We start from the raw sequence: 50805 nt of genomic DNA on the forward strand, positions 1-50805 counted from the left end.
ACAGACCGGGCCACGATCCTCGGCCTCGCCGGGTTCGTGCCCGACACCTATGACCATGACAAGGCGGAAGCGACGCTGGCAGACCTTGCTAGCAGCCACACGCTACGCCCAGACGACCTGCCGCCGCTGGCCTTCGATCCCAAGGCCGACCTGATCTTTGATTACGACACGCCCCTGCCCGGCCATGCCAACGGCATGATCCTGATGGCCACAGACGCGCAGGGGGACGTGACACTGCGCCAGGTGTTCTATTCCATCGGCGGCGGATTCGTGATGACCGAAGAGGAGTTGGCCGCAGGCAAGGCCACCGACGAGGGCGCGCCGGTTCCCTACCCGTTCAAATCCGCTGCCGAGATGCTGGAGATGGCGGAAAGCTCGGGCAAGTCCATCGCCCAGATGAAACGCGCCAACGAGGTATCGCGCAATGGTGACGCGCATCTGCGGTCCGGCACCAAGCGGCTCTGGCAAGTCATGCGCGATTGCATCGATCGGGGCTTGAGCACCGAAGGCACCCTGCCGGGCGGCTTGCAGGTCAAGCGTCGGGCCAAGGGCATCCACGACAAGCTGCTGGATGAACGGGGCATGAACCTGACCGCGCCCCACACCATCAACGACTGGATGAGTGTCTACGCCATGGCCGTGAACGAGGAAAACGCCGCAGGTGGTCAGGTGGTGACGGCCCCGACCAACGGTGCGGCGGGGGTCTTGCCCGCGACGTTGCGCTACTACCTCGACCACGTGCCTGGCGCGTCTGAAGCACATGTGGAGGACTTCTTGCTGACGGCTGCGGCCATCGGCGGGCTGGTGAAATACAACGCCTCGATCTCAGGCGCGGAGGCCGGGTGCCAGGCGGAGGTCGGCAGCGCCGCCGCCATGGCGGCCGCCGGGCTGTGCGCCGTGATGGGCGGGACGGCGCAGCAGATCGAGAATGCTGCCGAAATCGCGCTCGAACACCACCTCGGCATGACGTGTGACCCCGTCAGAGGGCTCGTGCAGGTGCCGTGCATCGAACGCAACGGGCTGGGCGCGATCAAGGCGGTCAGTGCCGCGAGCCTTGCCCTACGCGGGGACGGCACGCATTTGGTTCCGCTGGATGCCTGCATCGAAACGATGCGGCAGACGGGGGCGGACATGAGCGAGAAATACAAGGAAACCTCGCTTGGCGGGCTGGCTGTGAACGTGCCCAACTGCTGAGCGCGTGTTGCGGGCTCTGCGCTTGCGTTGCTCGCTTTGCCACAGATGGAGTGCGCTTACACGGTCACGACCTGGAGCACCCAGCTACTCCACGGGGTGGCTGGCGGCTTTGCAAGCAAAGCCACCCTTGCCACTGATTGCGCCTGCCTTCGCAGTCGCAATCTCTTTGTCCTAGTGAGCCCGAAGCGAAGTCTTCCGGGTTGGTGGGTGGGCGAATTGGCTCTGCCAAGAGTGCACGCAACAAGCCGCCCCGTGTTTGTCTGACGCCAATGTGCGTCACCCACGCCTCAAACAAGCTGTTGCGCTCGGTCCTCCACCCGTTAGCGTAAACGCATGGCTCAGGACCGCCCTCTTCTCGGCATCCTTCTGATGCTGGGCTTTTGCATCGTGGCTCCGGTCGGAGACGCGGTTGCGAAAGTGTTGGGCCAATCTGTCCCCCTCAGTCAGCTCGTCCTGATCCGCTTTGCCGTTCAGGCCGTCATCCTTATCCCCATCGTCTGGGCAGGCGCACGGCTCTGGAGGATGCGCGGACGGGTCCTGTGGCTCACGCTGTTCCGGACAGTCCTGCACATCCTCGGCATCGGCGCCATGTTCACTGCCCTGCAATATCTACCACTCGCGGACGCCGTCGCCATCGCCTTCGTCATGCCCTTCATCATGCTGCTGCTCGGCAAATACGTGTTGGGCGAAGAGGTCGGCAGCCGCCGCCTCATGGCGTGCATCGTCGGCTTTGCAGGTACGCTGCTCGTGGTCCAGCCCAGCTTTGTCGAGGTGGGCTGGCCCGCGCTTCTGCCCCTGTTCGTGGCGGTCAACTTCTCGGTCTTCATGCTGGTCACGCGGCAGATTGCCAAGGAAACCGATCCGATCGGGTTGCAGGCGGTGAGCGGTGTGATGGCCGTCGTCATCATGGCGCCCCTCGTTTTCCTGCTGCAGGGGCGGGACATCCCCGGCATCGAACTGATACGGCCCGACAGCATGGAATGGACACTCCTGCTTGGCATCGGGGGCCTTGGCACATTGGCCCACCTGCTGATGACATGGTCGCTGCGCTACGCGCCCTCGGCCACGCTGGCGCCCATGCAGTATCTGGAAATCCCCTTTGCCACGATCATCGGGTTCATCGTCTTCAGCGACCTGCCCAACGGCCTCGCCGCGGTTGGCATCTGCATCACGATTGGGGCTGGGCTCTATATCGTTCTGCGCGAGCGGGCCATCGCGCGTCTGGCCCCGGCTGCAGCAGCGCCTGCGTAACAGCGCCCAGGCACCGACGCGGCGCAATCAGGATCATCGACGGTGCATTCATGGTTAACGTTACGGGCCCTACCGCCTCGTTCGACGTCCCGATCCGCTCGATCGGATCAAAATGCAGACCGTCGATCTGCCACCGCAATCCGGTCGAAGTGCCCTGAACCGGGGCGAGCGGCACGAGCGACACCACATCTCCAAGCTCGGTTCGCAAATCCAACCGAGGGGGGCACAGCATCACGATCTCGTATGGACCAAGCAGGATGCAGACGCGGTCCGGATGCCGCGCCAGCACGCTCAGGCAGCCAAGTTGATGGTCGACACGCCCCCCGAGAAACCCGACAGCCACCACGACGGGTGCCAAGATATGGCGCAACGCCTTGTCGAAATCTGTGCTGTCCTGTTCCGCTATGGGATGCTGCCGTGCGCTCGGAATTTGCGCCAAAATCTCGGCAGATATGGAATCGAAATCACCGATCACGGCATCCAGCGACAGCCCTGCCTGTACTGCCAGGGCTGCCCCGCCATCGGCGGCCACGAAACGGCTTGCAAGGGCTCGCACCTCGGCGACATCCGCGAAAGTGGCTTCTCCGCCGCCAAACAAGCCAACGGGGTCAGAACTGTGAACAATCGGGGATGTCATGGCGGATTAATGCAATTTTTGGAAACAGATCACAATGTCGCCCTGAAATGATACCCTTGGTGGCACAGATTCGGGCCGCTTTGGTCCGGTATCGCCCCTAGTCCAACCTTTGCATATCAGCAGAGGACGAGCATCCGATGATGAATAACAATAAGATTTTGACAGTATCCTACGGCACCTTCTCGTGCACGTTGGAAGGATTCGACGACAGCTTTGGCACGATGAAGGCGATTGCGGAGTATTTCCGCGATCTGGCCGCCGATGACAGATATTTTGGTGCCGAACCGCCGCAACCGGACGCAGAGATGCTGGCCCGCATCGCCGAGCGCGAAATCTCGCGCCGGGTCGAAGCGCGTGAACAGGAGGGCCGCATTGTCCTGAGCGCGGAAACACAGGCACCGAATGCAAGTGCCGCCTCGCCTGCCGCAATCGCAGCCGCAACGGCCGCCCCTGCCGTGGCCCGCGCGGCCGACAGCACGCCGGAGCCGCAAGCCGACGACGCGGAAGATGCGTCGGTGACGGAAGACAGCCCGGTCATGGTCGCGGATGAAGCGGCACAGGTTGAGGTCGTGGACGAGATGCCAGAGGTGGCTGAGGCCGCACCGGTCGAAGCCGAAGCCGAAGCCGAAGCCGAAGCCGAAGCCGAAGCCGAAGCCGAAGCCGAAGCCGAAGCCGAAGCCGAAGCCGAAGCCGAAGAATTCTTTGCCAGCGTTCAGGCAGACGCAAGCCCCATTGAGGACGAACCAGCCGACGCCGAGCTGGTGGCAGAACCTGTGACCGAAGACGCCCCGGCACCCGACAGCATCGCCGCGAAACTGCAGCGGATCCGTGCCGTCGTGTCGCAAAGCCAAGAGGAAGCCGAAGCAGAGGAGATGTTCGAGGACGAACATGCCGACGCCTTTGCCCCCGCGGCTGAAGTGGACACCGTTGCAGACGCGGCCGATATGGCAGCAGAACCGCAAGCGATCCTCGAAAACACCGCCCTTGAGTTTGAAGACGCGCTGGAAGAAGACGCCTCGCACAGTGTCGAGGATGAAGACGATGACCCCATCGCCGATATTCTCGCCCGGTTCGAAAGCGACACCTCCGATGCCGACCAGGCCGAAGACGCGGACGACGCCGAAACATCCGTTGCAGCGGAGATCGACGCTGACGCGCAGGACCAATCGGAGCTTCAAGCCGATCAAGCGGATGACGAGCTGGGACTGGATACTCTGGCCGCCCTGATGGCCGAGGATGATGGTGCGCAAACGACGGAAGAGGACAAGGATGACAACATCTTTGACGACGCCGCCGAAGAGCCCGCAGCCGAGGCCCCGGTCAAACCCCGCGCCCGCGTCATCAAGGTCAAGCGTGCGGACATCGACGCCGCCATCGCCAGCGGCGCTCTCGAGGAGGTCACGGACAGCGACAACCCCGCCGACAGCAGCCTGTCTGATGCAGAAGAGGCGGAATTGCTGGCCGACCTCGCCGAGGTTGAGGCGGAACTGCCACAGGTGGACGCAGCCGAATACAGCGACGTGGACAACGATGATGCCGTATCGGACGTGGCCGAACCGGTCGAGGACGCGGACGACACCCCTGCCGAAACCGAAGCACAACCCGTCAAGGACGACGACGTCCAGCGCCTGATGGCCGAAGCCGACAACCAGATGGAAGAACCCGAAGGCTCGCGCCGCCGGAATGCCTTCCAACATCTGAAGGCCGCCGTCATGGCGAAAAAGGCGGATGCCGGTATCGGGGAAAAGAACGACGAAGACGAAGGCGCGTTCCGCTCCGATCTGGCATCCGTCGTCAAACCCCGTCGGCCCGAACCGCGCAGCGACCGTGCCGCCCGTCCGGGCAGTGACCGCCCGGCCCCGCTCAAGCTCGTGGCCGAGCAGCGCGTGGATATCGACACGGCGCCCAAGGGCCCCGTCACGCCGCGCCGCGTGGCTGCCGTGGAAGAAGCGGCTGCGGAGGAGGCCGGCAGCTTTGCGGATTACGCATCCGAGATGGGCGCACATGACCTGCCCGCCCTGCTCGAAGCTGCGGCAAGCTATCTCAGCTTTGTCGAAGGCCGCGACCAGTTCTCGCGCCCGCAGTTGATGACCAAGGTCCGCCAGGTCGAGCAAGAGGACTTCAGCCGCGAAGACGGGCTGCGTTCCTTCGGCCAGTTGCTGCGCGCGGGCAAGATCGAAAAGATCAAAGGCGGCCGCTTTGCCGTCACCGGCGACATCGGCTACCGCCCGGACCAGCGCGAAGCGGGCTAAGTCCGAAAACGATACATCGCGAAAGGGCGCCCTTGCAGGGGCGCCTTTTTTCATGGCTGATGCAGGTATGGCATTTCCTGATCAACCCACACTGACCGGCCCCACACTTGTCATGCGCCCTCTCCAAGCGGACGATGAAACAGCGCTCACGCACGCGGCATCCGACCCACTGATCTGGGCAGTTCACCCGCAAACAGACCGCCATAAGGCGGAGGTGTTCCGCCCCTATTTCCAGATGCTCCTGACCGAAGGTGGAACCTTGGCGGCCACCTTGCGCGACACGGGCGAGATCATCGGATGCTCACGCTACTACCCGACCGACGAAGAACCGGGGGCCCATGGCATCGGCTATACCTTCCTGACGCGCGCTCATTGGGGTGGTACGGCGAACTGGGAAATGAAGAGCCTGATGCTCGACCACGCGGTCCAGCATCTCGACACGGTATGGTTCCATATCGGCGCAGACAACATCCGATCCAAACGGGCGACGGCCAAACTGGGGGTTCGCCACGTTGACACACAGATCAGCGACCTCGGCTCAGGCCCTTTCACCCATGATGTCTACAGGCTCGACAAATCTGTCTGGCAGGCGCGTCAGGAGTCCGGGTCAGCCTGACCGATCCCCTTGAACACGGCCTTGAGCGGAAATGCCCAGATCACGCCAAGCCCCACGTAGATCAGCAACTCCACCAGAAACGGTGGGCGCTCGAACAGACCCACCAGCGTCACCGCCGCCACGATATAGAGCGGCAGCGCCACGATCAGGATCAGCAGCGACAGTCGTTTTCGGGTCTTGTAGCTCAGCGCCATGGGGCCTCCCTAGTCGGCGAACGGGTCCCGGACAAGGATCGTGTCCTCGCGCTCGGGCGAGGTGGAAAGTAGGGCGACCGGGCAGTCGATCAACTCTTCGACCCTGCGGACGTACTTGATGGCGTTGGCCGGCAGGTCCGCCCAGCTGCGCGCGCCTTCGGTCGATTCCGACCAACCCGGCATCTCTTCGTAGACGGGCGTGCAGCGCGCCTGTTGGTCGGCTGCGGTGGGCAGGTAATCCAGCGTTTCGCCATCCAACTCGTAGCCCACGCAGATCTTCAGCGTCTCGAATCCGTCCAGAACGTCCAGCTTGGTCAGCGAAATCCCGTTCACGCCGCTCGTGGCACAGGTCTGACGCACAAGGCAGGCATCAAACCACCCGCAGCGCCGCTTGCGGCCTGTTGTGGTACCAAACTCATGCCCCCGCTCACCCAGGCGCTGTCCATCCTCATCTTCCAATTCCGTCGGAAACGGCCCCTCGCCCACGCGGGTGGTGTAGGCCTTCACGATGCCCAGCACAAAATCAATGCTGCCCGGCCCCATGCCAACACCCGTGGCCGCCTGCCCGGCAATCACGTTGGATGAGGTGACGAAGGGATAGGTCCCGAAATCAATGTCCAGAAGCGCGCCCTGCGCCCCTTCGAACAGGATGCGCTTGCCCGCCTTGCGCGCCTCGTTCATCACCTTCCAGACGGGTGCAGCGTATTCGAGGATGGCGGGCGCCACCTCTTTCAGCTTGGCAATCAGCGCGTCCCGATCCACCGGATCAAGCCCCAGCCCGCGGCGCAGCGCATCGTGGTGGATCAAGGCGCGATCCACGCGCAACTCCAGCGTCGTCTCATCGGCCAGATCCGCCACGCGCACCACGCGACGGCCCACCTTGTCTTCGTAGGCCGGACCAATGCCGCGCCCGGTGGTCCCGATCTTGGCCACAGAATTCTGCGACTCCCGCGCGCGGTCCAACTCGCCGTGGATAGGCAGGATCAGCGGCGTGTTCTCGGCAATCATCAGGGTCTCGGGCGTGATCTCTACACCCTGCCCGCGCAAGGTCTCGATCTCAGACACGAGGTGCCAAGGGTCCAGCACCACACCGTTGCCAATGACCGACAACTTGCCGCCCCGCACCACACCAGACGGCAGCGCATGGAGCTTGTAGACCTCTCCATCAATGACCAGCGTGTGACCCGCATTGTGTCCGCCCTGAAAGCGCGCAATCACATCCGCCCGCTCGCTCAGCCAGTCCACAATCTTGCCCTTGCCCTCGTCGCCCCACTGCGCGCCGACAACCACCACATTGGCCATTTGATGCCCTTTCAGAAAGCAAACCCGCGCCCGTATAACGATGCGCGGCCCGGAGGCAAACCGCTATCTCGTCTTCTTCTGACGAAAAATACCACCGCCGGAGGCTCCCACGGCTTGCAGCGCGCGCCACATCCGGTCCATCAAAGCGAGATTACGACCAAGGAACCGCACCATGGGCTTTCTCGCACGCTGGCTCTTCGCCTTCGGGCTCCTCGCCGCGACATACAATCCCACGGAATACAATTACGTGGTATGGGCCCTGCAATACGGGTCGGCCAACCTGTCCATCGCGGTGCTCTGCGGCCTCATCCTGCTGATCGGCTACATCATCTATCTGCGCGCTACGCTGCGCTCGATCGGCGGGTTTGGCATGGCGCTGGTGCTGGCGGTCGTGGGTGCAGGGCTGTGGGTGCTTTACGATCTGGGCCTGCTCACGCTCGACAACAACAGCGTCAACACGTGGCTCGGGCTTGTTGCCTTGTCGCTGGTGCTGGGCATCGGCCTGAACTGGAGCCATGTGCGGCGTAGGCTTTCCGGTCAGGCCGACATGGATGATGTCGACGAATAGGCCATTGGGGGCCAGCCCCCGTCGCTGGCGCGACTCCCCCGCGGTTTACCTTGCGAAATGAAGGATCAGTCGAGCGTGACCGGTGCGCCATGTGGCGTGCGAAGATAGGCTGCCTCCCACGCGGCGCGCATGTCTTTGAGCGCTTCCGCTTCCGCAGCCCCCGTTTCGGTGAGCAGCGTTTCCAGCGTGTCGAGCCAGGCCATGAAATAGTCGTCGCCGCCGTTCAACTCTCTCCCTAGCCCGTGCCGTTTCAGCGTTGCTCCAAACCGCTCCGCCCAGTCAGGCCAGGCAAAGTGACCCGCCTCATTCAGATGCACGGTCAGTGCAAAAAGCTGCGCGTGCCAGGGCGCCTCAAAAACCGGTTCGGGCCTCATGGTGCAGACAGGTAGCTTTGCCAGAGGTCGAGGATCACCTCGTCTTCGGGATGTTCCGGATGCGCCCAGATGTCCCGCGCCTTGACCGCGACCGCATAAAGCGGCTCGGGTGCCTCACCCAGCCGGTGCGCATTGCTGTCCGGCAGCACATGGGCGCCGTGCAACCGCACGATGGTCCCCGAGGCCCCGGCTGCATAGGACGGCAAGCGCGTGTGCCCGCCGGGCACCATCACGTTCTCGGGCATCGCGCGGATCGTAACAACATCACCGACGGCATAGAATGGGGCCAGATTGCTGTCGCGGGTCGCCGGGCCACCTTTCGCCAGAACGCCCGCGACCGCTGCTGCCACCAACCGCTTGTCGGCCAGATTACTCACGCTCTCGGACACACCCTGCTCCAGCTCTGCGCGGGTCACGGCCCCTGTTTCGACCAGCAAATCCGCCAGCGCAGCCATCCATTTTTCATAGTACGAAAACCGCCCGTAATCCTTGGGCGACAGGCTTTCACGGGCATGGCGCGAGACGTCGATATTCCACAACCCGAGCGTCCCACACGCCAGCGTGATGGCCAGCGCGCGTGGATGCCAGTCGGCGTGAAACTTGACATGCTCGGGCTCTGGGACGACAGGGCCATCTCCGAACCGTCCTCCCATATCGTGGATACGTGTCATGGGCGGGCCGCCAATCCACAGCCGATCATGCTGTCGCGGGTGACAAGCGCCATCAGCGCGGCCTCGTCCAAACCTTCCGTGCCCTCGGGCCGCTGCGGCAACACAAGGTATCGCACCTCTGCCGTCGAATCCCAGACGCGCACCGCCTGCCCTTCGGGCAAAGTCACCCCGAACTCCGCCAACACCTTGCGCGGTTCACGCACGGCGCGGGCGCGATAGGCATCGGACTTGTACCAGCCCGGCGGAATGCCCAGCAAAGGCCACGGGTAGCAGGAGCAAAGCGTGCACACGACCATGTTGTGAACGGCGTCCGTGTTTTCGACCACCACCATGTGTTCGCCTTGACGGCCATAATAGTCCATCTCGGCCAGCACCGGGTCTGCATCATCCAGCAAAGCGGCTTTGAAATCAGGATCGGACCAGGCCCGCGCCACGACATGGGCGCCGTTCTTTGGCCCGATCTTGTTTTCATAGGTGTCGATGATCTCGTCCAGCGCGGCAGGATCAATCAACCCCTTCTGCGTCAGGATGGTTTCCAGCGCCTTGACCCGCAACGCGGGGTCCGAGGGCAGCAGTGAATGCGGGTGATCGTGGTCGGAATGGTCATGTGGCATGGGCGGATCATGTGCCCTCACGTTCACAAATGTCCAGAGGCCCAAACCACACTTGCCCCGCATCCGAAACTTGCATAGATACCGCCCATCGCGCAGCAGAGAGCCAAACGCTTCCATGGAAAACGTCGTCCTGATCATCCACTTGATCCTCGCCCTCGGCCTTATTGCCGTGGTGCTGATGCAGCGCTCCGAAGGGGGTGGCCTGGGCATGGGCGGCGGTGGCGGCGGCGCAACCGCTGGGCGGCCCCCGGCGACGGCCCTTGGCAAAGTGACCTGGCTTCTGGGCATCGCCTTTACCATCACGTCGATCACGCTGACGATCATTGCGGCACAAAACGCCTCGGGCACCTCTGTCATCGACCAGCTGGGCATTACGCCGCCCGCACAGAACGTGCCGGGTGACGATCTGGTGCCGCCCGGCAGCGACCTGTTGCCGCCCAGCGCGGATGACAGCGCACCACTGGTGCCCAGCGCCGACTAAACAAAACCTTGCGGGCACAGGAAAAGCTGCAACATCATGTTGCGGCAACCTTGCCCCTTTGAACCGAATCCTGTTACACTGAGGTCCCGTGGGGAGTGCTTTGGGGCGCTCACTCACAGCGGCTTTGGGCCAGACTGAACCACGGGGGATGCACCGAACATGGCACGCTATATCTTTATCACGGGCGGCGTTGTGTCATCGCTGGGCAAGGGGCTCGCCTCTGCCGCGTTGGGTGCGCTTTTGCAGGCGCGCGGTTTCTCCGTACGGCTCCGTAAGTTGGACCCCTATTTGAACGTCGATCCCGGCACGATGTCGCCTTTTGAACATGGCGAGGTGTTCGTCACGGACGACGGTGCCGAAACCGACCTCGACCTCGGCCACTACGAACGGTTCACAGGCGTCGCCGCACGCAAGACCGATTCCGTGTCCTCGGGCCGCATCTATTCCAACGTCCTCGAAAAGGAACGGCGCGGCGATTATCTCGGCAAAACGATCCAGGTCATCCCCCACGTCACGAACGAGATCAAGGATTTCATCGAGATCGGCGATGACGAGGTCGATTTCATGCTGTGCGAGATCGGCGGCACCGTGGGCGACATCGAAGGTCTGCCCTTCTTCGAAGCCATCCGCCAGTTCAGCCAGGACAAACCGCGCGGCCAGTGTATCTTCATGCACCTGACGCTCCTGCCCTACATCGCGGCCTCGGGCGAGCTCAAAACCAAGCCCACGCAGCACAGCGTGAAAGAGCTTCGCTCTATCGGCATTGCCCCCGACATCCTCGTCTGCCGGTCCGAGGGGCCGATCCCGGAGAAAGAGCGCGAGAAACTGGCACTGTTCTGCAACGTGCGCCCCGACTCTGTGATCGCGGCACAAGACCTCAGCACCATCTACGACGCGCCCCTCGCCTACCACGCCGAAGGGCTGGACCAGGCCGTGCTCGACGCCTTCCAGATCAGTCCGGCGCCAAAACCGGACCTGACCAAGTGGGAGGACGTCTCCGACCGCATCCACAACGCCGAGGGTGAGGTAAAGGTCGCAATCGTCGGCAAATACACCCAGCTCGAAGACGCTTACAAATCCATTGCCGAGGCGCTGACCCACGGCGGCATGGCCAACCGGGTTAAGGTCAAGGTCGAGTGGGTCGATGCGGAACTCTTCGACAACGAAGACCCGGCACCGCACCTCGAAGGGTTCAACGCTATCCTCGTCCCCGGCGGCTTTGGCGAACGCGGGACCGAAGGCAAGATCAAGGCCGCCGAATTCGCCCGTACCCGCAAGGTGCCCTACCTCGGCATCTGTCTGGGCATGCAAATGGCCGTCATCGAAGCAGCACGGAACGTCGCGGGCCTCAAGGCCGCAGGCTCCGAAGAGTTTGACCACGAGGCGGGCAAGAAACGGTTCGAGCCAGTCGTCTACCACCTCAAGGAATGGGTGCAGGGCAACCACAAGGTCGAGCGCAAGGTCGGCGACGACAAGGGCGGCACGATGCGGCTCGGCGCCTATGACGCGACGCTCACGGACGGCTCACGGGTGGCACAGGTCTATGGCAAAACGGCCATCGACGAACGCCACCGCCACCGCTACGAGGTCGATATCAAGTATCGCGACAAGCTCGAAAAGGCGGGGCTCTGCTTTTCCGGCATGTCACCCGACGGGCGGCTGCCCGAGATCGTGGAATGGACGGACCACCCATGGTTCATCGGTGTCCAGTTCCACCCGGAACTCAAATCCAAGCCCTTCGATCCGCACCCGCTGTTCGAGGATTTCGTACGCGCAGCCAAGGATGTCAGCCGCTTGGTTTAAGCACGGCAAAGGTCCGCTATGAGCCCAATTTACCAGTTTTCTGCTTTGCAGCGAATGTCTGCTCCAGCCGCCAGAATTCGTTTGGTTTGGTGAATACTCATCCACAGCTGAGCTTTGTTTCGCGGCACCCTCAACTAAACAAATGGAGTAAGTTTCGGGGCTAATCCAATTTCAAGCGACGGAAAATTCGCGGCCATCCGTAAAACGATGCAACGAGCACTAGGAGAGAATTATGAAAGCCCTTTACACAACAACCGCTTTGACACTCATGGCCGCCAGTGCTGCGCAGGCCCACGAATTGAACATCACGATACAAGGCGATCAGCGATGTATCGTCTCGGACGGCATCCCTGACCATGAAGTTGGGACATGGCGTCCGGGTGCAGTCGTTGAACCACAAGACCACCTATTTTGCGTTGATGCGACGCCAATGGATACCGGCACCATTACGGACCGGGGGGTATTTATTTCCGGGATGACCCTGACCGGTATTCCTCTACGCCCAGGCACAGCCGAATGGTACAACCCGGATGCCGACCCCGACGCTGACCGCCCATGGACGCGCGACCGGTCATCGGGATGGAACGTCGAAGGCGTAGGCGGCCTGATCATGGACGCCCAAAACGCGCACGTTGATGGAGATGGAATGTATCACTACCACGGCATTCCCGAAGTGGTAGTAAGCAATCTTGAAGGAACGCTGTTTGCCTACGCGGCAGATGGATTTGAAATCCATTACGTCGGCGGAGACGTGCAATCATCCTACCAACTCAAAGAAGGTGAGCGTCAGGGTGACACTGCGCCAGAGGGAGTGCATGACGGCACCTTTGTGCAAGATTGGGAATACGTCGAAGGATCCGGCACGCTGGATGAATGTAACGGAACGGTGGTTGACGGTGTATACCGCTATTACGCCACAGATACTTTTCCGTTCTTCCCACGCTGCTTTCGCGGAAACGTGACTGAGGCTGCATTGGGCCGCGGTGGCGAGCGGCCGGAACCACCTGTTGAAAACGACGGATGAGCAAAGGTGGTCACGAACCTAATGCGTTTGGAGATGGCTGTATGAGCCAGTGATTCATAGTGCGTTTTCTCAAGCTGGGGCAGGTCCTAGACACCGCGTGAACATATTCCACTACTGCCCTGTCGGAATATGCGTATCTAGAAAGCAGACCTTGATGCGAATATCGCCAAAGGCAGCAAAGTCCGCTCCGCTGCCGTTCGAGGGGTAGCCTTTCGACCGCACCGAAACAGCAAAAGGGAGCCACGTTTCCGCGGCTCCCTGCTCAGCTGGTCTGATACTCATCTAACTGCTCAATAAGCTGTAACCTGATGTGGAGGATCAGGCGACCAGCGACAGCCCCGCGCCTTCACCCTGTTCGCGCTCGCCGTTGTCGACGAAGGGGATGATCGAGAAGGTCTGGCCACCGCGCTGCTCTTCATTCTGCACCGCGTTCACCCGTAGATCGCCGTCCGGAGTATTGATCAGCAGCGAAACATACTCGTTGCCGGTGCGCACGCTCTTCGCCATCCAGGCCGAACCAACGCGGATCGGCGTGCCCTTGGGCGAGCTGACCTCAATGCGGTAGTCAGGATGGGTCTCTTCCGTCTTGTAGCCATTCTCGATCAGCATGAACTCCAGATCGAACATCATATTGGCGATGTAGCCAGTGAAGGCGTTGTCAGCATCCATCGCTGTCAGCTCGCCGGAGATCGATCCGGACTTCATGGTGCCGTTGGAAACCAGAGGAATGATCTCGAACTGATCGGTCTGGGCCTCACGCGCTTCTTTCGACTGTACGGCGTTCACGCGGAATGGCCCGAGACCCACGTCGAGCTGCATCGAGAGGTAGGGATTGCCGGTCGTATTGCCTGTCTCGTTCCAGGCAGTGCCGATACGAACCTTGCGGCCGGACTTGTTGACGGCGGTCACGTCGAAATCCGGGCTGCGCTCGGACATCTTGGGCCGGGTCTCCAGCTGGATCGCGATGTCGAAGCGGCTGGAATGGATCATGCCGGTGTAGACGGCGTTTGCGGTGTCTGTGGTTTTAGTGAGGGTTCCTGCGAACATGGAATGTTCCTTTTCTGGGTTGCCCGGGCCCGTCTTCCGATCAGCGCCCGGTGGTTTGATTTTCGACCCCTCGTGGGATCACACCTTCCCAAAGCCCTCTTTCCTTTCCTGCCCGCCATCGCAGCTTGCGCCGCCGTGGGTTGCGATGTGCGACGCTGCCTCTCAAGCGAAGGTTTCTTCCGCTTGCCCACGGCACGCCATCCAGTCTTGCAGTCCCAGGATGGTACGACCGGACCTCACCTCCGCGATCCACGCCTCCCGTGGATCGCTACAAGGTTGACCTGAGCGCTGTTCGATATGTCCGTTCGCCATCCAGGGTTCAGGCGCGATGCGCTTGAACCAATCGGCGAGGCTCGGAATGCGGTCCTGGCAGTCTTCCTTGACGTGCTGTTCGCAAATCCAGCGGACCGGGATCACCCGGCCTGCGGAATTCGTGAGTGTCTGGCCGAAGACGCGCTCCGCCTCAAAGATGCCGTGGCTGTGATGCCGCAAGGCGCGATGCGTGAAGAGGGCGAGATGCTCTTTCGAAGCATCGAACCAGTCGTGGATGGTTTGGTAGTCGGCTGGTACACCGCCGAACTTGCGTGCTGAGCTTTCGGCGTGATGGAGGGGATGGGCCATGTCAAAGCCCCTCTTCGTAGCTGTGGGAACATTCGACGAAGCGATCGGCGTGATCGAGCGTGATTCTATCGGCGGCGATGTTCCAGGTCAGTGTGCCATAGCCGCCTTCGTTGTTCTCGAAGCCGGGATGCTTATTGTAAGCACCGGATCAGGCGAAGTCTTCGAGTTTGCGTAGGAGGTCTGCACCCAGAGGTCTGCACCCAGTGTCACGTCATTTGGCTGCAGCGTGATATCTTCGACATTGCCGGAATCGCCATAGCCCTCATATTCGGCAACCACTTCGGTGACGCTGAGCTTACGAAGCGCGGCGCGCAGGTCGGCCCGGGCCGTCTTGAACGCCGCCTCGCGCTCGATGCGCCACGTCTCGATCATTTCGGAGTAATCGGTTTGGGGCTTTGTCATTGGTCAGGTCCTTCTCCATGAAGTTTGACACGCGGGACAGCAGATCACCCTCCCACGCACCCCGACCCAGAGCCCGATTTCCCTTTCATGCGGCGCGATCCGCCACGTCGGAGGTCTCTCCGACGATCCGCTTCAGTATCGCGGCGCTGTCGACGCCATCCCCATGCGGCAGGAACACCCGTAGCTGGAAAGCGATGATTTCCGTGAAGAACCCGGCGGCCTTTAGACCGTCGATGGCGCCGCGATCCGCCCCTTCGATCTCGAACCGTACATCCCCGGCAACCCGGCGCCGGACCAGGGACAAGCCGCGACCGAGATCGACGGGCTTCGTCGATCTACGAACGGCGGTCAGCATGTCCTCGACCGATGTCGGCGCCTCGACCATGAACCGGGCGCGCAACGCCGCCGCGCCGTCTTCGCTCACCGTGCGCCCGATCATGCTGGCGCGGCTTGCCGGCGTGACGCGATAGATGCGCTCATTGCCCGACGGGATGTCTTTCCAGATCGGCAGAAGGAGGCCAGTAAGGAGGTAGAGGCGTTTCGTGGTGGTCTTGGGCAGACCATCAGCCTCACCGTCCCACAGGCGACGAAACTCGCCCTTGCCTATCTCTTCCCAGGCCGAGGCTTCGAACCTCGTCTCATCGAGATAAGAGGAGCCTGTCGGCCGCACAACTTTCCGCATGAGCGTGACGATGTCTTCGTCGTAGAATTGCATGGGCCGTGCCGAGAGGAGGGCCGCGCGGCCCGATGCCCGGTTCACCATCGGGACCTTCCCAGAGTGGCGATCCAGCGCCGCGTCGGCGCTCAGCACATGCACGGGATCGGTCACATCCAGCCCGATGATCCGCGTGACCGCTCCGGATTTCGGGCATGTCCAGAGATCCTCGGCCGAGACCTGTTCAATCCGCTCGCCCCGCAGGGTCTCGATACCAAGTTCGAGTGTGCCGGCGGCTCGTGCGCGTTCCGTCTGATCGCTGATGCGCGCCGTGAACTCCTCAAAGAGCGCGTTCTGCATATGGATCGGGAGGGCCAAGACTCGGTTCAGAAACCGCTGGATCGGCGGGAGGTCTTCGAGCAGCACACCGTCCTTGTCGATGAGACGCAGAGCGGTCCAGTCGGTGAAGGTCTCGTAATTCATTGCTACGGCTCGGCCGGTAGCAATATCGGCGTAGTAGCCGCGCAGCGCGGCCCGCGCGATCGGGCTTTCAAGATTGTCCTCCGAGCGGAACATGCCCTGCGCGCCGGTCTCGCGTTGCCCCTTGGTGAGCGCCCCGAGCTGGTCCAGACGCCTTGCGATAGTCGAGGTGAAGCGCTTCTCGCCATGCACATCCGACGTGCAGACCCGGAAGAAGGGCGCAGAGACCTGTGCCGAGCGATGTGTGCGCCCAAGCCCCTGGATCGCCGCATCGGCGCGCCAGCCGGGCTCAAGCAAATAGTGGCGACGGCGCTTCTGGTTCTTGGCAGTCTCAGCCGCATGGTAGGATCGGCCCGTGCCGCCCGCGTCGGAGAAAATCAGGATGTCTTTCTCGCCATCCATAAAGGCAGCCGTCTCGGACGAATTGCTGCTGGCCGCGCGTTTTTCGATGTAGAGCGCACCATCGGAGGATTTGAGCGGGCGGATCGAGCGCCCCGTGACCTCGGCTACAGTCTCGTCACCAAAGGCCCAAATGATCTGATCGAGCGCGGAGGGGATCGGTGCGAGGGACATGAGCTCGACCATCGCCTCTTCGCGCAGTTGCAGAGCTTCGCGCGAAACCACCAACTGGCCGTCCGCGTCGCGCAGCGGTTCGGCCACGATGTTGCCGTCGATCTCAACCAGCTTCTGGGCGTGGATCGGAAAGGCCTGCTCGAGATAGCTGAGCACATAGTCACGCGGTGTCAGCGCCCCTTCGACCAGCTCGTCTTCGGGATCCATTGCCTCGAGGCGGCGTTTGAGAAGGCTCTCACCGGTGGAGACCACCTGAACGACGCAGGCGTAGCCCGCCGCGCGGTCCGCGCCTATCGCCTCGATCACGCTCGGGGCCTTCATGCCCATCAGCAGGTGGTTGAAGAAGCGCTGCTTGGTGCTCTCGAACCGCGACTTGGCTGAGGCTTTGGCAGCAGAGGCATTCGTCTCACCCGACGCGTCGTTCACTCCGGTCGCGGTCAGGGCCGCTTCAAGGTTCTGATGGATCGTACGGAATGCGGCCGCATAGGCGTTGTAGATCTCAATCTGTGCCGGTGTCAGCGCGTGTTCGAGGACATCGTATTCAACGCCGTCGAAACTCAGCGCACGGGCGGTGTAGAGACCGAGCGTCTTCAGATCACGGGCAACCACTTCCATGGCAGCAACACCGCCGGCCTCCATCGCGGAGACGAAGCTCTCGCGGCTCGGAAAGGGATACTCTGCCCCCTGCCCCCAGAGACCGAGGCATAGGCGAGATTATGGACACTCGTGGCCCCCGTGGCGGAGATGTAGAACACCCGTGCCCGTGGCGCCGCGAGTTGGAGGCGGAGCCCGGCAAGGCCCTGCTGCGAAGGCTTGGCTCCCCGGCCCGCGTCAGACCCGGCGGCGTTCTGCATCGCGTGGGCTTCGTCGAACGCCAGCACGCCATCGAACGCGTCGCCCATCCAGTCGAGGATTTGGCTCAGGCGCGTCGTGCCGCATTTGCTGGCGGAACGCAGCGTCGCGTAGGTCGCGAAGAGTATGCCGTCTCCCATGCCAATCGGCTGATCAGGTTGCCATTTGGAGAGCGGCTGGATATCGGCGGGCGAGCCACCAAGATCGGTCCAGTCGCGGATCGCGTCCTCGATCAAAGTGGCGGATTTCGAGATCCAGATGGCTTTTCGCCGTCCCGCCAGCCAGTTCACGAGGATCAGACCAGCGCATTCGCGGCCCTTGCCGCAGCCGGTGCCATCTCCAAGGCAATAGCCAAGGCGATAGGCCTGCGCATCCGGGTCATCGTCTGCACGGGTCAGCTTCGTTTGATCGTCGTCGATCGTGAAACGGCCCGGTAAATCTCGCGCATGGGCGTCATTCGCCATTATGATCGTCTCAAGCTGCGCTTCAGACAGATGCCCTTCCTCGATGAGACGTGCCGGTAGGCGCAAGTCGCGGGCTTCGGTCGCCGTTGGCGCTGGCGGTGCGACCGAGGCCATCGCAATGCTTTCCACCAGTGGCGTGGGATGCTCCTGCGCGCCCGCGATCTCGATCCGTTGCGGGCGGTATCGGGCGTAGATGTCGGAGACCGGCACATTGTCCCGCGGTGCCGCAAGGGCAGCGAAGGAGAGTGGACAGACTACGTGCGTCGGCCGTTTGGCCGGCGCGAATGTCCCAATCGCACGTCGGGGCGCTGTCGGCTTTGCGATGCCCTGTGCCGGGAGATTCCGAGCCACTGGCGCGATCGCCAGTTGTGCCATCGGTGCCGGGCGGTTCAAGGCGATGTCGTCGACGTATCGCTGACAGTCCTGGAGGCTCTCGACGGAAGCGTGGATCAGCTCGACATCCTCAGCGAACTTGTCGAAAACCATAAACTGCGTGTCCACGCTTGTGCCAAGCTTGCGATAAACATGGCCCGGGATCGTGAGCGCAACGCGTGGGGTCAAGATCTGGCTTGCGCGGGCCCAATGCGCTGCATCGCGTTCTGGCGAGAAGCTGGTCGGCATAATGGCGACAAGCCGCCCGCCGGGTGCGAGTCGCTTGGCCGCTGCAATCAGATGTTTGGCCGCGATATGCTTATCACGCGAGCGATCTAATGAGGACGCGAAGGGCGGGTTCATCAAGATGACCGATGGTGAGATGGCAGGCGTCAGCAGATCATCGATATGTTCTGCGTCATGGCCGGTTGCCGTAGCTTCGAACACAGCATCCAGGAGCGTTCGACGGAAGGAGTCGACCTCGTTGAGCGCAAGCTGCGCGCCTGCCCGGACTGCAAAACCCGCGAAGGCGCCCGTGCCGGCGGACGGCTCAAGGACAAGCTCACCTTTGCGGATGCCCGCTGCCCGGACCGCCAAAGCGGCATAGGGCAGCGGTGTCGAGAACTGTTGGAGGCGGATTTGCTGCTCGGAGCGGCGTGTTTCTGTCAGGAGGCGCGACGCGAGAGTACCTGCCAAAATAGTGGCGTCGGCGCTCTGGTCCCAAAGGACCTCTGCGACCGCCGCGGCCTGCATCAGGTCGTAAGCCATGCGCCAGTCCCACGCCCCACTCGCATCGCTGCCGCCGAAGGTCTCGCGCATGATCCGGGCCAGTGCGGAGCTTTTCAGCGGGCCTCGTTGGATTTCCTCGCCGATGCGGGCAAGCACCGTCTTAAGAACTGGCTTCGTGGGAAATGGGTGTGTTGTGCGTGTGGCGGTACCAGCCATCGGCTTGTCCTCTCGTGTCAGATTGCAGGTCTGACAGGACAAAAAGCCCACTCTCCACTTTCCGGGAGCGTGGGCTGAGAGGCTCGAATTCCAATGCTGATAGGTAAGCCGTGGTCAGGGCCAGAGCTGTGCCGCATGAAGGACGCGCAGGATGGTCACGACCTCTGGGTTGTCGGCATACACGACGATGTAATTTGGACGGACCACCATCTCGCGCGTGCCATCGACACGACCGACGCGATAAAGCTGGGGGTTCATAGATAGTCCTGCGACCTTCTCTTCGATCTCGCCCTTGAGCGCCTGCGCTGCGTCCGGATTGTCGTCCGAGATGTAGTCGATGATTGCCAACAGGTCAGAAACAGCAGCGATCTTCCATTCAAGTCTTGGCACGTCGCTTTCCGTCAATCAGTGCTTGGGCTTCGGCCATGACTTGTGCATGTGGTCCGGCAGGGCGCGGATCGTCGAGCGCTTCCTGAACCTTGGCCCGGAACCAGGCGTCGTAGGCATCGGGATCGGCAGTCAGTCCAGCCGGTAAGCCACCTTCAGCAGCGACGCGGGTGAGCAAGATGCGAACCGCGTCGGAGACCGTCAGACCGACGCCTGCAAGGGCTTCGGACGCGTCGGTCTTCAACTGATCATCAACGCGCACATGGATCATGGAGGTCTGGGCGGGCATGGTATGTCTCCTTCCGTGCTGTCGTAGATGTATCTCAAATGAGATACGCAAGCAAGCCTCCGTTCACCTCATTCCTTCTCCTGCCCTGCAAAGAACTCCGCGAGGATTGGGCTCGCTTCCGCCTTGCTCGCACTGAGTAAGGTAGACCCGGCGAGCGACGCTTTGGACAGTCGGACCAAGCCGCCCGTTTCCTCGATCCGATAGCAACGTCGCTTCTGGCGCCCACGGCGATAATGTGTCGCCGACACGATCTGGCAGGTGCTGCCGTCGGTAAGCGTGACAGGCGTTGCGAGCCTGATCTTGTCGCCTTCATCGTACTCCGGAATGGCGGCCCAGTCGCGGCAGCGCTGTCGCCAGGCGTGGGCATAGCTGTCGGGATCCTTGATCTCGGAAAGCAGGTTCAGGATGCTCAGCGGAGCGCCGGATTCCACTGGCCCCGCGCTTTCCTCCATATCCTTGTAGCCCCAGCAACCATCGTCGTAGCGCGTTAAAAACACTGCCGCGAACGTGATCGAGCCATCCTTATCCGGCGTGTAGGTGCGATCTTCGACCGCAGTGCCGTCGAGGTTCGAGACCTTGACGGCCGCGTACCATGTTGATCCGACCTTGCAGGCTTTTAGGAGTTCCGTGCGACGGACGTCGCTGTCGAACGTACAAAGGCGGGTGATTTCCGCCTTCTCATCGGCGTAAGTCTTAACCCGCCGGTCAGTGTAGAAGAGCCAACCCACTATGCAGCCCTCCGCTCGTCGACTTCCATGAGTGCATCGAGCGGCACCCGATAGGGCAGCATCTCGTCGAAATCCTCGCAATTGCCGCAGTTCTGCACGGTCGCGACGGTGTCACAGGCATCCTTGAGGATAACCCGAAAGGTTCCGCCGAGCCCCGAGGGCACATCGTAGGTTCCGCCGATCAGAAAGTCCGATGCCCGGCGCACGAAGACGCGGATGCTGTGACCATCGGTGGCGAGCCGGATTGCCCCGTGCCCCCGGTCGATGAGCATTTCGACGTCTTCGAGGATGTCGGTGTAGAACTGGCCGGTCAGATCGCGGAACGCCATGCGGCGCTGCGCCATCCAATCGGTGTCGCGAAACGGGTTCATGCCATAGGCGAACGCGAAGGCGGGGTCAGACTGCTCGGTGGTGACGACGCGGGTGGTCGTGCCATCGATCCCGTTCGAGCGCAGGTGCACACCATTGCCGACGATCAGGATCAAAGCGGGCCTGTCCACCGGCCCGTTCCAGTTAGGCAGGAAGGTTTTGCAGGCGCGTGCATGGGTGATCTGCGCCGCGATGGCAGACGCAGAGAACTTGAGAATAGCCATGGGGATGTCTTTCTGTTGGGTGTTGGAGGGTCGACCCGCGCGGGCGAAATGCTGCACGCGGGTCGCGTGATGGCTCAGGCCGCTTGCGCGACCTCGTTTTCAGGCTCCGGGGTTTCCGCGATCGGTGCCGTTTCATCACGTGCCACCCCGGCGGTCTGCATCATCGGCGGGCACCAGGTGGCGACGGCAGCGCGCTGTGCGTCGGTCAGCGTCGCGAAGGGCTCGGAGAAGAGCTTGTCGCAGAAGGCGACGATCTCCTTCTTGCTTGACGAGGCCAAAGTGACGGCTTCTTGTGTGAGCCCCAGCTCCTCGCCGAGGATCTTCAGGAGACAAGCCTTCTTGAAGCGATTGAAGAGTGCAGCGTTCGGCGTCCAATGCACCCGAATGTCCGGCATCACCTCTATCTCAAAATCATGCATCAGGCTGTCGCGCTGCCGGTCGCGAGCGAAGCAGGATTGGGTGGTCGCCGCGGTCGCGTAGGCGACGAGCCTTGCCTTCTCGATGGGCTTCAACTCGCGGAACCGCGCGAAACGCTCCGCCGGGGAGATCGCCTCATCATTCCACGACAGGTTCAGCCCGTCATGGGCTACGGCCACCTGCTCGAGCGAGGTGCTGTCGATCTCGTCCATCTTCGCGTGATTGCGGTGCTCCTTGCGGGCATCGACCTTGATCGCGTGCGTGACGCTCATGCCGGTGCCGACGACATCGCTTACAAGCTTGAACAGCGTCAGGTCGAGCGTGGCCTTAGGATGCATAGCCATCGCCGCGCCAAGCGCCATCGCGCGCTCGGTCTTGAGGTCTTCTTGCAGCGAAGCCGGATAGGCGATCTCGTCACTGCCCGGGTTGTCATCCTTGGACGCAGAACCCGACGCTTTGCTGGTCGACTCTTGACGATCCTCAGGACGAACAAGCCCGACATGGAGCGTGACCTGGCCGTTCGACCAAGACGCGATCACGCCAGATCGCGCGAGATCGTCGGCGCCATAGGCTTCCTGTAGATCGCGTGCCTCTGCCTCGAGCGCATCGACTTTCTCGTAGAGCGCCTCATATGCGTCTTTGTCGAGGCTTTCGTCCTCCATCTCGCGTTCGAGTTGCTCAAGCTCCGCCGTGATCGTCTCGAGGCGCTTCTGGCCCTTGGCGTCGGGCTCAATCGGCCCGGGATAGACCCGACCATAGTCCGCCATCGCAGCGTAATCATAGCGGATCACGGCCTCCGCCCAGGCAAAGCCGATCTGATCGCGCGCCTCTTCCGCAGCGGCGGTGAGCTTTTCAAGAAGGATGGTTTCGACGAGCTCGGCGTCTTCCAGCACCGAGTGTTCTTCCAGAAGATCGGCGGCGATCGCTCCGCCGCGCGCCTCGTACTCTTCGCGCACGAAGGCTCCGATGTCGTCGCTGACCTGCACGCCGCGGGACTTAAGCGCTTGCCGCACGGTGTAGGCCTGCAGATAGCTGTCCTCCTTCGTGAGCGCCTCGAAGACCTCCTTCTGAACATCCTGGCTCGGATGGTCTGCGAAGGCTTTCATCGTGTCGAGCGTAATGGTTTTTGCGCGCGCGGCGTCGCGAATGTCGGGATGGATGAGCCCGTAGCGCAGACGGCCTTTGACGGCCGCGACGGTCGTGCCGAAGGTTTTGGCGATCGTCTCCGGCGTCTGGCCATCGACCTCCATCATTCGGGCGAAGGCCTCGAACTCGTCGATGGCGTTCATCGGGGCTTGGTTGATGTTCTCAGCAAGCGAGAGCGCGGTCGTCACATCGCAATCGTCGGGCACCAGTCGACAGTCGATCTTAGTGGTCTTGGTGAAGCCCTTGGCCGATTTGTCCGCGACAAGCTCCTGCAGCGCGGCGTGGCGGCGTCCACCGGCCAGGACGCCGAACTTCCCGTCGATCTTCTGGACGAGGAGCGGCTGCAGAAGACCAAGCACCGCGATACTGGCCTTGAGATTGGCGATGTTGTCCGATGCATAGGTCTCGGGTGATTTGACACGCACATTGGCCGGATGGGCAACGAGATCGCCGATGGCGACGGAAACGGGTTTGAAGGCTTGGGTCATGGTCTGTCCTTGTGGTTGAGGTGTGGGTCCCCGTCTGCTCGGACGGGCACCAATCCCCGGGGTCGAGGATCACAAAGACAAAGGGCCCACTTTCCCTTTGCGAGGGTCAGCGGGCCCGATGCGGACAGGTCTGGAGCGCCCTGCCCTACCAGTCTCGCGCCATCATGATCGTCAGGACTCGCGTGGTCGATTCGGGATTGTCGGGGGCTTCCGCACCGAACCGGAAATCGCTGTCGGCCTCATACAGATCGATCTTCCAAAACACTGTCTCGCCCCGGATCCTCACCGACCCGAAATCATGCCACCCGGCCGGATCGTTCTCCGGCTCGAAGGTGTCGAATGCACCAACGGCTTGAACGGCCTCGGTCACGAAGCCATCACCGGCCTCGCACATGGATTGCGTGACAACCATCCGACCTTGGATCGGCTCAGCAGGTCTCTCTCCAAGACAGGCGAACTTGCGGAAGGCGTCGTTCTGGGCGGCGATGACTGCCGGATCGGGCTGTTCTGGCGCAATGGAGATGGAAGAGCTCATGGGTCAGTCCTTTCAGGAGATGTTGAAACGACCCGACCCACAGCCCGCTTTCTCTTTCTCTCGAACAGAGGCGGTGTCAGAGGTCGAAGGGCGTCTTCGGCCGCCAGTTCGGATTTGGTATCCGTTCGATCCAACCCCCACGCTCTTCGACGGCCTCAATGGCGGCGGACAGTGGGTAGGACCCTTCCGACCGGCTCCACCAATAGGCACCGCGCCGGAAGGCGATGATTGTGCGCGTGCCGTCAGGCCAGCATGCAACGCGCAGTGTTTTCGGTTCTTTGCGGCTCATAGCTCACTCCTTTCCACTGCGATCACGCAGCTTCATTGGTTGCGGTCTTGCGGCCAGCTTTCGAAGCAGCAATGAGCCAATCGCAGGCCCGCTGCGCATCCGCGGCATGTTTGAAAATGGCCGTCTTGTCCGAGCGCAGAACGCGGAGCCAGTTGTCGAGATAGGCGGCGCTCATCTCGCGCGTGTGCGCCGAGAACCCAAGCTCCTGCCCCAGGAAACACGATGCGAGTTCAGCGACGATCTCTTCCCGGGCATAGGCCGTGTTGCCGAACCGCGCATCGCCGTAGGACCGGTTGAGCCGATGTCGCGCCTTCGTGGCGTGGGCCAGCTCGTGTGCCCAAACGCCATAGAAAGACCGCGGATCCTCGAAGAGCGAGATGTCGGGCATGTAAACCTTGTCGACGGCTGCCATGTAGTAGGCCTCCCGCCCGGTGAAGCTCGTCACGATCTCGATCGCGTCGAAGAAATCCTGCATGTGCGGGATCGGTTCATGGGGCGGATGATCCGGTTCCGGCGTAGGATCGGGATGAAAGCGGTCTGGCAAACCTTCAATCTGGTCCGCATTGAAAACGCGATACGCCTTCTGAAACCGGAAGCCGCCCGACGCGGTCTCTTCGGTCTGGTCGTCGGCCTCCTTGTCGTCCTCGCGCGAGGGCGCGTTGCCGTAGTAGACGACGACGGAAGATTTCTCGCCCTTGCGCACTTTCGCCTCGAGCGCGTTGGCCTGCCGGATCGTCATCCAGAACGGGGATCCGTAACCCGCGAGCTGTGTGCGCATGGTCAGCAGGAAGTTGTTGATGCCCTGATAGGGCTCGCCAGTATGGCGCAGCGGGCGTGTGCTGGTGCCGGCTGTCCACGGCTTGCGCCAGGGTAACACACCGCGCTCAATGACGCGAATGAGCTCGTTAGTAATCACCTCCGAAGCATCGAATTTGGACGCGCGGGATCGGGCCATAGCTGGCCTCCTTTCGTATGAGTTGGAGAGTGGGGTCAGAGATCGCGCTGCTGGCGCGGGTCGTTGGTGATCAGCGCGCCGAGCGGCTCGATCAGGTCGAAATACGTTGCGAGAGAAACGCGTGTCGGGCTGTGACCCGTGGCGTCCTCGTCGGACGGGCCGCGCACAATGCGCGGAAGCTTTGCCAAGGCGATGACATCAGTCACCGGTCGAATGCCGAGGACTGGCACCCCGAGGGCGACTGCCAGCGCCGCGAGTGGAAAACACTCAATTGGTGCGTAGGTCGACACTGTCGTCCAACCAAGGTGGATGAAGGTGCCACCTTCGCCGCAAACCACATGCGCGTTGGGCAAAGTCGTGGCGAGGCGAATATAGCCGAGGTCGCGGCGGATGGTTTCACGTTCGAGCCTCCGCGCGAGATCAACCTGACCTGTACGCCGCAGCTCCTTGTGCCGCCACCACGAGTTAGCGGTCGCGCGCAAGACGCGCAGAATTCGTGTTTGCATGGGAACGGTCTCAGTCTGAGATGTCAGACCGGAACCCGGCCCAGACCCGTCAGAAAGGCCCCCAAGGGCCCTCTTCCGTCAGTCCCAAAACCGTAAGAAAACTCTCACTTTTCCAGGTGCACGACCTGCATTCGACAGGTCTTGTCGGCACTTGGGCCCAAACGGGCCGGTAAGTACGTCATCTGAGCGGAACCAAGCCCAACGGATCACTTAAGCGGCCAACGTCCCTCTGGCGGACGGCTGGTGATGATAACCGAGAATTATCTTCCTTGTCTTCGCGTGAATTGATCAAAGAACTCCAGCTTTTAGACGAGATCGAACAGATTGAAGAAGACTATGAAGCGCAGTTCGGTCAGCTCCCTGTTAATGTCTCCACATGGGACCCTTCAGCAGACGTTGTGCAAGCCAGTTTGATGGCAACGATGCCTTCGGTGCAAGGAGCGGGCAAAGACTACATTTTTTCTTACATACTCAAAGACAACGCCGGTCTTCGGGAGGCACTAGGTTACAGAAACCCGCGTTGGCGAAGTTTGGTCGCACATGCAGGCTCTGCCAGCATCGTCATGACATGCAATTGGCTTCGAGCCTCCGGAGCGCAAAAGGTCCTGATTTTGGGCCCACGTTACTTCACTGTCCCACATTGCCTACAAGCATTTGGCATCGAGTTCGACACAGTGCATTTCGTGCGCAGTGAACTGGGTTTTAGTCTGCCGAAACTGGACGCCATCGCAGAATACGATGTGGTCTGGGTGACAAACCCGATCTATGGAACCGGCGTTTACATAGAACCGGCAGAACTGATCGACCTGCATCAACGCTGGTCGAGCAAAGGTAAGTTTTTCATTCTCGATGAATGCCTAGCTTCTCCAAAGCTGTATGCTGGACCATCCCTAAAGCCAAACGAGAGGACAGCTGTTGTCGCAGCCCCCCATAAGAGCGTCTGTGTGAATGCGTACAAGTTCGCTGTTTCGCTCATTGACACTTCACAGCTGGAGCATTTTGAACACTGGAGCGATGTATGGCTGGGTTGTCTTCCGCAATCCAGCAGTCAAGCCATCGAACACGTCAGAAGTGGAGGTTTTTCCAACTATCAAGCGCTCTTTGATGCGGCCATAGAAGAGCCGGTTGCAGCATTTCTGAAATTAACAGACCAAATCCAAAACGCGGAAACCGACGCCAGCGCAAAGGGTTACTTTCGAAGCGTTTACTTTCCAGATTTACCCGCTGCACTCGGTCTTGATCCAGTGTTCCTGAGGGATGCCACGTTCTCCACGGGAGCGTCTTTCATCCCTGGAATACGAAATGATCTGGACCCAAACGCCGGTCTTTCGTTTCGGGTAAACCTTGCAGCGTTCGGGCCAGAGGCTCGCGGAGCATACCTCCGTCTTTCCCGATGGTTATCATCTAGGCACTGAACTCTTTGACATCGATCACAAGTCCCTCGACTTCTTTGCGGCTCAATGCGGTGAGAGCTTCTTTTGCTTGAGCCTCTCCGGAAATTTGGGACATGAGGAGCTTCGCCAATATGTCTTGGTAGGGCTTTGGAAGTTCATGGGAGGGATCAGAAGCAGCCTGCAGAAACTTGTTTGGTAGACGTTTTGCCACAAGCTTCTTGGTGCGGGCACGTACCATGGTCAACTGGGCCAAGCAACCGTTCACCAAATAGAGACCTACATATAGCGCAAAGAGGCTTCCCAAGCTCATCTGTACTACTTCAATCCATGAGCCTGCCCTTGCCTCAAGTTGCTCAGGTCTGCCAGAGCGATCAGATAGAACCGCCTGAACGTCTGCCAGATACTCCACGGTTCTTACAGATGGTTTGTCTCTGAATGTCAGCGTGGCGACGATGGTAACTTCGGGCGACTGGTCAACTAGGGAGGAAGTAGCGTTCGAAAGTTGGTCATGCATACCGGAGGCCAGATACAAGGCCTGTTGCAAGCCGTAGTCGACCGCAGGCGCTTCAACGGTCAATCCCACTAGTTCCGATTGTAGCTCAGCAAATGCATCATGCGCGTAAATCGCAGCTGCAAAGGGCAATTGATCTTTCTGTTTCAGGTGGCTCATCACTCTGAACAAGAACTCGACATCATCCCTCTTAACTCCAGCTTGGCGACGCACTTGATCTGACAGTTCATCGATGAGCCCGATAAGTGCTTGAAGGCGTACCGCTGGCTTGAAGTTTAGAGCCAGCATATGAGCATGAAACAGCCATTTTCGGTCTCGGTATTGCTTGAAGAATTCATCAAGCCCAGGGCACACACCGGCCCCATAAGTCTGACCAAGAAATCCGAATTTCAGCTCATTGAGGTTCTTCTCGCTAAGTCCGAAAGTTATTCCGATCGCATCCGCATTGATCGTGACATCTTCGAAGGAACAGTCTTCGAAGATCGAATAACTTGATGTGCAATCCGAAAAAGAGAACCCGATCAGACTGGATGCGCCAAAGGTCGACTGAAGCCATGTGGAACGCCGGTTCTTTGAGCCCTTGATGGTACATCCTTGAAAAGTTGATCGCTGAACTGCAGCGTCTTCGAAGTCACAATCTTCGAGTAGACAGTCACTGAATAGGTTGTCGGAGCAGACTGCGGAGCGAACGGGACAAGTTTGAAGCTTGGTCTTTGCGAATTTGGTAGACCGGATGTCAGCGGTTTCAAAAGAAACATTCTTCAAATGACAGTTTTCGAACCGGGCTCCCTCGAAGTCACTTCTTGAAAAGTCAGCATCTGAAATCCTGCAATTTCGGAACAAGACGCCGTGGAAAAGGGATTGCCGGGCAACGACATTCTGTATCTCGACTCCGTCGAAAAACTGGTAGCTCAGGTCCGCACGCGACTGAAGTATCTTCTCAGCTGTTTCCTGCGATGAAATCGGTGATCCGGTCGACTGCAGTGGATTTGATGGCGAACCCTCATTTTCGGGAGCAGGCATAGATAATTCTCGGTTATCGTTACAGCGACCGAAAAGTCTGGCCACTTAGGTCAAGATCTTTCGACAGCCTACAGTTGCAACAGCCGTGAGTCACCATCCTTTATTGCTGATTTGACCGCTATCTGGCTGTTGCCAAAGCAATTTCCGTGGATTCCTCTACACCCTGGAAGGGGTTGAAAGCTGCTGGCAACTAGTAGTGGCCCCAAAACAATGACGAGGGCGCATGACCAAAATCAACATCAAGAAATTCGAAGAGTACTGCCGGGAACAACTGGGGCTGAGCAATCATAGTTTGAGGGCCTACCGGCAGGACCTAACCGCTTATGTAAAGTTTGAAGCAAAAGTAGGCCTCATCGATCAACCAACTGGACAAGATGTAATAGCGTTCCAAAAGGATCTCCGGGAGGGACAAGGCGCCAGTCCGTCAACCATCCGCAGACGACTCGTCACACTCCGGTCATACTTCAAATGGAGGGAAGACATTTGTCCAGATGAGCGGTCCCCATTTGATGGACTGCGGTTAGATTTGAAAATCCCAAAACGTCTCCCGCGCCCTGTGGATCGCCCAACCTTAAGCACTTTGTTCCAGTCGACGGAGCACATCATCGAACTTGATCCGAAGGTTTCCAAAGACCTTGGCGATGTTTCTCCAACCAAAGTAACTGGTCTCATAGCGCGACTGCTCGTCGTGACAGGGCTTAGAATTAGCGAGCTTACCTCTTTAAGAGTTCAGGACGTAACAGGCGCCGCGACTCGTATAAGAGTTCGAGGAAAAGGTGATCGAGAACGAACAGTCTATGTTGCCAATGACCGGCTTCAAAAGGACTTTCGCCATTACTGGCAGCGCAAGTTTGATACCTTAGGGTCGCAGGCTTGGCTTTTCGCCAACACCAATGGCGATCGTCTCACCCCACAAGCATATCGCAAGCGGCTCCGAACGTTGTCGCGGTCCCTCCGCATCGAGCCACATCTGACCCCACACCAGTTTAGGCATTCGGCTGCCACCCTCTTGATCGAAGAAGGCGTCGATATCCGTTTGGTGCAAAGGCTGCTGGGTCACGCTAGTATCGCAACCACAGAGATCTACACCAAAGTAACAGACAACTCGTTGAGTTCAGCGATTGTTGCAGCCGATACGTTGGCAACGGTTGATGCCTAGTTTCTCGATAAGCGGAAATGGATTGCGTTTGGCGCAGGTGGTACGGGACCTTAACAAAAAAGTGCGCCAGATGCATTGGATGTACACTTTTCGAACAAAGGGCCGAGCTTTGCACGCCGCCTTAGGTCGGCATCTCAGTGTTAGCAGCGCCAGCGATTGTCATGTAACCCAGTTCTTCGGCTTCCGAGGCGACTTTGGTAAGCAGCCGTTTTGCGAAGTCGTCGGAGCCGCGGTTGCGGCGGCTAAGTGCGTAGCTGAAAAGGGCGCTGAGTTTGCGCAGTCTCAGGCCGTTTTCGACGCTGAGCGCAACAGCTTCGGAAGCGAATTGGCCGGCGAGCGTGTAGTCGCCCTGATTATTCATCAGCTCGCTCAACGCGATCTTGGCGTCGATTTCAATCCGCGGGAGACCCATGGTACGTGCGTAGCCCATGGCGCGGTCGAGTAAGGGGGACGCTTTTCGCGACTGACCAAGTTCGATGAGCACGCGCGCACTGCTGACGGTGCATAGATGTTCAATATCTCGCTGCTCGGATCGCGAGGCGGCTTTCATTGCGAGGTCTGACAGTTTCAGGGCTTGGTCTAGCTCGCCCCGAGCGCGGCAGAGGTCAGCGTGGGAACGGCAAGTAATCGCGACGGCGCGAAACTGGTTTTTCTTCGAGAAGGTCTTTTGCAGTTTGGTGTAGGCGCGGCCGGCGCGCTCGAAACTGCCGCCGATATGGTCGCAGACAGCGAGGTAGAGCTCGGAGAAGGGCTTGATCTCGCTTGGAGTGGAGCCGCTGATTTGCAGGCTGCCGATGCGCAGGTCGGTCAGGACACGTTGGGCTTCGGCGACGCTGCCGCGTTCCAGCAGGGCGATACCCATGTTGAGTTGGATTCGGCGTTCGGCGGCGTGGAAGGCGTGGCTGTCGGATTCGGGCACGCGACGGTGGGACATTATGAAGGACGCTTGTTGTAGCAGCGGAAGGGCGTCGAAGACATTGCCTTGAGTCAGTGCTGTAAGGCCGCGTTCGTTGTAGAGCCATGCGATTTCGTCACGGTAGAAGGGATGGCGGAGGGTGGTGTGCTGGGTACGTTGGATCGCGCTGAGGCCAAGGTCCTGAGCGGCGCTGCGGATCGACTGTTCGGCGGCGGTGATGCGCGAAATGGAGGGGGTGTCGGTTTGTTTGTTTGGCGCTTCCGAGAGCCAGCCGCTGATTTCGTGATTGCCGGTCGTGCGGTCCTGGAAAGTGGTGCCGCAGAAGATGCGCTGAAATTCGAGTTGGGTGCGATCAAGGCTCGCGCCCGCATTGATGAGGCTTCGTAGCCAATTGCCATAGGCGTCGAAGGGGGTCGCGTTGCCATCTGCGGTGGAGGTGCGGACACTGGTCATGCGCGACAGGGAACCGATAGCAAAAGAGCCTTGCAGGACGCTGAACATTGCGCGCAGGCGTTGGGGTACGGCGTGAAGGCGACCGAAGCTGCCCCCAACTCCGTCGGGTGAGGCCCAGTTTTCGATGTGCAGCCCTTCGGCGACGGCGCTTAGCGCCTCATCGATCTTGTTGAGCGGGCCGTCTGCGACGGGTTCGGGGGCGAAGATGCGCCGGGCCAGGGCAAAGCGAAAGCGCCTGTCTTCTGGGGTTTCGTGTACAGTGTCCAAGCGCCGTTCGGATTGCTGAGCGGGACTAGTGGAGCGGATGCCAGTGTCGCTGTCCCAGCCTTCCATAATATCCCTGATCCGGGCCTGTTCGTGCCCGATCTGGAACATGGCGGCCAACGTTTCGCGGCAAAGGTCGATCTGGTGTTCGAGGATATCGCGTACCAATGCGTAATGCTCCTGGGTCGGCGAAGGCAGTTCGCGGGGCTGATCGCAATAGATCGACATGCGGTGATGATTAATATCCGCCCCATCATGCACGCCAAGCCGGATTGAGTGGGCGACGAACTGACGTATTTTGTTGTGTAGCGAGTAACGGGTGTGCAGGAAGGCCTCGGTGGCCATGTTGCTTTTATCGTCGTCCCACTCTGCGCGTTTGAATACGTCAGAGGCAGGGTGCACCCTCATCACCAGCGCCCGGCCGACAAGCGTGTTGAGCGCTAAGCGCAGTTCCCTAAGAACGAAGACCCGTTCAAGCCATTCCAGTCGGGCCAGATATCCTTGCCGCAGCGCTTCGTCTTTGACCTCGTCTACGTCCAGCGACGGAAGCCCGACGCCGTTTCTGCACCGCTTCTTGAACTCTTTCTGCAGCAAACTCAGAATGAGGGGGCATCCGACAAGCACCCAAGGTTCAACCGGCAGCGCGAAGACAACCAGATGGCGCAGGATCAGCGTGTGAAGTTCGGGGATATAGGTCGCGGACCCCGCAGCTGTATCTGTGACGTGGTAGCGTTGCGCGTCTACCCGTTCATAGCTATCCAGAACGTATTTCAACACGCCATGTTGCCCATCGCGCGCCGCGGTAGCATCGAGATCGCGCAGGAAGCTGTGAAAGCCGAAAGGAACGGGCGAGCGGCCGGACGCCTCGGCTTCGCGGGCCTGGAACACCCAAAGCCGCAGAACCCAAAGCGAGAGCGAAAGGTTTTCATAGAGCAGCCGGTGGATTTGGCTGGTTTCGTGCAGATCACCGATGTCGCGATGCGACAGATCGCTTTGGGTGGATTCTGCCCAAAGCAGAAACATAGCCGCGGCCTCCTCCGGGCCAGGCAGTTTTTGTACGCGGTCTTCCGTGCGCGGGTCTTTTTGGTATTTCTGTTCTTTGTCCTTGGCGTAGGCGAAGTGCTTTTCTTCCACCTTTAGGCCCAGCATGACAATGCGGCGTTCCCAACTGAGCGTTTGCAACTCGCCCCAGCGTTTGTACAGGCGTTTCGTCGCGCTTCGGTTCGAGTAGAGTTGCACGTTGCCGTTGAGCGGCGTTTTGTCCGCGTCGGATGCCGACTCGAATGAGGCGACAGGATCAACTTGCGGATCGAATTCCTTCGAAAGATAGGCAATAGGGGCTTCGGGCTTGCCCGCGATCAGCACGACATCGATTGGCAACCCCGAAAGGCCGTCTGCGATGAACGGATTGGTTTCGGTCCGCTCTTCGGTCCCCGTCAGGAGGCGGAAGAAGGCGCGATGTGCTGGATTATAGGCGTCGCCATTGGAATCAGCGATCCGATCCAGCCCGCTGAGGCAGACAAACAAACGGTTTTCGCCGCAGACGGCGGTGTAGTTTGACATCGCTTCGCGCAGCATATCGAGCCTGTGACGGCGCGGGGCGCGGCCCGGCCCGACGTCCTTCGTCAAGTTGGTGGCATCGAGATCGAAATCTGCGAGACCCATCGTATCCTGTTTCATCAGTGTCTGGTCGTCTTCCCAAGCGACGGCAACCAGTTCCTGCGCCGCGTGGGTCAGGTCGCCCCCGGTGAGCGCGAGTCCGTGATAAGCCTGCGGATCGGCCATGTAGGACTGAATCTTGGTCTTGAGCGCGCTATCGGAGCGCATGAATTTTGTCAGGCGGCGCAGGCGTTCAAACTCGCTGAGGCTGAGATCAGCCTGCCCGGATTGGGGGTTGAGGTAGCGTTTGGCATCCTCGACCTGGTGCGCAAACTTATCCGCTAGGTCTTGGTAGGCTTTAGCCAGACTGGCAGGTTTGGGCGGCGCTGCGTCCGGGTCCGCGAGGCATTTCGCTGTCCAATACGAAAAAAACCGCCCGAAGGCCTTGAGGACAGAGGTAAACTCCATCGAAAAGGACAGATGCGCAAGAAAGCCACCCGTGTGGAAGCTGCCATCTGGCAGGTCGAAAATGAACGCCTGATTTTCGCGGCGATGCAGCAGATTTGCAAAGGTCGCCTGCCCGGTACCCCGAGGCGCCGCGAAGCGCATAATACGTCGGTTATACCCGGCTTGGGTGAGGACCTGATCGGTCGCGACCTTGCGGGCGGAGTTAAGCTGCGGCCAGTCGGTCGCCTCGGTTTCGAGCAATTTCGGCTCCCAGATGCTGCAATGGCGGACCGAGAGGTAGCCGGGCGCACCGCTGACCCCTTCATCGGCGATATGATAGCGCGCACGCCGTTCATTGGGCGCGTGGCGGAGCGCATCCCACCAATCGCGGGACAGGCGGCCGAGCTCTTCAAGCTCATAGAGCATCGCGTTGGTGTAGGTTTCGGTTTCTGCCGCGTTGCGCAACGTGCGCAGCTCGGTCAGCCACGCTGCGCGGTCTGGCCCGACCGAGGTTGACTTCTTTCTGTCGGCGGCGAGGGCGTTCAGGTCGTTGAATGTCTTGTCACTTACCAGTTCCTTTTTGCCGCGACTGTCCGTCTTAGCATCTTCGGGCTTGCGGATGCGGAAATCGCGAATTTTGTTGAGTGCGCGCTCCAGATCGAGCGGTTCATGCGCGCCCTCCTCGCGGGTTTTCCAAGCCTTGTTGAGGCAGTTGCGAATGGCTTTCAGTGCCCCGAGCGTCTCGCGGAAGCGTTTGCCGCCATAGTGGATCGTGTAGATTTCATAGTCGAGCGCCCAGTCGATGGCTTTGGTGGCGTTCTTACGCTTGTAGTCGTCGCCGGTTTCGCTGGGCAGAAGCGCGAAGGTGCGCCGTGGGGCCTGATCGGCCTTGCGCCCGCGTTCCACAAAGCGGCGGAACGGCAGCAGGATGTCCGACTCGCCGCCGAAGCCGACCATGAGGACATCGTTGCCGGAGAACAGAATTTCTTGCGCGGCCTGGAAGGCTTCGGCGCTGGACGGGTCCTGAGCATAGACGCGGCGGTAATCGCTTTTGGACACGACCATATCCATCGGATGGTCAAGCCGCCCGTGCAGGTGAAAGATCTGATACAATTCGGAGCGCGAATAAGCTGCGAAATTGACCAGATCGCCGACATTGCCCGCGTCGATACTTGTTGAGGAGATCTTTCGGCGCAGGGAGCTGGAGACGGAAATGCGGCGCGGGTTGGGTTCAGAGTTTTCTGTGTCGTACTTGGGCAGCCGCTTGAATTGCAAATGTGCGGTGGTGCCCGGCTCGGACCGCAGGTTGCTTTCGTAAAGGAACCGTTCGAATTCAGCATCGTAATTCGTGGTTAGGATGCGGCGCGAGCGGGTGTGTTTGAGAATACGCCCGACGGGGTTGTTATCTATATCCAGATTTTCCCAAGGGTGGTCGCGTGAGTGGAAACTTTTGGCAAACTCGGCGCGCACTTTTGCGACGTGAATTGGTTGCGGCTCAACCTCATCCATTACATTGAGCAGTTCCTCGCACAAATCTAGTGCAATTCTGAGAGAATCTGTGTCGAGATCGCCTTGCGCTTCAAGCTTCGCCAGCCGGCCCCTGACCATGTCTTTCGCCGCGTCCGAGCTGCCGAGCGAATAGTGTTTTACGTCTTCGGTGCCGCAGAGTTCCATGATTTGATCGAACAGTCGAATTTGCCGCACGGGGAAGCGTGTGAAGGTTGTTGAGCCGTCCTCGTTTCGTTGTTCGTCGCGTGATGACATGCCGTTTTCGGCGAATTGCCGGGTCGTTAGAGCGATGAAATGTATGAGGGTTTGGTTCCAGGATTGTTGACCTAGGCTGATCGTCGCGCCGGAGCCGACGAGCAGGATCAGCCGGCGCATATTGATCGCGCGCCACAGGCCGATTCGGGCTTTGCGCCGTATAGTTTCTGCCCGCCGGTCGTTTGGCAGATAGGGCTGGAGATGCGTCCACATAAAGGGTTAGCTTGTCGGTGGTGCGACACCGAAGTCGAAAATGATTGATCTGACACCAGCAAGCGGGATGCTATCCAAAGCGTCTAGCCCCCGCCCCTTCTTGTCTTTCGTCTTCGGCTTTGTGAAGGAAACGCGCCATTTCCAACAGTTGCTGTCATCTGTGAAAGACTTCGCTTCGAAAACGCGTTTTCCTGTGCCTTTTGAAAAATCTCGTCCATATAGGCGGGAGACAGATACTGACTTCATGTAGCGCTCACCCTCGTACGCTTCGATTGTGTAATGCACAACGATGCCGAATTTATAGAGCTGTGCGCAGATGTATTCCATGACATCTGTCGCGACCGCCGTCGTGCTGGTGCCGTTTGGAAATTTTACATCGTCGGCACACAACTGAACATCTGCGCCTCGGATACACGGCTCCGTTTTTGCGTCACCAATTTCTATGGAAAGATCGAACGGCTCGAAGCCGATTTGAATATTTTCAAAGTTAGCCACACCAATACCCCAGGTAAAAATTCGAGCACATGGATAATCTGCGTCCTGCAAGGCTGCACGCCAGGAAAGCAAAGCGCAAGAAATAGTTTGCGCAGCGCTTCCTCTGGTTTTGCAGAAGTAGATTTGAGCAGCGCTCAAGCGTTGGTAGAGCTTTCGATTTAAGGTGTTCGGATGCAAGCGGACGCCCTAGGGCGTCCGGTTCTGGTCCGGTTGAACCTTACCAAACGAAGCCATCCTAGAGACTCAGTATGAAGGCGAATTCCTAGTTATCGATACTTCAACTTCACAACAACCATCGCCGACCATGCGCTTACTATCAAGACTCAAGCCCAATGCGCACGAATACAAAAGTGGCTCGAGTTCTTGGAAATCGCTATTGACCCAGAAGACGTTTTGTTCCCAAAACCTGTTTTCGGATCGAAATCGCCTTTTTTCCTTGCGAAATCACACGCCTGCGTACACGATCAAGAAGCATTTTTACTTCTTTTAGTTGAGTCTCCAGCAACCTAACACATTCCAATGAAACCAAATTCCTCTGAATATACCTTCGTCCGGGACGTCCAAGTATTGGAAAAAAGTGAAAGACTGTCACTGGAAGACGCTTTTGCCAAGCACAAAGGCACTGCTTCAAAGCCAAGTCTGGCCCAGTTCAAAATCTGGTACGGTTTGGTCGGAGCCACAGAAAAAGATGTTCGAACGCGCATCGAGGCAGAGCTGGAGCAAAGCGCGTTACAGCGGATCATAGGCTGGATTCGGGCATTCTTTTCTTCCGGGCTACTTTTTGTTGTTCTGGGCATCGCACTGATCGCTTGGGCGGATCATGCTCAGGACGAGTCGCACACGGCTTTCACCTTCGTTTATGTCGTGCTGGGCATCGCGATCTCGCTCTATGGCACTGGCACACAGGCAGCTGGCAGCATGCGGAGCGATCTTCTGACAAACGGCTGGTTCCAGGGGTCGATGGCCGGTGGTGCCGGCGTGCTGGCGTTTCTGGCCGGTTGGGCGATTGTGGAAAAACACGCCGAGATGCGGCAAGCTTTCGATCAGCAGACGAAGTATCTGAAGGTCTCGTTTGAGATCGGATCCCGCGACAAAACGATTGCAATCAGTCCTGATGAACATGTTCTTTCGGCATATCTTGAGGGGCTGCCTGTTCTGACCTCAACACTTGAGGATCAGTTCATCGTGCTGTTGCCAAAGCAAGCCAACTCTGACCGCTGCGCCTTTCCTGTCCATCTGGAATTTGCCGGCAGGGACGGCACACAACTGTTGATGGATAATGCCTTTCATTTTGTCGTAGACCCCGAGTGTGAAGAGGCGCCCACGCAAGGCGCGATGTCTGAGACCGTTCTAGTGGATCTGACGCCGCGCGAACGGGCAGGTGCGGATTTCGATGAATATGTCGCCACCAGAACAGTAGAGTTTGAGCAGCGCCTCATCGCTGCTGCGCCAAGGGCCGATCAGCCCGTGACCGTTGGCCAGAATGATATCAGCTTAGGGGCGTTCGAATGAAGCGTTGGCGATCATTTGCAGCAAGCATTGCATTTTGTTGCGCGGCGTCCGCGTCTCAGGCAGTTGCCCAGAACTGCAGCTTCATCAATGGCGTTATTCTTGAAGGAAAGGCACAGAGCCTTCCCATGCTAGAGTCCGTTCGCGACCCATTGTCCTGCATCGTACCGCAGATCCCCGAGTTTGAATTCCAGATTCGGAATAATGAGCGGAACACTGCTGCGATCGGCGCTTATCTGTCACTGACCGCTGCAGCAATTCTGCTGGTCGAGGACGAGTTCATCAACGTGACGCGGTTTCGCGAACTTGACTCGGCCGAAGTCGCGCAAGTTCTGGCAATAGGGGCGGGACATAAGGATCGTTCGGTTCGCGTCAACTCGGCGCGTTTGCTAGCCAGCGTCGTTGACAACAGCACGCTTTGCATTGTGCTGGATCATCTTCATCAACCCGTCCCACCACAAGAAGGCGGTGTCGCCGTCAATGCACGTGCCAATCTGCTTGGTATAGCTCGGGCCGCTGCAAGTTGGATCAGCATTGAGAACCAAACGGCCCTTGCGGCTACGCTCAGCTACACATTCCGAACGATCAGCCAGGAAGCAGGAGGCGATCTTTCAAAGACACGCGAACTTGTGACGGATATCGAGCGGCGCTTGCGCGCGAATGAAAGCGGCTTTGCATTGCAAGGAGAGCTGGACGACTGCCTTGATCCCAGCCTTTATCGATACTGGATCCCGCAAAACTTCCAGGATCAATTTACGAACATGAACCCGAACCCGTTTCTGGCGGGGCTGGAGTCACCCGTTCTTGAGACCGAAGTTGTAGATATCCGTTACTGCTATCAGGAATTCCGCGGGGACAGTGGCAACGACAGCTACCTTGTCGCCTGCCATACCTCACCGATTTTTTGCGAACAGGCCAAGGAAAATCCGCAGACGCAGTCATCGGAATGCGTTCCTTTGGATATGGAAACCACCAGCTGGGCTCCCGGTACAGACGGGCTTTTCGGGTCACTTTACCAATATAGCGCGACTGAATTCCCCGCGCCGTTTCCAGCGGTTCCAGATGAGTTCTGACACACATCGGCTGCGGGTCCGGACGACGTGGGGTGAGCGTTACGGTTAAACGCATGGACCGGGGATCAAAGGGAGGGGACGATGCAGATACTGAGAGCCATGTTGAAAGGATTTTGCGCCGTGGCGCTTGCGCTTGCGCTGGGTGGTTGCACCGCAGGCGTATCCGAGTTTGTTGCCTATGATGCCGCGTTTGACATCCAGCATAACCAGGGCAATCAGGTGCTTGATGACTTGGCTGATGCGGAGCGGCAACTGGCCCGCCGTGTCCTTGCCGAAGAACTTGATGAACAGTTTTTTGATCCGGATTTCGCGGGCTACTACATCGATGCCGGTGATGCGCCTGCAACGGCGTCCCTGCGTGCCAATCTTAATGCATTGCGCCTCTACAACAAAGTCCTTCTTGGAATCGCCAATGGCGACGGTGCCGCGTTGCAAAGGGCGCGGGTCACCGAGATGATTGGCACCTTTCGGGCCGGCGTTGCGCCGTTCAACGCAGAAGATCAAAGCGCGGACCCGGCCGCAAATGCAACCGCCAGCACCACCGCGGCGCGCGCAAAACTGACAGATCTCTGCGGTGCATGTGAGCTGACGCTGCAGTTGTCACAGCAGATCCTTCCGGGGCTTGAACAGGCCGTTGCACAGGTCAACTATCAGCGTTTCCGGGAAGAGGTCGTCAATCAGCAGCCCAATATGGCGGCGCTGCTTGATGCCTTTCGCGAAGGTGCAGCGCGGATGTATCGCACGATGGTGCGTGCCAACAGCGGGACGAGTTTCGGTGAAGGCACCGGCATTCGCGAAGCAGACCGCGCCCGGGTCGCCGCCTTTCGGCAAGAGCTCGCGAAGTGGGTTCTAATGATTGATGAAACCCAGATCGCTATGCAGGCCGCCGCTGACGCAGCCGCCGCAGGTGGCCGGGGAGAACTTTCAGCGCAGCGCCTTTTGCGACAATCCATTGAACTTGAACGTATTTCAGCGGCAACCAATTGAGACCGACAGGTCAGGGAGGGCATCATGGCTACCATGCAGGAGCTTGAGCGACAACTCGAAAGCATGCGCAAGACCCTACAGGCAGAATGGAATGAGGCCGACGATGCCCGCCGGGAAGAGATTGAGATCATTGGGCAGCCTGTCCTGGATGCCCTTGACCGCATCGCCTTCTTTTCACTGCACGAACTCGCAGCAGAGGTCGCACGACTTAGATCTGTGATTGATGGTTTTCTGGGGCCGAACCTGCCGGATCTCGAAGATGAAATGCAGGCACTGCGAGCAGAGACTGCCGAAATTTTGGACCTCTCCGCCGAAGAGGTCAACCTTACAGCCCCGGTCCCCGAAGAGACGCCGGTTGTCCCTTATGAAATCGTGGCAGAGGATCCCGGGGAGATCCCTACCGGTGCCGCAAACCTGACAATGACAGAGGCGCATCTGATTGCCCTTTGGAAAAGGTCTCAGTTCCCTTTGCCGACATCGGGAATGATCACCTTTGGTTTGCGCGGGTGCAGACCTGTCGATTACGCAGGCACACCCTTTGCTGCGTCACATGCGCTCGAAATGCGCAATGTGAATTACCAGACGATGAACTGCACGCTTGGGCAGTGGCGCCCGGGCAATGGGTTTGCCTTGTTCCCCGGCTCAACTGTCCCGTTTAATACGGTGGTTGAAGGCGGCATCGCCAAGGGCGGCAAGGGTGTGAACCAAATGGGGCGCGGGCGCTACAAGCGCTATGCGCCCGGCTGGCACAAGTTTTCTGAACAACACCAGGGGCATTGGGCACTTCGTCAGGAGAGTTTCATCACCCTGCAACGCACATCCGATGACGCGGATTACGATGGTGACGATCCGTGGTTCGCAACACTCGCAGCAGGCGACAATATCCATTGCGCGTTTTCGATGGGGATAGATAGCAACATTCCCGATGCGAAGTTCTCTTCCGCCGGGTGCCAGACGGTTGCTGGGAAGGTGAAGAAAGGCGTCAAAGGAAGCGAAAAAGGGCCCTGGAAAAAGTTCATCGCGCCCTTTCAGCAAGGGTTCGCGCAAGAGTTTGACCAGACCGAGTATGTTCTTTTTGATGCCGCTGAAATGCAGCAGATGGTCGTGGGGCGCGGCACCGGAAAATCCATTATTCTGCGGTTTGGCAGCGAAGGCCCTTTGGTGCGCCAACTGCAAGCCGCACTGAAGGCGGTCGGCCATGCGATCAAGGTTGACGGCGACTTCGGTCCCGGCACGTTCTCGGCATTGCGAGACTTTCAGATCGCAAAAGGAGAGGAGGTGGACGGCATCCTCGGCCCTGCGACGGCATCTGATCTGGGCTTCACGCTACCGACTTTCGATTTTGACAACGCGATCAGTGGTGGCCCTGGTTATGTGCAAGGCGGAGGGGATACACGCCGGGCAATTGCGTGGGGTGCGACGACTTTGAGCAAAGACAGCCACGGAGAAACCTTTAACCAAGCCGTCTGCGATATGTGCGAACGGCTGAACGTCGATCCAGATCACATGATGGCCGTGATGGCTTTTGAAACAGGCAGTACGTTCTCGCCAAGCAAGCTAAATAAGGCGGGCTCTTCCGCCATTGGCCTGATCCAATTCCTTTCATCGACCGCAGATGACCTCGGGACCTCTACGGACGATTTGGCAGATATGTCACCGCTAGAGCAGCTTGTCTGGGTTGAAAAGTACTTTCGTCGCGCAGCCGGCGGCCGGGTCTTGGCATCTTTGTCCGATGTCTACATGGCAGTCCTATATCCCAAAGCAATCGGCAAGCCAGAATCGTTTGTACTCTTCGAGCAGGGAAGCGACGCTTACACGCTCAATGTCGGCCTTGATACGGACAAGTCTGGCACGGTGACAAAGGTGGAAGCGGCAACGAAGGTTCAAAACAAGCTGCGCACAGGTCTCAAACCCAACAACATAGGATAAGAGCCGACCACTCTGAATGGATCTGAAGGTCCTCTAAGCTCTAGAGCCAAAGATAACCTAGGTAGTGGTCGAATTCCTCAGCTACGTTTTAAGCTTACGGAAGGTGGATAGCAGTGTAGCCCTTCCGTTTTGACGTGACACACGCACTTCTCTTTTAGCTAGTATGTTGATGCAAGATGAACTGGCTTAAATACAAATTCGCTGCACTATGCGGATAGTGGGTCCCATTATCGTAACCGCCCAGCCCGCTTGGCAGACACTGATCTCGGAGTAACGATAGTCCCGAGAATTAATCATTCGACATGGCCGCAGAAACCAAGACCGAGAAGCAAATCGCAGCAGTACGGGAGCTACGTTGTTTGCGCAGCATAGCGCCAGAAGAGCAACGGGCCAAACAGGTCGGGCACCCTGTAGGCTGGCAGGACTTTGAAAGAACCTACGGATATGAGCAGGCAAATTTCTGACGACCAACAGAATTGCTTCCCGCTGCATGCCTTAGATGGTGGTGTCAAGTAAGGAACAGAATCCGCTTTTCACCTAAAGAAGCTGGCAATATGCCCGCCATTCGTTGCTAAGGTTTCTTTGGCTTTCGCCGCTGCCGAATTTGACAACATCTCCAACGTCGCTTGGCTTGCATCGTCTAAGCGCACGGCCGTCTTCAAATCGACATCTAGTCTTTGATAGTTTCGTCCAAGCGACGCAGCGACTGCCAAGCTTGGTTTTAGCGACTGCATCTGCATTAGCCTGTCAATCAAAGATAGTCTTCCAAGCCATTGAAAGCTACGTGGGTTCGTCATCTGTGAGGTCATACTTGTCGGTGTAACTCGCCCTGTACCGAGTGACAGAATCTTTAGGCTTTCTTCAGTTCGAGAGAACTTCTTGGTGCCAACTTGATATGCTTCTAGGTCTGGATTGTTGCTGACGAGACCTCCATCCAAGAACATCTCCCGACCGATTGGGTGTGCTGGCAAAAAGAACGGTGCGGCCGAACTCGCAAGCGCCGCATCGACTAAGGTCGCGTCGTGGCATTCCTGCCCATTTACATCTCCCACGTTACCAAAATATGCAACTTGATTGGTCGAACCGCTTACTGAAATGAGCAGGATCCGCTTGTCCAATTTGCTGAGGTTCGTTTGTCTCTCATTGCCCAACACTTCTTCGACAACAGATCGCAAACCAACAGAGTCGTGCTTTGAACCCCGAACCCCAAAGGGATTTAGTCGTCTTGGGTGGCCGAATATCTTGTCAGCCTGTTTAAAGAAGATTTCATTTAACTCGTTTGCACTCCTACCGACAGCCAGTCCTAGCGCGAGGATGGCCCCAATCGACGTTCCGCAAAACATATCAAAAGCTTGGGATGCGTCGGTTTTAAGTTTCCGATCAAGCACCGCCAGAAGTTTGATAGACACAATACCTCTGACGCCTCCACCACTGAGGCTCAAGCATCTCAGATTTTGATGCGGATTCAGATGACTGAAGTCAGACATCTTTTAGCAGATGTCCCGCAACGCTAATCCTTTTCGCAAACAACTCGGCAAAGTCTACGTCTTCTTGATCCCAACACTGGTAAAAATATGCGTTTTGAATAGCGCATGCGATCGCGAACAACTCAAGATCATCCGCCTCATTTTCTTGTGCAATCTCGCTATATAGGTTCATCGAGATATGGGCGAAGGGGATCACAATCGTCGGGCTCAATTTGCTGTCGACGAAAGCGTTGAACTTTAATGATGGACTGAGTCCCTTCTTTTTCAGGTGACCTGGAAAATGAGAGCTTGCTCGAGTCAATGATGCTTGTGTCACTAGAATGCCCCCATTGGCTAGACTTTCGTCAAACCAATGGGTGAGCGTGCCTTCTTCTGCAGTCGATAAATTTAGGATGCTCCTCCAAGACAGAAGCAGTAACCTAGCTTGCGTCTTCTTGCTCAATGTCATCATTCTCCGCAGCGGCGCCTTGGAAAGCTTCTGGTGACGCTTCTTGTGCTTCAAGGTATTTCAGCTGCAGATCTAGGAAAAAGCGTGGATTCACGCCTAGCGCGCGCCCCAACTCTCTCGACAGAGCAACGTCAATTGCCTTTGTCCCTTTGATAAGTCGGTTGAGCTTAGTTTTTTCGATCCCATACTTGTCACTGAACTCGAGCTGAGTAAGCCCAGACGGCTCTATAAACCTGCGCCAAACGATTTGGCCTGGGTGTATAGGGGCGATCCGGCGCGCCTCATAGGTCGTGGTGGTGGGTTCAACTGCGTTGTTAGCATTAGTGCTCATTTTCTGTCCCTTTCTCGTCGCCTGATCCAAATGAAATATCTAGATCGATGATGCCGTCCTTGGACCAATTGAATGAAATCGAGTAAGCTTGGGTTCCGTCTGAAGAGGCGCCAGAAATCACAAATTTTCTAGTTCCATCAGTGTCCTCGCTCAAAATCCGCTTCTTGAAAGTAGAACTCAAGTCACTCTCAAGCCGCGACACTTCGATAAGGCGGAGGTCGATGAAGCATTCCTCAAGGATGTCCTCCGGAGTGTGTTTGACCAATCCATCCCACCTGCCTTCGAAGAGCTCTTTGGCCATGGCGGAAGCGAATGTGATGGTGCGATTCATGTGCTGCCTTTGTTAAGGTGAGTCGCTATATAGCCTAGAATTGCCGATTGCGCAATCGGCAATTGTGAGGTATGTACGTGTCATCTTTCTGTCTTACACAGGGAAGGGGAGGGAATTTGGTAGATGCACTTGACTACATCAGCGAAGAAGAATTCGACCTCCCCAGCGAGTATGTCGACGAGAAAGTTGCACTCATCACCACGCGGGACCTATCCATAGACGATCGGGTCAAGCTAGGTCAGTCGGTCTATCAATACATGACAGCATGGCGGAGCTCAGACGGCCTTCCAAGGTTGCTACAGCTCACATCGATTGCTGTCGCAGTTGACAACAGCAAGGCGTCCGAAGCGATCAACGAAGCCATACAACTTGTGATCCCAATCTTGCGAGATAACGATCCCGAGCTCATCGAATGTGCCGAAAACATTTTGTCGATATCGTCCGCCTATTTTCGAACGATTAAGTTCAAGGCCGAATACTCCGACTTTCGTGACCTCTTTGAAGCAGAGGTCATATCGGATCCTGTCCTTCTAGCTCAAGTAGCGTGCGTTCTGCTCGATCCAGAAAAGCGAGCAGGAAGCAGCATCACACTAAAGCAGGTGACCGACATCGCGTTCGCATCGACAGCTAACAGCATGACAGACGAAAAACAGCTCTATGCATTCTCAACCGAGCTGATCGCTGGCCTTCCCTTGAAGTACTGGGCAAGTGCCCTTCCCGATCTTAAACTGTCTTCAGACGAAAGTCGTGAATGTACCGCTTGCAGGTTTGTCCGATACATTTTCGCGCATGCAAGACCACTGCTTCTATTGTTGAACCTACGTGACAATGAGTGGCTTGTTCGAGCAACAGAGCTTCATCCCGACCTTAGCCTTTCCCCTGAAGAACTTGAGGACCACCTCAAAGAGATCGGGGAAGAGATGGTCTCGATTCCGCACCTACAAAGCGATCTCGTTGGGGAGGAGTTTTTCGATCGTATTGCCAACGCAAGGCAAACGTCCCTCGCCTTCATTGAAAAGTTTCGAAACAACGTTGTTCCCATATTTCCCGGAGTTTCTGTTGAAAAAATTGTGCGAGACAACGACGACGAAGGGGGGGATCAGTCATGAAGGCAAGAACCTTTACTCGCTCTCTTCGTGATTTTGCCGCCTTAATTCTGGATCTCCGCGAATCCGGCCAACACAGAAGTGACGCGACCCATCCAAACGGTACGGTATTTGCATTGGACGCGAACGTCATATGGTTTTTATTTGATACCTCCGGTCGAGAAAATGACCATGTCTCTGGATACGCCGCGAGACATTTAGGTATTGAACAGGTCGCAAGTCTGGTTCGTGGCTCAATCCAGTTGGATACAGGCTTCGAGAAAAGATATTCGATCGCAGACAGCCACTTGTATGAAGCTCGTTCGGCGTTCATCTCGTCAATGAGTCTGGACTACGACCGTATGCGGAGAGACCTAGACGCAGCATTTTCTCGTGTAATCAAAAAGAGTGACTTATCACCACGCCTTAGTAAGGAGCAGCTAGAGCGGGTGGTAAGAGTACTGCAAGACGAGTTTCAAGATAGTTTTGACCTCTTGCTAGATATTCGTCGTCAAGGGCCTCGACAAAGACTTGACTTTGAGAAGAGACTTAAGTCTCTAAGAAATAATGACAAGGCGAAGGTACCCTTGGGCCTTACAGAGACGCTAGAAAAGATTTCTCTGATTTTGTCCGAAGGCGATGAAAGATCAGGTTTCTCGATTGCACAGGATTTGCGGGCGTTGAGAGATGTCGCTTTGCAAAATGCTGGGCGTAATTCTCAAAATGTTGTCCTGCTGACCCTGGACCAAAAGTTAATTAACGTCGTCAGATTGATGCGATATCTGGAAGAGCCATGGTCTCAGTATATCCATGTTGAGAATTTCCAGACGTATTGGATGTGGAATGCCGGTCCTACTTTAGGCTTGGACAAGCATCATTCGCAGCTTTTCGAGGACTTAATCTTCGATTTTCGATCGAAGGGTGAGATGCTACTTGCATCAAGTCGTATGAATACCCAACCCGAGTTTTGGTTGTTCAATAAGTCTATACTATCAAAGGTCCTCGCATCCGAAGGACAGAATCGAGACTCTGAGCGCATGGATCGTCACAAGTCCTTTCTCGAGAGGTTGAAGTCATTGCTAGAGAGTGCTGGGGAATTCTCAAAGCCTAAAGATGGATTGAGTGACCTCGTCTCCTCAGCACTTGACGACTTCTTTAAGGAGTTTAGGCGACTTATTCCCAGCGTTAATCTCGCTTCCGCGCAGGTCGATGACCTGCACAACGAACTGTTCAAAGGTCTTATGGAGGCTGGATATAAGAAGCAAGACTTTATCGAGAGGTTGGAGAATGACATCGAGAGCCATGCCGAGCGTTCATTTGCAATCCTGAGTGCATCTTCGATTTTAGCTCCAAAAACAGTTAGAGCACTCAACACCTTCATGGAGAGTAGGCATCCCAATTTGGGAACCCGCCGTTTTACTCATAGGCTTCCCTTACCCATCCAAATAGGTGGAGCCGAGATGGCCGAGGTCCACGGATTGGTGAATGAAACGACCAAATCTGTAAAAATGCGTTATGATCGGCTGTTGAATATGCAGACCTGGAAGGGGTCCCTCGCCGATCTTACCATCGCTTATCTCTACGCAAGCTGTGGTATTGCGGCGGACGCGGAAGCCATATGTCGAGCTGTAATTGGACGCCGAGAGCGTATCAAAAGGTATGACGATTTCTATTTTGAAGCATCTCTCCTACTCGCTTCAATTCTCAGAATTCATCGAACATCGTTCTCTAAGCTTGACGAGTCGTTAAGTATACTGGAGGGCCTTCACCAAAAGGAATGGGAATTACCTACAACCTCTGCACCAGTACTACGCATCGAGTCCGAGCGTCTGGCCGCTGAAGTGAATCGGTTTTTGGTTGCAGAGTCTTTTGCAACAAGAACACTGTTCGTTGACCAGGAGCTAGGCACTGGAAGATGCCTGGTTTTGCAGAAGCAGCTTCTGGACCATCGCGCAGATGTGCTCAATCGCTTCGGGATCGATGACTACTTGAAGGTTAAGTTAATTGCCAACGTACAAGTCAATCTAATGCTTTTGGTTGAATTTGTGCTTACCGATCCCATGGAACAACCGTGCAACCCAGACGAAAATTACGTTGCCGTGCTTAGAGCGGTTTTGGAAGAAAGAGTGCTACAGGAGGATCTCAGGCTGTCCTTCTTTGAAGAAATTGTTAGTATTTTTTCTGTTCTCAGACATTCCAACCGGCTGGAACTTGATATTGGCGATGAGATGGAGTTAAGTGCACGCCTTTCGAGCCGGCTGGGTTGGGTTTCTCAACGTAGGGAGCGACTAAATAATTTCGAGTTTGCAGTTTGCGACTACGTAAGAGCGGAGATTAAGAGACTTGGTTTCAACTAGTGAGTTAATGCTTCACCTCAGAGACTGTAGTATTTGGACAGAATGGAACAACACAGGGAGACAGCAGGATATCGTATGTCGGGATAGACAGTCCCCATTCCATAGAAAAGGTCGAAGAAACTACGCACAGGAAGTGATAAGTTGTTGGGGCGACGAACAGCTTAACTCTTTGTCTAATATTATCGTTATTGGAGACGGCGAAGGCGACGTAAGGTTTTGGAGGCATCTTGGCCTAGAGGTCGGCGCACTAAACAAGAAGATTTCAGTAAGCGGGTTATTTCTAGATCATGACGACTTGGGGCAGTCACGAAACTTCGGGGGTACTCTTGAGTTTCTGCAGTCATGGCAAGCCGTCGCTCAGCGCACTTCTGAAGTACTACATGCCAGCGAAAATGCGATCGTTCTTGTTGACGTGGATAGGACCGCAATATTTCCGAGAGGTGTCTGTGATGTTGAGTTTGCTCAGGTACGTAGAGGAGCAATCCAATGCTATTTAGATCACTTTCGGACCGTAAGGTTCACTGACAGCAACCTGAAGAAAATTGACGAAGTTGTGGTTCGCCTGACGGAGAACATGTTCTGTTATGCAGATCCACATCATACACTTTGCCACAAAAACGAGGAAGCTATCGCGATTGGTACACTTTTAAGCGCTGTTGGGCTGATAGAAGAGAGTTGGGCGGACAAGGGGCTGGAGAATAATGACCTGGAGTCGCTGGTTTTGTACTCACTGCGGCATCTGAAAGAGAGGATCTGGTTGCCTGGTTTGGGAGAAGAAGATCCATCCAAAATTGCACATTGGAATGCTGATGCGCTAGAAGATCACCTGCATGGAGTTGCGCAGTCTATCAAGTTGCGCGGACCAGTTTTGACGGCTTTCTACAGACAGTGTGAAGCAGATCACATCGAGAAGGTGTTTTCTGCAAATTCGCAACTTCTCAATAAAACACTGCTTTCGGCGATCAAGTCCGCAAAAAACGCAAAGCTTGCGTATTTGTCAGATCGCCCGACTTCGTCACTGATTATGCCTAAACCAAAGGATGGCGATAAGTTGCAATTAGAAGCTTCGAAAGTGATAAGCAGCCTGTGCGGATATACATAAATGTAGACATGAATGGTGGCACTAGCCCAAATGTGGCACATTAACTTCGTTCGGTTTTTGACCTTGGTTTCGAATTTCCTTCAGAATTTCGCGGACTCAATCGGTTGACTTGGTCTTCCTCCACTGAAGTGGTCCTGTGACCTGCTCTCTGTTGAATGTCTCGCGGTACTTAATCATGAGAATACACCGCCAGTGATTTTAGAGGGCGGGACGTCGCCTCCAAGCGGCCACATTCCGCAAACGGTTGAGAGCACTTTCGAAACGCCTTGGCATCGAACCCCGCCTAACCCGTACCGGTTGCGGCACTCCGCCGCGACGCTGCGGATCGGAGAGGGTATCGACATCCTAATGGTTCAGGCGCTCAGTGGGCATGCAAACCTTAGAACAACCGAGATCTATGTGCGGGTCTCGAACCATGCGCTTCGCCGGTCGCTGGAGCGGGTCGATGTCCTAAGCGAACTTTGGCAGTGACGGCCCATACCTGCCGTCTACCGGGCTGTTTGCCGCCGCAGTGCAGCTTCCCCGAAGCGGACGTTGCTGATCCGCGCATCTTCTAGAGGTCTCGAGTAGCAGCTATACGGACACAGCGGGCGTCAGTGGTTTTTCAAGACAGTCGGCTTTATGCGGTCAGCGCAGTGACTGAGACCTCCCTAGGCATGAAGCAGACCACTCCCGATCCTTAACGAAGTGATGCTCGATAGGGCTCGAGTCATGGTCGCCAACACTTGAGCTATTCAGAGTTGATTCTCGTACAAGTTAGGCTTGAGCCGTCCCACTTTCCGTAGGAATTCGAATTGCATGCTCCGTAACTTAGGACCTGGCCAATAACATACCTGGCACTTGTATCGTCTGGATGAAGTACCTCCGCACATCCCAAGCCCGAACATTGGCCTTCCTTTGTCACAACCGACAACATCAACTCATGGTCACATTCGTTTTTGTAACTGATATAAACTGCAGAAACATCGATCTGCATGAGGCAGTCGCTTCTGTCCGGCTCTTCGGCCATAGCGTATGAGCCGAAAGCAATAAATAGCGCGGCGATACAACCAAGGAGTTTGCACATGTGTATTCCCACCATTTATGTCCCGTTTTCTATTCAAGAGCTTAGTGAGGGCTGATAATCTTGGCAAGATGACGCAATTGCCACTTAAGAAGCCAGCGTCACACAAGATGGGTGGTTGCGACCACCCTTTCGGTGCTTTTGGTCAGTGTCATCAACGGGTCCCCGTCACTGTGGCCGTAGGATAGGTCCGTCCGGGGAAAGGGGAACCGTGCTCAAACCCCGATTTGTGCAACAGTGCCGTTGATCACGCCGCGGTGCGGCCCGGCGAAGAAGCCATTCGCTGCAGCCTCACTTTTGGTGACTTGGAATAATTTACGTTGAGAGAAACTCCAATGAACCCATAGTCCCCTATTCAAGCGATCAGTTAGAAACTCTAAACTTAGTTGTAAACGCTCTGCCATACCCATTTTCATTTGTGAAAGTTATGTTGCAGGTGATACTATCAGCGGATTTAAAGCTTTCCGGAATTTCTTCTCTGGCTTGCATGAACCGGGAAACAATTTCAGTTTGCAAGGGGAGAAATACCGAGTGTTTTTCAACTGGCGCGAATTTATGTGTTGCATCGGGAACCTGCGGTAGATAGCAGCTCGCGTCGTCTAGCAGCGCCAATACACTTCTACCGTGAACAAATATTCTGAAGTTTAAGTTGCGTGAATTTACCTGAAGGGATTGTCCTACTACATAGGCTGAAACACTTCGCTCATCCCGATATGAATTTACTGCCGCGCTTATAGCTAACCCTGTACCCACGACTGCAGCGACGATTGCAAGAGCAGCGTTAGACAAGTTCAGATGCCGCCATGGCCATGTTTGCCACCGATGACAGTTTTGGCATACCTTTTGCCCTGCCTCGTTGAGCTTAGTTCTGCATGCCCAACAGTGCTCTGTTTGGCCATGAGATGATTTCTCCGAGATCTGCATATGTCCATCCTTACCTGGTTCGATAGATTAAAAGAAACAACTTCGGCCCATACCAGACGATCATCAACATTCCGAATGCCGCGTTGCGGCTTTCCCAAAGCATGCGTAATTGGGCTGACCCTGAACTGAGGTCGAGCTCCCGATAGGATCACAGGGCATCTGTGAACATGGGAGAATTCGAATGGAGTATTATGCTGGCTTGGATGTATCGCTGCG

At 57.5% G+C, this 50805-nt stretch carries 47 protein-coding genes and 2 pseudogenes (1 of these 49 only partly in view); 18 read left to right on the forward strand and 31 right to left on the reverse strand.

All coding sequences use genetic code 11. The features are described from left to right. Positions 1-1194: the 3' portion of an L-serine ammonia-lyase gene (locus KUV51_RS08725; RefSeq protein WP_222521140.1), read on the forward strand. It extends 180 nt beyond the left edge of the window; 1194 of the gene's 1374 nt are visible here — the last part of the coding sequence; the start codon falls outside the window, past its left edge; its stop codon occupies positions 1192-1194. Between the two features lie 333 nt (positions 1195-1527). Continuing rightward, positions 1528-2445 carry a DMT family transporter gene (locus KUV51_RS08730; RefSeq protein WP_222521141.1) on the forward strand — a complete coding sequence of 306 codons (918 nt, stop codon included), beginning with the start codon at positions 1528-1530 and terminating at the stop codon, positions 2443-2445. On the opposite strand, the gene KUV51_RS08735 is transcribed toward KUV51_RS08730, so the two are convergent. Beyond that, positions 2363-3082, reverse strand: coding sequence for a thiamine diphosphokinase (locus tag KUV51_RS08735; protein WP_222521142.1), 720 nt, complete (start codon positions 3080-3082; stop codon positions 2363-2365). The two genes, KUV51_RS08730 and KUV51_RS08735, sit on opposite strands and share 83 nt — an antisense overlap. Positions 3083-3219: 137 nt before the next feature. On the opposite strand from KUV51_RS08735, the gene KUV51_RS08740 reads away from it, so the two are divergent. Both KUV51_RS08740 and KUV51_RS08745 read left to right on the forward strand, forming a co-directional pair. Beyond that, positions 3220-5334, forward strand: coding sequence for a hypothetical protein (locus KUV51_RS08740; protein ID WP_222521143.1), 2115 nt, complete (start codon positions 3220-3222; stop codon positions 5332-5334). Positions 5335-5386: 52 nt separating this feature from the next. Then, positions 5387-5950 carry a GNAT family N-acetyltransferase gene (locus KUV51_RS08745; RefSeq protein ID WP_222521144.1) on the forward strand — a complete coding sequence of 188 codons (564 nt, stop codon included), beginning with the start codon at positions 5387-5389 and terminating at the stop codon, positions 5948-5950. Here the strand turns inward: KUV51_RS08745 and KUV51_RS08750 are convergent. Beyond that, the gene (locus tag KUV51_RS08750; protein ID WP_222521145.1) at positions 5929-6144 is read right to left on the reverse strand and encodes a DUF2842 domain-containing protein; all 216 of its coding nucleotides are present in this window, start codon (positions 6142-6144) and stop codon (positions 5929-5931) included. The two genes, KUV51_RS08745 and KUV51_RS08750, sit on opposite strands and share 22 nt — an antisense overlap. A 9-nt stretch (positions 6145-6153) precedes the next feature. After that, a complete protein-coding gene (locus KUV51_RS08755; RefSeq protein WP_222521146.1) occupies positions 6154-7446 on the reverse strand; it encodes an adenylosuccinate synthase in 1293 nt (430 codons plus the stop codon). A gap of 172 nt (positions 7447-7618) precedes the next feature. Between KUV51_RS08755 and KUV51_RS08760 the strand changes: the two genes are divergently transcribed. Next, entirely contained in the window at positions 7619-8014 is a 396-nt protein-coding gene (locus tag KUV51_RS08760; protein ID WP_222521147.1) for a DUF6524 family protein, read from the forward strand. 65 nt (positions 8015-8079) lie between these two features. On the opposite strand, the gene KUV51_RS08765 is transcribed toward KUV51_RS08760, so the two are convergent. From KUV51_RS08765 to nthA, 3 genes are read right to left on the reverse strand one after another with little or no spacing between them, the layout of a single operon-like run. Beyond that, on the reverse strand, positions 8080-8388 hold the full coding sequence (locus KUV51_RS08765) for a nitrile hydratase accessory protein (protein WP_222521148.1): 309 nt from the start codon (positions 8386-8388) through the stop codon (positions 8080-8082). Continuing rightward, positions 8385-9059: a nitrile hydratase subunit beta gene (gene nthB, locus KUV51_RS08770; RefSeq protein ID WP_222521149.1), complete on the reverse strand. Its 675-nt coding sequence runs from the start codon at positions 9057-9059 to the stop codon at positions 8385-8387. Before nthB ends, KUV51_RS08765 begins: the two co-directional genes overlap by 4 nt. Next, on the reverse strand, positions 9056-9673 hold the full coding sequence (gene nthA, locus KUV51_RS08775) for a nitrile hydratase subunit alpha (RefSeq protein WP_222521150.1): 618 nt from the start codon (positions 9671-9673) through the stop codon (positions 9056-9058). Before nthA ends, nthB begins: the two co-directional genes overlap by 4 nt. 115 nt (positions 9674-9788) lie before the next feature. Between nthA and secG the strand changes: the two genes are divergently transcribed. From secG to KUV51_RS08790, 3 genes are all read left to right on the forward strand, one after another. Beyond that, on the forward strand, positions 9789-10154 hold the full coding sequence (secG, locus tag KUV51_RS08780; RefSeq protein ID WP_147103791.1) for a preprotein translocase subunit SecG: 366 nt from the start codon (positions 9789-9791) through the stop codon (positions 10152-10154). 159 nt (positions 10155-10313) lie between these two features. Next, on the forward strand, positions 10314-11957 hold the full coding sequence (locus tag KUV51_RS08785; protein WP_222521151.1) for a CTP synthase: 1644 nt from the start codon (positions 10314-10316) through the stop codon (positions 11955-11957). Between the two features lie 232 nt (positions 11958-12189). After that, a complete protein-coding gene (locus tag KUV51_RS08790) occupies positions 12190-12981 on the forward strand; it encodes a YHYH protein (protein WP_222521152.1) in 792 nt (263 codons plus the stop codon). A gap of 111 nt (positions 12982-13092) precedes the next feature. Here KUV51_RS08790 and KUV51_RS08795 read toward each other — a convergent pair whose 3' ends face one another. The 17 genes and pseudogenes from KUV51_RS08795 to KUV51_RS08860 all read right to left on the reverse strand — a co-directional run bounded on the left by KUV51_RS08795 (position 13093) and on the right by KUV51_RS08860 (position 25725). After that, positions 13093-13263, reverse strand: coding sequence for a hypothetical protein (locus tag KUV51_RS08795; RefSeq protein ID WP_222521153.1), 171 nt, complete (start codon positions 13261-13263; stop codon positions 13093-13095). Positions 13264-13299: 36 nt separating this feature from the next. Next, on the reverse strand, positions 13300-14028 hold the full coding sequence (locus KUV51_RS08800) for a DUF736 family protein (protein ID WP_222521154.1): 729 nt from the start codon (positions 14026-14028) through the stop codon (positions 13300-13302). A gap of 162 nt (positions 14029-14190) precedes the next feature. Continuing rightward, positions 14191-14649 carry a DUF6915 family protein gene (locus KUV51_RS08805; RefSeq protein ID WP_222521155.1) on the reverse strand — a complete coding sequence of 153 codons (459 nt, stop codon included), beginning with the start codon at positions 14647-14649 and terminating at the stop codon, positions 14191-14193. A gap of 1 nt (position 14650) precedes the next feature. Further along, positions 14651-14740: a hypothetical protein gene (locus KUV51_RS22330; RefSeq protein WP_410001069.1), complete on the reverse strand. Its 90-nt coding sequence runs from the start codon at positions 14738-14740 to the stop codon at positions 14651-14653. Continuing rightward, the gene (locus KUV51_RS08810; protein ID WP_261385692.1) at positions 14737-15051 is read right to left on the reverse strand and encodes a DUF6878 family protein; all 315 of its coding nucleotides are present in this window, start codon (positions 15049-15051) and stop codon (positions 14737-14739) included. The genes KUV51_RS22330 and KUV51_RS08810 overlap by 4 nt, the downstream gene beginning before the upstream one ends. 85 nt (positions 15052-15136) lie before the next feature. Further along, positions 15137-17086, reverse strand: coding sequence for a strawberry notch C-terminal domain-containing protein (locus KUV51_RS22335; RefSeq protein ID WP_410001070.1), 1950 nt, complete (start codon positions 17084-17086; stop codon positions 15137-15139). Between the two features lie 219 nt (positions 17087-17305). After that, positions 17306-18450 (reverse strand): annotated as a pseudogene (locus tag KUV51_RS22340) (strawberry notch family protein); the annotation flags it as partial. A 17-nt stretch (positions 18451-18467) separates the two neighbouring features. Further along, a pseudogene (locus KUV51_RS22345) lies at positions 18468-19392 on the reverse strand (SAM-dependent methyltransferase); the annotation flags it as partial. A gap of 114 nt (positions 19393-19506) precedes the next feature. Continuing rightward, entirely contained in the window at positions 19507-19782 is a 276-nt protein-coding gene (locus tag KUV51_RS08820; RefSeq protein ID WP_222521156.1) for a type II toxin-antitoxin system RelE/ParE family toxin, read from the reverse strand. Continuing rightward, positions 19769-20068: a type II toxin-antitoxin system RelB/DinJ family antitoxin gene (locus tag KUV51_RS08825; protein WP_222521157.1), complete on the reverse strand. Its 300-nt coding sequence runs from the start codon at positions 20066-20068 to the stop codon at positions 19769-19771. The genes KUV51_RS08820 and KUV51_RS08825 overlap by 14 nt, the downstream gene beginning before the upstream one ends. A gap of 68 nt (positions 20069-20136) precedes the next feature. Continuing rightward, positions 20137-20796 carry a DUF6927 domain-containing protein gene (locus KUV51_RS08830; RefSeq protein WP_222521158.1) on the reverse strand — a complete coding sequence of 220 codons (660 nt, stop codon included), beginning with the start codon at positions 20794-20796 and terminating at the stop codon, positions 20137-20139. Beyond that, positions 20796-21389: a regulator gene (locus KUV51_RS08835; RefSeq protein WP_222521159.1), complete on the reverse strand. Its 594-nt coding sequence runs from the start codon at positions 21387-21389 to the stop codon at positions 20796-20798. The genes KUV51_RS08830 and KUV51_RS08835 overlap by 1 nt, the downstream gene beginning before the upstream one ends. 74 nt (positions 21390-21463) lie before the next feature. Further along, entirely contained in the window at positions 21464-23440 is a 1977-nt protein-coding gene (locus KUV51_RS08840) for a ParB/RepB/Spo0J family partition protein (RefSeq protein WP_222521160.1), read from the reverse strand. A 145-nt stretch (positions 23441-23585) separates the two neighbouring features. Further along, positions 23586-23975 (reverse strand): DUF3768 domain-containing protein, encoded by a 390-nt coding sequence (locus KUV51_RS08845; RefSeq protein ID WP_222521161.1) that lies wholly within the window; start codon positions 23973-23975, stop codon positions 23586-23588. Positions 23976-24051: 76 nt separating this feature from the next. Further along, complete coding sequence (locus KUV51_RS08850; RefSeq protein WP_222521162.1) at positions 24052-24264, reverse strand: DUF6330 family protein; 213 nt, start codon at positions 24262-24264, stop codon at positions 24052-24054. Positions 24265-24286: 22 nt separating this feature from the next. Beyond that, positions 24287-25219, reverse strand: coding sequence for an ArdC family protein (locus KUV51_RS08855; protein WP_222521163.1), 933 nt, complete (start codon positions 25217-25219; stop codon positions 24287-24289). 35 nt (positions 25220-25254) lie between these two features. After that, positions 25255-25725 (reverse strand): hypothetical protein, encoded by a 471-nt coding sequence (locus KUV51_RS08860; RefSeq protein ID WP_222521164.1) that lies wholly within the window; start codon positions 25723-25725, stop codon positions 25255-25257. Between the two features lie 284 nt (positions 25726-26009). Between KUV51_RS08860 and KUV51_RS08865 the strand changes: the two genes are divergently transcribed. Continuing rightward, positions 26010-27140: a hypothetical protein gene (locus KUV51_RS08865; protein WP_222521165.1), complete on the forward strand. Its 1131-nt coding sequence runs from the start codon at positions 26010-26012 to the stop codon at positions 27138-27140. Here KUV51_RS08865 and KUV51_RS08870 read toward each other — a convergent pair. Further along, entirely contained in the window at positions 27130-28653 is a 1524-nt protein-coding gene (locus KUV51_RS08870; protein ID WP_222521166.1) for a pentapeptide repeat-containing protein, read from the reverse strand. The two genes, KUV51_RS08865 and KUV51_RS08870, sit on opposite strands and share 11 nt — an antisense overlap. Positions 28654-28876: 223 nt before the next feature. Here KUV51_RS08870 and KUV51_RS08875 point away from each other — a divergent pair, with 223 nt between their 5' ends. Then, on the forward strand, positions 28877-29812 hold the full coding sequence (locus KUV51_RS08875) for a tyrosine-type recombinase/integrase (RefSeq protein ID WP_222521167.1): 936 nt from the start codon (positions 28877-28879) through the stop codon (positions 29810-29812). Between the two features lie 121 nt (positions 29813-29933). Here KUV51_RS08875 and KUV51_RS08880 read toward each other — a convergent pair whose 3' ends face one another. Continuing rightward, a complete protein-coding gene (locus tag KUV51_RS08880; RefSeq protein WP_222521168.1) occupies positions 29934-35468 on the reverse strand; it encodes an SIR2 family protein in 5535 nt (1844 codons plus the stop codon). A gap of 6 nt (positions 35469-35474) precedes the next feature. Beyond that, positions 35475-36140 carry a hypothetical protein gene (locus tag KUV51_RS08885; RefSeq protein WP_222521169.1) on the reverse strand — a complete coding sequence of 222 codons (666 nt, stop codon included), beginning with the start codon at positions 36138-36140 and terminating at the stop codon, positions 35475-35477. A 342-nt stretch (positions 36141-36482) separates the two neighbouring features. Between KUV51_RS08885 and KUV51_RS08890 the strand changes: the two genes are divergently transcribed. From KUV51_RS08890 to KUV51_RS08905, 4 genes are all read left to right on the forward strand, one after another. Further along, positions 36483-37475 (forward strand): hypothetical protein, encoded by a 993-nt coding sequence (locus KUV51_RS08890; protein WP_222521170.1) that lies wholly within the window; start codon positions 36483-36485, stop codon positions 37473-37475. Next, positions 37472-38545, forward strand: a complete 1074-nt coding sequence (locus tag KUV51_RS08895) for a hypothetical protein (protein ID WP_222521171.1) — start codon at positions 37472-37474, stop codon at positions 38543-38545. The genes KUV51_RS08890 and KUV51_RS08895 overlap by 4 nt, the downstream gene beginning before the upstream one ends. Before the next feature lie 81 nt (positions 38546-38626). Next, on the forward strand, positions 38627-39532 hold the full coding sequence (locus KUV51_RS08900; protein WP_222521172.1) for a hypothetical protein: 906 nt from the start codon (positions 38627-38629) through the stop codon (positions 39530-39532). Positions 39533-39556: 24 nt separating this feature from the next. Next, positions 39557-41461 carry a peptidoglycan-binding protein gene (locus tag KUV51_RS08905; protein ID WP_222521173.1) on the forward strand — a complete coding sequence of 635 codons (1905 nt, stop codon included), beginning with the start codon at positions 39557-39559 and terminating at the stop codon, positions 41459-41461. Positions 41462-41994: 533 nt separating this feature from the next. Here the strand turns inward: KUV51_RS08905 and KUV51_RS08910 are convergent. Genes KUV51_RS08910 through KUV51_RS08925 form a run of 4 tightly spaced genes read right to left on the reverse strand, consistent with a single transcriptional unit; the run spans position 41995 to position 44058 of the window. Next, positions 41995-42948: a CBASS cGAMP-activated phospholipase gene (locus KUV51_RS08910; RefSeq protein ID WP_222521174.1), complete on the reverse strand. Its 954-nt coding sequence runs from the start codon at positions 42946-42948 to the stop codon at positions 41995-41997. After that, a complete protein-coding gene (locus KUV51_RS08915) occupies positions 42941-43390 on the reverse strand; it encodes a hypothetical protein (protein ID WP_222521175.1) in 450 nt (149 codons plus the stop codon). The genes KUV51_RS08910 and KUV51_RS08915 overlap by 8 nt, the downstream gene beginning before the upstream one ends. Next, on the reverse strand, positions 43368-43727 hold the full coding sequence (locus tag KUV51_RS08920) for a transcriptional regulator (RefSeq protein ID WP_222521176.1): 360 nt from the start codon (positions 43725-43727) through the stop codon (positions 43368-43370). The genes KUV51_RS08915 and KUV51_RS08920 overlap by 23 nt, the downstream gene beginning before the upstream one ends. After that, positions 43717-44058 carry a hypothetical protein gene (locus KUV51_RS08925; protein ID WP_222521177.1) on the reverse strand — a complete coding sequence of 114 codons (342 nt, stop codon included), beginning with the start codon at positions 44056-44058 and terminating at the stop codon, positions 43717-43719. Before KUV51_RS08925 ends, KUV51_RS08920 begins: the two co-directional genes overlap by 11 nt. 116 nt (positions 44059-44174) lie before the next feature. Here KUV51_RS08925 and KUV51_RS08930 point away from each other — a divergent pair, with 116 nt between their 5' ends. The 4 genes from KUV51_RS08930 to KUV51_RS22350 all read left to right on the forward strand — a co-directional run bounded on the left by KUV51_RS08930 (position 44175) and on the right by KUV51_RS22350 (position 49073). Next, a complete protein-coding gene (locus tag KUV51_RS08930; protein ID WP_222521178.1) occupies positions 44175-45167 on the forward strand; it encodes a hypothetical protein in 993 nt (330 codons plus the stop codon). Then, entirely contained in the window at positions 45164-47500 is a 2337-nt protein-coding gene (locus tag KUV51_RS08935; RefSeq protein ID WP_222521179.1) for a hypothetical protein, read from the forward strand. Before KUV51_RS08930 ends, KUV51_RS08935 begins: the two co-directional genes overlap by 4 nt. Before the next feature lie 169 nt (positions 47501-47669). Beyond that, positions 47670-48602 carry a hypothetical protein gene (locus tag KUV51_RS08940; protein WP_222521180.1) on the forward strand — a complete coding sequence of 311 codons (933 nt, stop codon included), beginning with the start codon at positions 47670-47672 and terminating at the stop codon, positions 48600-48602. A gap of 192 nt (positions 48603-48794) precedes the next feature. Next, positions 48795-49073, forward strand: a complete 279-nt coding sequence (locus KUV51_RS22350; protein WP_410001063.1) for a tyrosine-type recombinase/integrase — start codon at positions 48795-48797, stop codon at positions 49071-49073. Between the two features lie 807 nt (positions 49074-49880). On the opposite strand, the gene KUV51_RS08950 is transcribed toward KUV51_RS22350, so the two are convergent. Further along, positions 49881-50069, reverse strand: coding sequence for a hypothetical protein (locus KUV51_RS08950; protein ID WP_222521182.1), 189 nt, complete (start codon positions 50067-50069; stop codon positions 49881-49883). Between the last annotated feature and the right edge of the window lie 736 nt (positions 50070-50805).

Origin of the sequence: Tateyamaria omphalii (assembly GCF_019802125.1) — a bacterium.
GTDB classification, from domain to species: Bacteria; Pseudomonadota; Alphaproteobacteria; order Rhodobacterales; family Rhodobacteraceae; genus Tateyamaria; species Tateyamaria omphalii_B.

Excerpts from the sequence above, each read along its gene's own strand:
- KUV51_RS08730 (WP_222521141.1), top strand. The coding sequence starts at position 1,528 with ATGGCTCAGGACCGCCCTCTTCTCGGCATCCTTCTGATGCTGGGCTTT.
- KUV51_RS08735 (WP_222521142.1), bottom strand. The coding sequence starts at position 3,082 with ATGACATCCCCGATTGTTCACAGTTCTGACCCCGTTGGCTTGTTTGGC.
- KUV51_RS08740 (WP_222521143.1), top strand. The coding sequence starts at position 3,220 with ATGATGAATAACAATAAGATTTTGACAGTATCCTACGGCACCTTCTCG.
- KUV51_RS08745 (WP_222521144.1), top strand. The coding sequence starts at position 5,387 with ATGGCTGATGCAGGTATGGCATTTCCTGATCAACCCACACTGACCGGC.
- KUV51_RS08750 (WP_222521145.1), bottom strand. The coding sequence starts at position 6,144 with ATGGCGCTGAGCTACAAGACCCGAAAACGACTGTCGCTGCTGATCCTG.
- KUV51_RS08755 (WP_222521146.1), bottom strand. The coding sequence starts at position 7,446 with ATGGCCAATGTGGTGGTTGTCGGCGCGCAGTGGGGCGACGAGGGCAAG.
- KUV51_RS08760 (WP_222521147.1), top strand. The coding sequence starts at position 7,619 with ATGGGCTTTCTCGCACGCTGGCTCTTCGCCTTCGGGCTCCTCGCCGCG.
- KUV51_RS08765 (WP_222521148.1), bottom strand. The coding sequence starts at position 8,388 with ATGAGGCCCGAACCGGTTTTTGAGGCGCCCTGGCACGCGCAGCTTTTT.
- nthB (WP_222521149.1), bottom strand. The coding sequence starts at position 9,059 with ATGACACGTATCCACGATATGGGAGGACGGTTCGGAGATGGCCCTGTC.
- nthA (WP_222521150.1), bottom strand. The coding sequence starts at position 9,673 with ATGCCACATGACCATTCCGACCACGATCACCCGCATTCACTGCTGCCC.
- secG (WP_147103791.1), top strand. The coding sequence starts at position 9,789 with ATGGAAAACGTCGTCCTGATCATCCACTTGATCCTCGCCCTCGGCCTT.
- KUV51_RS08785 (WP_222521151.1), top strand. The coding sequence starts at position 10,314 with ATGGCACGCTATATCTTTATCACGGGCGGCGTTGTGTCATCGCTGGGC.
- KUV51_RS08790 (WP_222521152.1), top strand. The coding sequence starts at position 12,190 with ATGAAAGCCCTTTACACAACAACCGCTTTGACACTCATGGCCGCCAGT.
- KUV51_RS08795 (WP_222521153.1), bottom strand. The coding sequence starts at position 13,263 with ATGAGTATCAGACCAGCTGAGCAGGGAGCCGCGGAAACGTGGCTCCCT.
- KUV51_RS08800 (WP_222521154.1), bottom strand. The coding sequence starts at position 14,028 with ATGTTCGCAGGAACCCTCACTAAAACCACAGACACCGCAAACGCCGTC.
- KUV51_RS08805 (WP_222521155.1), bottom strand. The coding sequence starts at position 14,649 with ATGGCCCATCCCCTCCATCACGCCGAAAGCTCAGCACGCAAGTTCGGC.
- KUV51_RS08810 (WP_261385692.1), bottom strand. The coding sequence starts at position 15,051 with ATGACAAAGCCCCAAACCGATTACTCCGAAATGATCGAGACGTGGCGC.
- KUV51_RS22335 (WP_410001070.1), bottom strand. The coding sequence starts at position 17,086 with ATGGGCATGAAGGCCCCGAGCGTGATCGAGGCGATAGGCGCGGACCGC.
- KUV51_RS08825 (WP_222521157.1), bottom strand. The coding sequence starts at position 20,068 with ATGCCCGCCCAGACCTCCATGATCCATGTGCGCGTTGATGATCAGTTG.
- KUV51_RS08835 (WP_222521159.1), bottom strand. The coding sequence starts at position 21,389 with ATGGCTATTCTCAAGTTCTCTGCGTCTGCCATCGCGGCGCAGATCACC.
- KUV51_RS08840 (WP_222521160.1), bottom strand. The coding sequence starts at position 23,440 with ATGACCCAAGCCTTCAAACCCGTTTCCGTCGCCATCGGCGATCTCGTT.
- KUV51_RS08845 (WP_222521161.1), bottom strand. The coding sequence starts at position 23,975 with ATGAGCTCTTCCATCTCCATTGCGCCAGAACAGCCCGATCCGGCAGTC.
- KUV51_RS08850 (WP_222521162.1), bottom strand. The coding sequence starts at position 24,264 with ATGAGCCGCAAAGAACCGAAAACACTGCGCGTTGCATGCTGGCCTGAC.
- KUV51_RS08855 (WP_222521163.1), bottom strand. The coding sequence starts at position 25,219 with ATGGCCCGATCCCGCGCGTCCAAATTCGATGCTTCGGAGGTGATTACT.
- KUV51_RS08860 (WP_222521164.1), bottom strand. The coding sequence starts at position 25,725 with ATGCAAACACGAATTCTGCGCGTCTTGCGCGCGACCGCTAACTCGTGG.
- KUV51_RS08870 (WP_222521166.1), bottom strand. The coding sequence starts at position 28,653 with ATGCCTGCTCCCGAAAATGAGGGTTCGCCATCAAATCCACTGCAGTCG.
- KUV51_RS08875 (WP_222521167.1), top strand. The coding sequence starts at position 28,877 with ATGACCAAAATCAACATCAAGAAATTCGAAGAGTACTGCCGGGAACAA.
- KUV51_RS08880 (WP_222521168.1), bottom strand. The coding sequence starts at position 35,468 with ATGTGGACGCATCTCCAGCCCTATCTGCCAAACGACCGGCGGGCAGAA.
- KUV51_RS08890 (WP_222521170.1), top strand. The coding sequence starts at position 36,483 with ATGAAACCAAATTCCTCTGAATATACCTTCGTCCGGGACGTCCAAGTA.
- KUV51_RS08895 (WP_222521171.1), top strand. The coding sequence starts at position 37,472 with ATGAAGCGTTGGCGATCATTTGCAGCAAGCATTGCATTTTGTTGCGCG.
- KUV51_RS08900 (WP_222521172.1), top strand. The coding sequence starts at position 38,627 with ATGCAGATACTGAGAGCCATGTTGAAAGGATTTTGCGCCGTGGCGCTT.
- KUV51_RS08905 (WP_222521173.1), top strand. The coding sequence starts at position 39,557 with ATGGCTACCATGCAGGAGCTTGAGCGACAACTCGAAAGCATGCGCAAG.
- KUV51_RS08910 (WP_222521174.1), bottom strand. The coding sequence starts at position 42,948 with ATGTCTGACTTCAGTCATCTGAATCCGCATCAAAATCTGAGATGCTTG.
- KUV51_RS08920 (WP_222521176.1), bottom strand. The coding sequence starts at position 43,727 with ATGAGCACTAATGCTAACAACGCAGTTGAACCCACCACCACGACCTAT.
- KUV51_RS08925 (WP_222521177.1), bottom strand. The coding sequence starts at position 44,058 with ATGAATCGCACCATCACATTCGCTTCCGCCATGGCCAAAGAGCTCTTC.
- KUV51_RS08935 (WP_222521179.1), top strand. The coding sequence starts at position 45,164 with ATGAAGGCAAGAACCTTTACTCGCTCTCTTCGTGATTTTGCCGCCTTA.
- KUV51_RS08950 (WP_222521182.1), bottom strand. The coding sequence starts at position 50,069 with ATGGCAGAGCGTTTACAACTAAGTTTAGAGTTTCTAACTGATCGCTTG.